This window comes from Phaeobacter sp. SYSU ZJ3003, assembly GCF_041300735.1.
Classification (GTDB): domain Bacteria; phylum Pseudomonadota; class Alphaproteobacteria; order Rhodobacterales; family Rhodobacteraceae; genus Phycobacter; species Phycobacter gallaeciensis_A.
In genome coordinates this window covers 1-57,671 of the sequence record NZ_PXNU01000001.1, presented here as the reverse complement: position 1 = coordinate 57,671, position 57,671 = coordinate 1, and the positions used below count along the sequence as shown (strand labels likewise).

The 57,671-nt window shown below is 61.6% G+C and carries 43 protein-coding genes, 1 tRNA gene and 1 pseudogene (1 of these 45 running past the window's edge); 25 read left to right on the top strand and 20 right to left on the bottom strand.

All coding sequences use genetic code 11. The annotated features are described in order from the left end of the window. The 3 genes in view from C6W91_RS00225 to lptF are tightly spaced (at most 1 nt apart) and all read right to left on the bottom strand, a layout consistent with a single transcriptional unit that may run on beyond the window. A protein-coding gene (locus C6W91_RS00225; protein ID WP_274868782.1) for an LPS-assembly protein LptD crosses the window boundary here: on the bottom strand, positions 1–349 show its 5' portion. The gene continues 1,814 nt to the left of window position 1, outside the view; only the first 349 of its 2,163 coding nucleotides appear in the window; its start codon is at positions 347–349; its stop codon lies off the left edge, out of view. 1 nt (position 350) lies between these two features. Beyond that, the gene (lptG, locus tag C6W91_RS00220) at positions 351–1,484 is read right to left on the bottom strand and encodes an LPS export ABC transporter permease LptG (protein WP_274868780.1); all 1,134 of its coding nucleotides are present in this window, start codon (positions 1,482–1,484) and stop codon (positions 351–353) included. Beyond that, on the bottom strand, positions 1,481–2,620 hold the full coding sequence (gene lptF / locus C6W91_RS00215; RefSeq protein ID WP_274868834.1) for an LPS export ABC transporter permease LptF: 1,140 nt from the start codon (positions 2,618–2,620) through the stop codon (positions 1,481–1,483). The genes lptG and lptF overlap by 4 nt, the downstream gene beginning before the upstream one ends. Positions 2,621–2,815: 195 nt before the next feature. Between lptF and C6W91_RS00210 the strand changes: the two genes are divergently transcribed. Further along, the gene (locus tag C6W91_RS00210; RefSeq protein WP_274833738.1) at positions 2,816–4,291 is read left to right on the top strand and encodes a leucyl aminopeptidase; all 1,476 of its coding nucleotides are present in this window, start codon (positions 2,816–2,818) and stop codon (positions 4,289–4,291) included. Positions 4,292–4,298: 7 nt separating this feature from the next. Then, complete coding sequence (locus C6W91_RS00205) at positions 4,299–4,757, top strand: DNA polymerase III subunit chi (protein ID WP_274868777.1); 459 nt, start codon at positions 4,299–4,301, stop codon at positions 4,755–4,757. 25 nt (positions 4,758–4,782) lie between these two features. Here the strand turns inward: C6W91_RS00205 and C6W91_RS00200 are convergent, their stop codons facing one another. Together C6W91_RS00200 and C6W91_RS00195 are read right to left on the bottom strand one after the other, a co-directional pair. After that, entirely contained in the window at positions 4,783–6,867 is a 2,085-nt protein-coding gene (locus C6W91_RS00200; RefSeq protein ID WP_370570379.1) for a putative bifunctional diguanylate cyclase/phosphodiesterase, read from the bottom strand. A 271-nt stretch (positions 6,868–7,138) separates the two neighbouring features. Next, complete coding sequence (locus C6W91_RS00195) at positions 7,139–9,412, bottom strand: NADP-dependent malic enzyme (protein ID WP_274868774.1); 2,274 nt, start codon at positions 9,410–9,412, stop codon at positions 7,139–7,141. A gap of 161 nt (positions 9,413–9,573) precedes the next feature. On the opposite strand from C6W91_RS00195, the gene C6W91_RS00190 reads away from it, so the two are divergent. From C6W91_RS00190 to C6W91_RS00165, 6 genes are all read left to right on the top strand, one after another. Then, positions 9,574–10,677 carry a cupin domain-containing protein gene (locus tag C6W91_RS00190; protein ID WP_274868773.1) on the top strand — a complete coding sequence of 368 codons (1,104 nt, stop codon included), beginning with the start codon at positions 9,574–9,576 and terminating at the stop codon, positions 10,675–10,677. Then, complete coding sequence (locus tag C6W91_RS00185; protein WP_274868771.1) at positions 10,674–11,066, top strand: cytidine deaminase; 393 nt, start codon at positions 10,674–10,676, stop codon at positions 11,064–11,066. The genes C6W91_RS00190 and C6W91_RS00185 overlap by 4 nt, the downstream gene beginning before the upstream one ends. Positions 11,067–11,072: 6 nt before the next feature. Next, entirely contained in the window at positions 11,073–12,377 is a 1,305-nt protein-coding gene (locus tag C6W91_RS00180; RefSeq protein WP_274868769.1) for a thymidine phosphorylase, read from the top strand. Then, positions 12,377–13,612 carry a phosphopentomutase gene (locus C6W91_RS00175; protein ID WP_274868768.1) on the top strand — a complete coding sequence of 412 codons (1,236 nt, stop codon included), beginning with the start codon at positions 12,377–12,379 and terminating at the stop codon, positions 13,610–13,612. The genes C6W91_RS00180 and C6W91_RS00175 overlap by 1 nt, the downstream gene beginning before the upstream one ends. 79 nt (positions 13,613–13,691) lie before the next feature. Beyond that, positions 13,692–14,324: a uracil phosphoribosyltransferase gene (upp, locus tag C6W91_RS00170; RefSeq protein WP_065273288.1), complete on the top strand. Its 633-nt coding sequence runs from the start codon at positions 13,692–13,694 to the stop codon at positions 14,322–14,324. A gap of 150 nt (positions 14,325–14,474) precedes the next feature. Then, the gene (locus C6W91_RS00165) at positions 14,475–15,848 is read left to right on the top strand and encodes an SPOR domain-containing protein (protein ID WP_274868766.1); all 1,374 of its coding nucleotides are present in this window, start codon (positions 14,475–14,477) and stop codon (positions 15,846–15,848) included. A 72-nt stretch (positions 15,849–15,920) separates the two neighbouring features. Here the strand turns inward: C6W91_RS00165 and C6W91_RS00160 are convergent, their stop codons facing one another. From C6W91_RS00160 to C6W91_RS00150, 3 genes are read right to left on the bottom strand one after another with little or no spacing between them, the layout of a single operon-like run. After that, on the bottom strand, positions 15,921–16,502 hold the full coding sequence (locus tag C6W91_RS00160; RefSeq protein ID WP_065273290.1) for a TIGR02281 family clan AA aspartic protease: 582 nt from the start codon (positions 16,500–16,502) through the stop codon (positions 15,921–15,923). Positions 16,503–16,547: 45 nt separating this feature from the next. Beyond that, positions 16,548–17,174 (bottom strand): MarC family protein, encoded by a 627-nt coding sequence (locus C6W91_RS00155; protein ID WP_065273291.1) that lies wholly within the window; start codon positions 17,172–17,174, stop codon positions 16,548–16,550. Beyond that, positions 17,171–19,024 (bottom strand): ABC-F family ATP-binding cassette domain-containing protein, encoded by a 1,854-nt coding sequence (locus C6W91_RS00150; protein ID WP_274868764.1) that lies wholly within the window; start codon positions 19,022–19,024, stop codon positions 17,171–17,173. Before C6W91_RS00150 ends, C6W91_RS00155 begins: the two co-directional genes overlap by 4 nt. 145 nt (positions 19,025–19,169) lie before the next feature. On the opposite strand from C6W91_RS00150, the gene C6W91_RS00145 reads away from it, so the two are divergent. Both C6W91_RS00145 and ndk read left to right on the top strand, forming a co-directional pair. Further along, a complete protein-coding gene (locus C6W91_RS00145) occupies positions 19,170–20,372 on the top strand; it encodes a multidrug effflux MFS transporter (protein WP_370570378.1) in 1,203 nt (400 codons plus the stop codon). A 140-nt stretch (positions 20,373–20,512) separates the two neighbouring features. Beyond that, positions 20,513–20,935, top strand: a complete 423-nt coding sequence (gene ndk / locus C6W91_RS00140) for a nucleoside-diphosphate kinase (RefSeq protein WP_065273293.1) — start codon at positions 20,513–20,515, stop codon at positions 20,933–20,935. 95 nt (positions 20,936–21,030) lie between these two features. On the opposite strand, the gene C6W91_RS00135 is transcribed toward ndk, so the two are convergent. Further along, the gene (locus C6W91_RS00135) at positions 21,031–21,378 is read right to left on the bottom strand and encodes a TfoX/Sxy family protein (protein WP_274828478.1); all 348 of its coding nucleotides are present in this window, start codon (positions 21,376–21,378) and stop codon (positions 21,031–21,033) included. Positions 21,379–21,501: 123 nt separating this feature from the next. Here C6W91_RS00135 and C6W91_RS00130 point away from each other — a divergent pair, with 123 nt between their 5' ends. Together C6W91_RS00130 and C6W91_RS00125 are read left to right on the top strand one after the other, a co-directional pair. Beyond that, a complete protein-coding gene (locus tag C6W91_RS00130; RefSeq protein WP_274868761.1) occupies positions 21,502–22,728 on the top strand; it encodes a cytochrome P450 in 1,227 nt (408 codons plus the stop codon). Positions 22,729–22,877: 149 nt separating this feature from the next. Continuing rightward, positions 22,878–23,738: a hypothetical protein gene (locus C6W91_RS00125; RefSeq protein ID WP_274868759.1), complete on the top strand. Its 861-nt coding sequence runs from the start codon at positions 22,878–22,880 to the stop codon at positions 23,736–23,738. A 91-nt stretch (positions 23,739–23,829) separates the two neighbouring features. Here C6W91_RS00125 and C6W91_RS00120 read toward each other — a convergent pair whose 3' ends face one another. After that, positions 23,830–24,444 carry a response regulator transcription factor gene (locus C6W91_RS00120; RefSeq protein WP_274868757.1) on the bottom strand — a complete coding sequence of 205 codons (615 nt, stop codon included), beginning with the start codon at positions 24,442–24,444 and terminating at the stop codon, positions 23,830–23,832. Between the two features lie 329 nt (positions 24,445–24,773). Here C6W91_RS00120 and C6W91_RS00115 point away from each other — a divergent pair, with 329 nt between their 5' ends. The 5 genes and pseudogenes from C6W91_RS00115 to C6W91_RS00095 all read left to right on the top strand — a co-directional run. Further along, the gene (locus tag C6W91_RS00115) at positions 24,774–25,283 is read left to right on the top strand and encodes a molybdopterin-dependent oxidoreductase (RefSeq protein ID WP_274836832.1); all 510 of its coding nucleotides are present in this window, start codon (positions 24,774–24,776) and stop codon (positions 25,281–25,283) included. 12 nt (positions 25,284–25,295) lie between these two features. Further along, positions 25,296–27,794 (top strand): PAS domain-containing hybrid sensor histidine kinase/response regulator, encoded by a 2,499-nt coding sequence (locus C6W91_RS00110; RefSeq protein WP_274868755.1) that lies wholly within the window; start codon positions 25,296–25,298, stop codon positions 27,792–27,794. Between the two features lie 321 nt (positions 27,795–28,115). Then, positions 28,116–28,190 (top strand) — tRNA-Asn (locus tag C6W91_RS00105). A 288-nt stretch (positions 28,191–28,478) separates the two neighbouring features. Beyond that, a complete protein-coding gene (locus tag C6W91_RS00100; RefSeq protein WP_370570377.1) occupies positions 28,479–30,218 on the top strand; it encodes a hypothetical protein in 1,740 nt (579 codons plus the stop codon). 133 nt (positions 30,219–30,351) lie between these two features. Beyond that, positions 30,352–30,795: pseudogene (locus tag C6W91_RS00095) on the top strand (IS5 family transposase); the annotation flags it as partial. Positions 30,796–30,825: 30 nt separating this feature from the next. Here C6W91_RS00095 and C6W91_RS00090 read toward each other — a convergent pair. Beyond that, entirely contained in the window at positions 30,826–31,422 is a 597-nt protein-coding gene (locus C6W91_RS00090) for a TetR/AcrR family transcriptional regulator (protein WP_370570376.1), read from the bottom strand. A 96-nt stretch (positions 31,423–31,518) separates the two neighbouring features. Here C6W91_RS00090 and C6W91_RS00085 point away from each other — a divergent pair, with 96 nt between their 5' ends. From C6W91_RS00085 to C6W91_RS00075, 3 genes are read left to right on the top strand one after another with little or no spacing between them, the layout of a single operon-like run. After that, complete coding sequence (locus C6W91_RS00085) at positions 31,519–32,016, top strand: cytochrome b (RefSeq protein WP_370570375.1); 498 nt, start codon at positions 31,519–31,521, stop codon at positions 32,014–32,016. Between the two features lie 4 nt (positions 32,017–32,020). Further along, positions 32,021–33,319 carry an efflux RND transporter periplasmic adaptor subunit gene (locus tag C6W91_RS00080; RefSeq protein ID WP_370570374.1) on the top strand — a complete coding sequence of 433 codons (1,299 nt, stop codon included), beginning with the start codon at positions 32,021–32,023 and terminating at the stop codon, positions 33,317–33,319. Next, positions 33,316–36,408, top strand: coding sequence for an efflux RND transporter permease subunit (locus tag C6W91_RS00075; protein ID WP_370570373.1), 3,093 nt, complete (start codon positions 33,316–33,318; stop codon positions 36,406–36,408). The genes C6W91_RS00080 and C6W91_RS00075 overlap by 4 nt, the downstream gene beginning before the upstream one ends. Positions 36,409–36,479: 71 nt before the next feature. Here C6W91_RS00075 and C6W91_RS00070 read toward each other — a convergent pair whose 3' ends face one another. From C6W91_RS00070 to C6W91_RS00045, 6 genes are all read right to left on the bottom strand, one after another. After that, on the bottom strand, positions 36,480–38,420 hold the full coding sequence (locus C6W91_RS00070; RefSeq protein ID WP_370570372.1) for a hypothetical protein: 1,941 nt from the start codon (positions 38,418–38,420) through the stop codon (positions 36,480–36,482). Continuing rightward, the gene (locus tag C6W91_RS00065) at positions 38,420–38,758 is read right to left on the bottom strand and encodes a hypothetical protein (protein WP_370570371.1); all 339 of its coding nucleotides are present in this window, start codon (positions 38,756–38,758) and stop codon (positions 38,420–38,422) included. The genes C6W91_RS00070 and C6W91_RS00065 overlap by 1 nt, the downstream gene beginning before the upstream one ends. Before the next feature lie 819 nt (positions 38,759–39,577). Next, positions 39,578–40,330 (bottom strand): M48 family metallopeptidase, encoded by a 753-nt coding sequence (locus C6W91_RS00060; protein WP_370570370.1) that lies wholly within the window; start codon positions 40,328–40,330, stop codon positions 39,578–39,580. Then, positions 40,320–43,391, bottom strand: coding sequence for a type I restriction endonuclease subunit R (locus tag C6W91_RS00055; protein ID WP_370570369.1), 3,072 nt, complete (start codon positions 43,389–43,391; stop codon positions 40,320–40,322). The genes C6W91_RS00060 and C6W91_RS00055 overlap by 11 nt, the downstream gene beginning before the upstream one ends. Before the next feature lie 33 nt (positions 43,392–43,424). After that, positions 43,425–44,612: a restriction endonuclease subunit S gene (locus tag C6W91_RS00050; protein ID WP_370570368.1), complete on the bottom strand. Its 1,188-nt coding sequence runs from the start codon at positions 44,610–44,612 to the stop codon at positions 43,425–43,427. Next, a complete protein-coding gene (locus C6W91_RS00045) occupies positions 44,609–47,044 on the bottom strand; it encodes an N-6 DNA methylase (protein WP_370570367.1) in 2,436 nt (811 codons plus the stop codon). Before C6W91_RS00045 ends, C6W91_RS00050 begins: the two co-directional genes overlap by 4 nt. Positions 47,045–47,489: 445 nt before the next feature. Here C6W91_RS00045 and C6W91_RS00040 point away from each other — a divergent pair, with 445 nt between their 5' ends. Together C6W91_RS00040 and mcrC are read left to right on the top strand one after the other, a co-directional pair. Then, on the top strand, positions 47,490–49,298 hold the full coding sequence (locus C6W91_RS00040) for an AAA family ATPase (protein ID WP_370570366.1): 1,809 nt from the start codon (positions 47,490–47,492) through the stop codon (positions 49,296–49,298). Beyond that, positions 49,298–50,359, top strand: a complete 1,062-nt coding sequence (gene mcrC / locus C6W91_RS00035) for a 5-methylcytosine-specific restriction endonuclease system specificity protein McrC (protein WP_370570365.1) — start codon at positions 49,298–49,300, stop codon at positions 50,357–50,359. The genes C6W91_RS00040 and mcrC overlap by 1 nt, the downstream gene beginning before the upstream one ends. 22 nt (positions 50,360–50,381) lie before the next feature. Here mcrC and C6W91_RS00030 read toward each other — a convergent pair whose 3' ends face one another. Next, the gene (locus C6W91_RS00030) at positions 50,382–50,966 is read right to left on the bottom strand and encodes a DNA-binding protein (RefSeq protein ID WP_370570364.1); all 585 of its coding nucleotides are present in this window, start codon (positions 50,964–50,966) and stop codon (positions 50,382–50,384) included. A 248-nt stretch (positions 50,967–51,214) separates the two neighbouring features. Here C6W91_RS00030 and C6W91_RS00025 point away from each other — a divergent pair, with 248 nt between their 5' ends. The 3 genes from C6W91_RS00025 (at position 51,215) to C6W91_RS00015 (ending at position 55,391) form a co-directional block, all read left to right on the top strand. Further along, the gene (locus C6W91_RS00025) at positions 51,215–52,243 is read left to right on the top strand and encodes a hypothetical protein (protein ID WP_370570363.1); all 1,029 of its coding nucleotides are present in this window, start codon (positions 51,215–51,217) and stop codon (positions 52,241–52,243) included. A 67-nt stretch (positions 52,244–52,310) separates the two neighbouring features. Continuing rightward, on the top strand, positions 52,311–52,883 hold the full coding sequence (locus C6W91_RS00020) for a hypothetical protein (protein WP_370570362.1): 573 nt from the start codon (positions 52,311–52,313) through the stop codon (positions 52,881–52,883). A gap of 90 nt (positions 52,884–52,973) precedes the next feature. Continuing rightward, positions 52,974–55,391, top strand: coding sequence for an AAA family ATPase (locus C6W91_RS00015; RefSeq protein WP_370570361.1), 2,418 nt, complete (start codon positions 52,974–52,976; stop codon positions 55,389–55,391). A gap of 1,035 nt (positions 55,392–56,426) precedes the next feature. Here the strand turns inward: C6W91_RS00015 and C6W91_RS00010 are convergent. Together C6W91_RS00010 and C6W91_RS00005 are read right to left on the bottom strand one after the other, a co-directional pair. After that, positions 56,427–57,338 (bottom strand): hypothetical protein, encoded by a 912-nt coding sequence (locus C6W91_RS00010; RefSeq protein ID WP_274868754.1) that lies wholly within the window; start codon positions 57,336–57,338, stop codon positions 56,427–56,429. A gap of 74 nt (positions 57,339–57,412) precedes the next feature. Then, positions 57,413–57,671 (bottom strand): IS3 family transposase (locus tag C6W91_RS00005; RefSeq protein ID WP_370570360.1); only part of this gene is annotated, 259 nt, incomplete at its 5' end.

The window sequence follows — 57,671 nt, the reverse complement described above, 5'->3', positions numbered from 1 at the left end:
CCATGCGCGCACTGCTCAGAAGACCATTCCGCAGGTCCCGGTCCATTTCGGCAGCATTGGCAAGAATGACGATCTCGCCGCCCTGATCAATCCGGATTGGCCCCTCGATTTCTAGAGTGCCGCTGCTTTGGTCATAGGTGATCTTTTGTGCCTTGAGGCGGACGTCACCCTGAAAGGCCTCGACATGGCCGCTGGCAACCAGCGTCCGGTCCGGGGCGATGAATACCCGGTCTGCAACCAGCATTGCAGGCTGTCGGGGCGCGTCAGCGGCATTGGCGTCCTGCGCTTGCACGGGGACGGTCAGGCCCAGCCACGGCAGCAGCACGGAAAGCAAAAGGGTGCGGCGCATATTAACCGTCCTCGGCATGCAAAAGCAGGCCCATAGTCAGCAGAATCGCGGCGACCGGTGGAGCCCAAGCGGCCAAGGCCACCGGAATCTGGCCGTTCTCGCCAAGAACCTGCGCAAAGTTTCGTATGAAGTGAAGGCCAAAGCCTAGCAAGACGGCAGTGAGTACCGCCAGACCTGTGCCGCCAAAGCGGGCATGGCGCATGGTAAAGGCCGCACCGACCAACACCATGGCCACCAGGAACAGCGGCCGGGCCAGTTCGGCCTGATACCAAACCTCGTAGCGTTTGGTGGAGAACCCGGCTTCATCCAGATCGCGGATGGTGGCGGGTAGGTCATAAACCGAGATCCCGTCAGCGGTGCCAAGCGTGTCGCGGATCCGGTCGGTGGTCAGTGTGGTCGGCACCAGTAACACTTCGTGCTGAGCCGAGCTGGTTTCGGGGTTCAATCCAGCGGCCAATGGCCAGACCTTGGCCTTGGTCAGCAGCCAGTCGCCGCCCTGCAGCCGGGCGCTTTCGGCGACGATCTGACGGATTGGTGTGCCGCCGGGGGCGTAGTCGAGAATGGTGATGTCGAACAGTTTGATACTGTCGGCATCTCCGTTTCCCAGGCTGGAGTCTTGCTGCTCGCCCGCGTAGCCCGACGCGTGAATCACCGATTGCCCCTGCGGGCTACCCTGACGTAGCCATAGCCCCTCGCCGGACAGCGACAGCGCCGAGGGGCCGCCGTTGCGATAGGTTTCCGAAAGGGTTTTGAAACGGTTGGTCGTCGCCGCGACGATGGGGTTCAGGGTGCTGAGGGCTAGAATGCCGATCAGCGCGGCTACCAGAACCGGCGCGGCCAGCGCCCGAATGCCAGAGCGACCGATGGCTCTGGTCACCACCAGCTCACTGCTGCGCGCGAGCCCAACGAACAGCACGATGGTGCTGAGGATCATGATCAGCGGCAGGAATTCGTCAAAGGCGGCGGGGGCGTTCAACAGTGTCAGACCGATCAACTTACCGGCGCCGAGGTCGAGGCTGTCAAACCGGCGGATCTGCTCGTTGAGGTCGATCAGCACCACCAACGTCATTAGGACGCCAGCGATAACGAGGAACCACTGCGCAAATCTGCGCGCATAATAGAGATCGAGTTTCACGCCAGCTGCTCTCCCGGTTCAGCCCGCCGCCGCCTGCGCAGCAGGCTAGGGTGGCTGGCCAGATGCAGAAACAGCAGCGCAATGGCAAGGCCGCTCAGCGCGGGGAGATAAATCAGCGGCCAAAGATCGGGGTTCTTCAGAACGGGTTCCGAGACGATACCGCGCAGGCCCTCGACCCCGATCAGCAGCGCAAAGGCTATCAGCGCCTGCCGCCAGACCCCAAAGCGCGAAAATGTTCCCAACATCAGCGCGGAAAACCCAATCAGGGCGACCGTGACGCAGACCAGCGCCCGGGCAAACCGCAGATGCAGTTCTTCCGTGAGGGCACCCTGCGAAAAGCCTTCGCTGTCGGTGATCGCCTCTTTCGCGGTCATAAGCTCAAGACTGGAAATGGCGCGGATATTGCGGGTCGTTTGACTAATCTTTTGAGTCAGAGAGCTGATATCATAGGAAAAGTCAGAAAAGACGGTGGTCGACATCGTCTGGGTCTTGTGATCCAGCCGCTGCGCCATGCCATCTACCATGATGAGGTGGGCCTTGTCGCCATCGCGCACCAGAAAGGCGCGGGCGCCTGTGTAGGTGACCGATTGCTCCGGATCGCGCCGGTCCGAAAGGAACACGTCGTTGAGAGTGCCGTCAGGGTCGATTTGCCGGATGTAGAAGGTGACGCCCTTGGCTGGGTGCAGGAATTTGCCTTCGGTCAGCAGGCGGGCTGTGACATTGCGTGACACCTCCCGTTCGCGCAGCGCAAGCTGGTTGATCGAGGACGGCAACAGGAAATGCGTCAGCACTGACATCATCAGCGCGGTAATGATGCCAAAAGCCAGCGCCGGGCGGGCCATTTGCCAAGGGCTGGTTCCCGTCGCGCGCAGCACCGTCAGCTCGCTTTCATTGTGCAGCCGGTTGGTTACCCAGACCGAGGCGGCAAAGGCGGCGACTGGCAGCACCATGCGGATCAGATTCGGCAGCGTCAGGGCGGTGAATTCCAGGAAGACCAGCGCCGATTGCCCGTCTCCGATCAGCCGGTCGAACAGCACCACGGCCCGGTTCACCCAGAACACAGCTACAAGGATGAGCGCAAAGAAGCCGAAGAACAGCAGGTATTGCGACAGCACATATCTGTCGTAGCGTGACACCTGATCCCCCCAGATCTTGCGGTTGTGATTGCGCCGCAGCTTAAAGGATTTGTCCGGCGGGGAAAACTGCAATCTGCACAGCCGACAGGCAATGATCAAAGCCGGGCGCGGCGTGCAATCCGCAGGGCTGGTCAAGCCGTCAAGCACAGGGTAGCTGTTGCAAAACCATGTAAAAGACCGACAGGAGCCCATGCGATGAGCACTCTGACCCCGATCCGTTTTGATGACTATGATCCCAAGACCCTGGCCGAAATGACTGGCCATGTCGCGGTTCTGGTGACGCCGGAGGGGACAATGGATCAGGCGGCGCGTACCGCCAACCGTCTGGGCAAGGGTGGCATTGCCCGGCTGATCGAATCGGAAGGGTTCAAGAAGGCAAAAACCGGCTCGGTGATCACCATGGCCTGGCCTGCTGGCCTCGCCGCTGAGGCACTTCATGTACTGGTGCTGCCCAAACGCGCCAGCCAGACCGAGGCCCGAAAGGCCGGCGCTGAACTGGCAAAACGCGCAGGCGGCAAGGCGCTTACCGTTATGGCGGGTCCGATGCCTCGGGCGGCAGATCTGGCGCTGGGGCTGGCGCTGCGGGCCTATGGGTTTGATCAGCACAAGACCGCTGCCGATGAGGCACCGAAGGGGGAAGTGGTGATCGCGCATAAATCACCGGAAGAGATGGCGACGGCTTTCGCTCCGCTCCTGGCGGTGGCTGAAGGCGTGCATATGACCCGCGATCTAATCAACGAGCCGGCGAACGTGCTGACCACCACCGAGTTCGCGCGCCGGATCGAAGAGCTTTCCGATATCGGTCTTGAGGTCGAAATCCTCGACGAGGCAGCGCTTGCAGAGCTGGGCATGCATTGCCTTCTGTCGGTGGGGCAGGGATCGGACAGCCCGTCCAAAGTCGCCGTCATGCAATGGAAGGGCGGCCCGAGCGATGCCGCGCCGCTGGCGCTGGTGGGCAAGGGCGTTGTGTTTGACACTGGTGGTATCTCGTTGAAACCGGCTGCAGGCATGGAAGACATGACCATGGATATGGGCGGCGCCGGAGTTGTGACCGGTACCATGAAGGCGCTGGCCCTGCGCAAGGCAAAGGCCAATGTGGTGGGTCTGGTTGGTCTGGTCGAGAATATGCCATCGGGCAACGCCACCCGGCCCGGCGATGTGGTGAAGACGATGAAGGGCGATACGGTTGAGGTCATCAATACCGATGCCGAAGGTCGTCTGGTTCTGTGCGACGTGCTCTGGTACGCGCAGGAGCGGTTCAAACCGGCGGGCGTGATCGATCTGGCCACCCTGACGGGTGCGATCATCATCGGTCTTGGCCACGAAAACGCTGGCGTCTTCTCCAATGATGACAGCCTGTGCAATGGTTTCCTGAAATCCGCCGCAGCCGAGGATGAAGGCGCATGGCGTCTGCCTCTGGGGCAAGCCTATGATGATCAGCTGAAATCGCGCATTGCCGATATGAAAAACGTCGGCGGCCGTCCTGCAGGTTCGATCACCGCCGCTCAGTTCCTGCAACGGTTCATTCAGGACGGCATGCCGTGGATCCATCTGGATATCGCGGGCGTCGCCTCGGTTAAGACCGAAACCGCCTATGCACCCAAAGGAGCGACCGGCTGGGGCGTCATGGCGCTGAACCGGCTGGTGCAGGATCGGTTCGAGGCCGAATGACACAGCCATGGGGGCCGCCTATTTCTATCATCTGACGCGCAGGCCACTGCAGGATACGCTGCCGGTGCTGCTGGATAAGGCGCGCGGCGCAGGCTGGCGTATTGCTGTGCGGGGCCAAAGCCCGGATCGCATGGCCTGGCTGGATGAACGCCTGTGGCTGGGGGGCGATGACGCCTTCCTGCCGCACGGGCTGGCGGGCGGTCCGCATGATGCGTTGCAGCCTATCCTGCTGACCACCGAAGCCGAGGCGGCAAACACGCCCAGCTGCGTCATGGCGGTGGATGGGGCAGCGGTTTCACCAGAAGAGGTGCAGGCGCTGGAGCGCGTTTGTATCCTGTTTGATGGTACCGACCCCGAGGCGGTGCAGCATGCCCGTGTGCAGTGGAAAACCCTGACCGATGCAGGCTGTTCGGCGCAATACTGGTCCGAAGAAGGCGGGCGCTGGGAAAAGAAGGCCGAGAAGTGATACTTTCCCGCCGGGGCGACGGGATCTAGGAAGCGCGGGACTGTTTGTCCTTGGTCCAGAGCAGGAAGTCGGAGTGCACTGTCACTTCGGCAAAATGGGGCTTGGGTTTACCAAAGAGGTAGCCCTGCAGATAGGTGACGCCGATGGCGTGCAGCAGGCGGGCCTGTTCAACGGTTTCCACCCCTTCGGCCACGGTATGCACACCGAACCGTTCAGCAATCATGACGCTGCCTTCGATGATGGCGCAGCGTTGATCGTCGATCTGCTGAACAAAGGATTTGTCGATCTTAAGCGCCGAAATCGGCATTTCGTGCAAGCGTGACAGCGAGGAATAGCCGGTGCCGAAATCGTCGATGTGTACTTCGATGCCCTTGGCGTGCAGTGCATTTAGAACCGCGATGATCTGGTTTTGATTCCGGGCGTCAAAAATCGTTTCTGTCACCTCAAGGATCAGCGACCGGGCGGACAGGCCGTATTTTTCAAGGTAACCCAGAATGAAGTCTGCGAACCCGGGCACAACCAGCTGCCGCAGCGAGATATTGAGCGCCAGTTTCACATGTGAATCGCGTCCAAGTTCTTCGGTGTAGGTCGAGAGTGCCGTATCCAACACATATTCGCCGATGCGGACGATCTCGCCGATGTCCTCGGCGATGGGAATAAACTCTTCCGGGCTGACACGGCCAAGGATCGGATTGTCCCAGCGCAGCAGAACCTCGTAGGAATGCAACGAGAAATCATCCGCATGCACCAGCGGTTGAAAGGCCAGGTGCATTTCATTGGCAGGCACCGCGTGTTTCAGGCGCTGGGCAATGATCAGGTGGCGCTCTTTTTCTTCAACCAGCTCTTTGGAGAACAGCAGCGTGTTGCCGCGTCCGGTCCGCTTGATCTCTCCGGCGGCCAGATCCGCAGATCTGATCGCCTCGCTGACGGCGACCGGACGGGGGCGCGAGACGGCGAGACCGGCGCTGAACCCCACGGTGACCTCCTGGCTAGAGAAGATGATGGGCTTTTCGATAATGGCGCGCAGTTGTTCGGTGAATTCATAGCCGATGTCGATGCAGCGCTCTTCAGGCACGGCAACCAATCCTACGAATTCGTCTCCGCCCCAACGGCAGAAGGCCGCGTGTTCCGGCGCGGCGTCAGCCAGACGTTCGCCGATTTCTGCAAGGGCGCAGTCCCCGGTGGCATGGCCCATGCCGTCGTTGATCTGCTTGAACCGGTCCAGATCGATGAAGATCACCACAAAGGCATATCCGTCAGGGATATTGGGTTGCTGATCCTCCACCCATTGAATGATGCCACGGCGATTATACAGCTGGGTCAAGCTGTCATGTTCCGCCAGCCGTTTCAGGTCTCGGGTGCGTTTCTTGACCCGGTCTTCCAGCGTTGCATTGAGTTCAGTCAGGGCTTCCTGCTGGACGCGCAGGTCCTGGACCAGTTCGTGATTGCGCAGTTGCAGGCGGATCGAATGGCGTAGGATATTGTAGTTGCGTTGGTGTGTGACCAACATGACGGCCATGAAGACGGCAACCAAAGTGGCGAGAGCGAATTCCGGCACAGGCTGCAGGCACAGTTCTGCAATGATCAGCGTCAGAAGGGTGGCGATATAGATACGGCCCGTGTTTGCCATCGGCGCAAGCACCCCGGTCGCCCCGGAGGCCATGGCAGAGACGACGATGACGGTGAAATACTTCAGGTCCTGATTGCCGCTTTGCAGGGCAGCATGCAGCAGGCCTCCCCAGATCAGACTGCCAAGAAATGTGCCGAGGAAATAACGCCGACTGGCACCGACTGCCAGAGATGAGCCAGGATCGGTTTCCTGCGACAGGTGCTTTTCGTCCCGCGCTGCCAAGATCGTCCGGCCAATGGATAGCGTCAGCAGACAGGCGGTCAGAGTATCGACCAAGGTACTGCCTTGCCCCGTGTACTGGAACTGGGCGTAGACGCCCAAGACGCAGGCAACGTTCACGAAGAGATTGGACAGATGGTTGCGATAGGCGTGCTTAAGGAGGCTCAGCCCGATCCGCTGTTCCTGCGCTTGACAGTCCCTTTCGGCTCCGGCGGCTCCACCGTCTCCTTCTGGGCTATGTTGCGGAAACTGTTCCGTCACCTCGTCCAACCTTCGCACTGCGCCTTGGCAGATCCTGCCTTGCGCCGGACAATTCCGGACCTGTTACGTCCTGAACCGCCTCCTGTGACCAGCCCGCGTCAATACCGCTTGGCACGGGCCATACCAATGTCTTGCTAAGTGTCGGGGGTTACTTTTGTGTTTATATTCAGCAATTCATATGCGGGGCAGAGCGCAGGCTCCGCATCTGACGTGACGGCACTGGCGCGCCGCTCCCCGGGGGCGGCGCGCAAGCGCGCTAAATTGGTCGCTATCAGCCGTAGTGGGCGACGGGCGTACCGGCAATTGCCGCCATGTTCAAAAGCCCCCGTGCGGTGATCGACGGGCTGACGATATGGGCGCGGTTGCCCATGCCCATCAGGATGGGGCCGACCTCCAGCCCGTCCGAGCGCATTTTCAGGATGTTGCGCACGCCACTGGCAGCATCCGCATGGGCAAAGACCAGCACATTGGCCGCGCCTTCCAGCCGGGAATTGGGGAAGATCCGCCCGCGCAACTCAGGATCCAGCGCGGTGTCGATGTTCATTTCGCCTTCGTAGATGAAATCGCGTGGCTTATCGTCCAGAATGTCTATGGCGTCGCGCAGCCGGGCACCGGTGTCGCAATCGATATTGCCGAACTGAGATTGCGAGCACAGGGCAATTTTGGGCTCCAGACCAAAGCGGCGCACGTGGCGGGCGGCGCCCATTACGGTCTGGGCGATCTGCTCGGGGGTGGGTTCGATCCGCACCTGGGTGTCGGCGATGAACAGCGGGCCGTCCTCAAGGATCATCATCGACAGCGCGCCATGCGGTGCATAGGTGCCGCCGCCCAGAACCTGGGTCACATAGTTAAGGTGCCAGCGGTATTCGCCAAAGGTGCCGCAGATCAGGCTGTCCGCCTCGCCGCGGTGCACCATGATGGCGCCGATGGCCGTGGTATTGGTGCGCATGATCGCCTTGGCCAGATCCGGGGTCACGCCCTTGCGCTGCATCAGTTTGTGATAGCTGTTCCAGTAATCGTAATAGCGCGGATCGTTCTCCGGGTTGACGATCTGGAAATCGCTGCCGGGTCGGATGCGCAGGCCCATCTTCTCGCAGCGTGCCTCGATCACATCGGGGCGGCCGATCAGGATCGGGGTTTCGGTGGTCTCTTCCAGCACCTCCTGCGCGGCGCGCAGCACCCGTTCATCCTCGCCCTCGGCAAAGACGATGCGGCGGGCGGCGGCGCGGGCGGCTTCGAACACCGGTTTCATCAACAGCGCCGATTTGAACACGGTCTGGTTCAGTTGGGCGCGATAGGCGGTCAGATCCGCGATCGGGCGGGTGGCAACGCCGCTTTTCATGGCGGCGCTGGCCACGGCAGAGGAGACAACCCCCACAAGGCGCGGATCAAAGGGTTTCGGGATCAGGTAGTCGGCGCCGAATGTCAGTTGTTCGCCCTGATAGGCCGCCGCCGCCTCGGCCGAGGTGGTCCGGCGCGCCAGTTCCGCGATGCCTTCGACGCAGGCGATCTGCATTTCGTCGTTGATCTCGGTCGCGCCGACGTCCAGCGCGCCGCGGAAGATGAACGGGAAACACAGGACGTTGTTGACCTGATTGGGGAAATCGCTGCGCCCGGTGGCGATGATGGCATCGGGCGCCACCTTGCGGGCCTCATCGGGCATGATTTCCGGCGTCGGGTTGGCAAGGGCAAAGATTATCGGTCGCTTGGCCATCTGGGCGACGTGATCCGGTTTCAGAACATTGGGACCGGAGAGGCCGAGGAACAGATCGGCGCCGTCGATCACATCCTCCAGCGTGCGCAGATCGGTTTTCTGGGCAAAGGCGGCTTTCATCGGGTTCATGTCTTCGGTGCGGCCTTCGTAGACCAGACCATGAAGGTCACAGAGCCAGATGTTTTCCCGTTTGACGCCCAGTTTCATCAGCATGTTGAGACAGGCAATGCCCGCTGCGCCGCCGCCAGTCGAGACGACCTTGATGTCCTCGAAGGATTTCTTTGCCACATGCAGCGCGTTGCGGGCGGCGGCCCCCACCACGATTGCGGTGCCGTGCTGGTCGTCGTGGAACACCGGAATGCCCATTCGCTCGCGGCAGATCTTCTCGACGATGAAGCAATCGGGCGCCTTGATGTCTTCCAGGTTGATGGCGCCGAATGTCGGTTCCAGCGCGCAGACCAGGTCGGCCAGTTTCTCCGGATCGCTTTCGTTCAGCTCCAGGTCGAAACAGTCGATGCCGGCGAAATTCTTGAACAGGACCGCCTTGCCTTCCATCACCGGTTTCGAAGCGAGCGGGCCGATATTGCCCAGCCCCAGAACTGCGGTGCCGTTGGTGACAACCGCCACCAGGTTGCCGCGTGAGGTATAGCGCGCGGCGGTGCCTGCCTCTGCTTTGATCTCAAGGCAGGCCTCGGCGACTCCGGGGGAGTAGGCCCGCGCCAGATCGCGGCCATTGGCCATCGGTTTGGTCGCACGGATCTCCAGCTTACCGGGGCGGGGGAATTCGTGATAGCGCAGCGCGGCGTCGCGCAGGTTCGGGGTATCGGACATGGGGCCCTCCAAAACTGATAGTTTAGCGTTAAACTATATTGTGCCGGAGGGGAACAGGGTTTTCGGGGCGGTCTCGGCGGCGGGCGGATCCTTGCATATTTTATCCAATCGGATCACTCTGCCGGGCAGAACCGCACCAGACCGTCTGAGGGAGAAGAGAGATGGCCGAGACCATCGCAGAGATGCGCCTGCCCACGCAGGAGCTACGCGACGATATTCCGTTTTATACAAAAACCTTGGGAATGAAGCTGGATATGATCTATCCGGCGGACGATCCGCGCATCGGTGTCTTCTCGGGGCATGGCCTGCGTCTGCGCATCGAACGGGGCGCGCCGGAGAGCCCTGGAACCCTGCGCATCCTGACCGAAGACCCCGAGGGATTCGCAGGCGGAGAGCGCAGTCTGACCGCCCCGAACGGCACCAAAATCGAAATCGAAGAGCGTCATCAACCAATTGTGATGCCGGACACGGTGCATTCCTTCGTGGTGCGCAGGCTGAAGGATCAGGCGCCCTGGATCATCGGGCGCGCGGGCATGCATTACCGTGATCTGGTGCCGGACCGCTTGGGCGGCTCGATCATCGCCAGCCACATCCGCATCCCCGATGGCGGGCCAGTGCCGGATATGGTGCACTTCCACCGGGTCGGCTTTCAGCTGATTTTCTGCATCCACGGCTGGGTCGATGTGGTCTATGAGGATCAGGGCGAGAAGATGCGCCTGACGGCGGGTGACTGTTTTATCCAGCCGCCCGAAATCCGTCACCGCGTGCTGGAGGCAAGCGACAACGTGCAGGTGATCGAGATCGGCGTTCCGGCAGAACATGTGACCGAGATCGACCACGAGATGACCCTGCCGACCCCGCATTACCGCCCTGATCGCGAATGGCAGGGCCAGCGGTTTGTCTACAATCAGGCAGCGGGCGCAGACTGGGTTCCTTTCCGTCTGCCGGGTTTTGTCTGCCGCGACACCACCATCAACGACAACACCAAGGGCGTCGCCTCGGTGCAGGTGGTACGCCGCGCCGAGGGCGCAGAGGCGGACAACAGCCCCTGGGCCAGCCACGACACCGACATCCTCTTTACCTTCGTGATGGAGGGCAGCGTTACCCTGCACGGGGAAGGGCGTGATCCTTATGAGCTGGAAGCAGGCGATGCCTTTGTCATTCCGCCCGGCATGAAAACGCGGCTCAGCGATGGCTCTGCGGATCTGGAATTGCTTGAGGTCAGCCTGCCGGGTACCTTCAACACAAAGCTGGAGGAAGCATGAGTCTGAAGGAAGCAGCCATCGCCGTGCGTGAGAACGCGCACGCGCCCTATTCCAACTTCAAGGTCGGGGCCGCCATTCGCGCGGCCTCGGGCACGGTCTACGTGGGCTGCAACGTAGAGAATGTCGCCTATCCCGAAGGCACCTGCGCCGAGGCCGGAGCGATTGCCGCCATGGTGGCAGCAGGCGAGACGCAGCTGGCAGAGGTCTATGTGATCGCCGACAGTCCCGACCCGGTGCCGCCCTGCGGCGGATGCCGTCAGAAACTGGCTGAATTCGGCGGCGGAGATGTGCCTGTGACCATGGGTACCACCGCAGGGGCCGAGCGGCGCACCACTATTGCCGATTTGTTGCCCGGTGCCTTTGGTGCCAGCCATATGGCCGGGGCCTGACCCCAAATGGATGCCCGTGCGATCAATGCTGCCCTGCGCCGGGGAGAGACCCCGGGTGACGCCGATCTGCGCTGGTTTGCCCAAGGGCTTGCCGATGGTACGGTCAGCGATGCCCAGGCGGGTGCCTTTGCCATGGCGGTCTGTCTGCAGGGGTTGAGCACGGATGGCCGCCGCGCGCTGACGCTTGCCATGCGCGACAGCGGTGATGTGCTGAGCTGGGATCTGGATGGGCCGGTGCTGGATAAGCATTCCACTGGCGGTGTCGGCGACTGCGTATCGCTGTTGCTGGCGCCCGCGCTGGCGGAATGCGGCGCCTATGTGCCGATGATCTCGGGGAGGGGGCTGGGCCATACCGGCGGGACACTGGACAAGATGGAGGCCATCCCCGGCGTTACCACCTCAGTGTCCGAGGATCGACTGGACGGTCTGATGCGCGATGTCGGCTGTGCCATCGTCGGGGCAACCGCGCAGATCGCCCCCGCAGATAAACGGCTCTATGCGATCCGCGATGTGACGGCCACGGTCGAAAGCCTAGATCTGATCACCGCCTCGATCCTGTCCAAGAAACTGGCCGCCAGCCCCGATGCGCTGGTGCTGGACGTAAAGACAGGTTCGGGCGCCTTCATGAAATCTGACGAGGATGCCCGCGCGCTGGCGCGTTCGCTGGTGGACACCGCCAATGCGGCAGGCTGCCCGACCTCGGCGCTGATCACGGATATGAACCAGCCCTTGGCGCCCGCGCTGGGCAATGCGCTAGAAGTTGCTGAGGTGATGCGCGTGCTGACCGGCGAGACCTCCGGGCCGCTGGCTGAGATCACCATCGCACTTGGGGCGGTGCTGCTGGTGCAGGCGGGGCTGGAAAAAACTCCGGAAGAGGCCGCCGCGCGCCTGTCGACGGTATTGACCGATGGCCGGGCCGCCGCCCGGTTCGAAGCCATGGTGGCCGCAATGGGCGGGCCGCAGGGATTTGCCAGCGACTGGCAAAGCGTTTTGCCTGAAGCCAGCGTCATCCGCGAAGTGACCGCGCCGCAGGCCGGCTATATCTCGGCCATCGACGGTGAGGCGCTGGGCCTTTGCGTGGTTGGCCTTGGCGGCGGGCGTATGGTCGAAAGCGATCTTGTCGATCCTGCTGTCGGCCTGTCAGATTTGTTGCCGCTGGGCGCGCGCGTTGCACGCGGAACGCCGCTGGTGCGCATTCATGCCGCCCGGGAAGAGGCCGCCGACCGCGCCGCGCAGGAGGTTCTGGCGGCGATCACCATCGCAGAGGCGGCGCGGAAGTTGCCGCCGCTCATTCACGAAAGGATCATCTGATGGCGCGCGCCTTTCTGGTGGTGATGGATTCCGTTGGAATCGGCAGTGCGCCGGATGCGGATCGCTTTTACAACGGCGACCTGCCGGATCTGGGCGCCAATACGCTCGCCCATATCGCGCAGGCCTGCACCGAGGGCCGCGCCGAGGACGGGCGCAGTGGCCCGCTGCATCTGCCCAATCTGGACCGGCTGGGACTGGGGGCGGCCATGCGGCTGGCATCTGCTGTGCCGTTTCCGGGGTTGACCGCTGAACCTGAGGGGCTGTGGGGCTGCGCCGCTGAAATCAGCCCCGGCAAGGATACGCCTTCGGGCCATTGGGAGCTGGCAGGCCTTCCGGTGCCATGGAACTGGCATTTCTTTCCAGACGAGACACCTGCCTTTCCGGCAGATCTCAGCGCCTTTGTCGCAGAGGCCGCGGGGGCGCCGGGGATCCTGGGCGATTGTCACGCCTCGGGTACCGATATCATTGCCCGTCACGGGGCCGAGCATATGGGGACCGGTGCCCCGATCTGCTATACCTCTGCCGACAGTGTCTTTCAGATCGCTGCGCATGAAGAGAGCTTTGGCCTCAATCGTCTTCTGGACCTGTGCCGCGCGGTGGCGCCGCGCCTGCATGCGATGAAGGTGGGGCGGGTGATCGCGCGCCCGTTTGTAGGAACGCCAGAGAGTGGATTTACCCGCACCACCAACCGGCGGGATTTTGCGATCACGCCCCCGGCAAAGCTGCTGACCAACTGGGTGCAGGACGCCGGGCAGAAGGTCCACGCCATCGGCAAGATCGGCGACATCTTCACCATGAGCGGCATCGACACCCTGAAGAAAGGCCCCGACGCCGACCTGATGCAGCATCTGGCCGAGGCGGTGGAGACGGCAGAGGAAGGCAGTCTGACCTTTGCCAACTTTGTGGAGTTCGACAGTCTTTACGGTCATCGGCGTGATATCTCGGGCTATGCCCGGGCGCTGGAATGGTTCGACCATGAAATCGGAAAGATCCTGCCACGGCTGCGGGACGGGGATATTCTGGTGCTGACCGCAGATCATGGCAATGATCCCAGCTGGCCGGGGACCGACCACACCCGAGAACAGGTGCCGGTTCTGGTGGCCGCGCCGGGCCAGACACCAGGTCAGGCACCGGGCGCCGGATCGCTGGGCGCGCGGGCCTTTGCCGATGTCGGTGTCTCGGTTGCGCAGCATCTGGGCGTGGCCAGCAGCGGTCCGGGGCGCAGCTTTCTGTAGCGGAATGGGCAATCCGGCTTGCCTGCACCGGGCAAGGGCGCATAAGAGAGACCAAATTTATTCGCAGGAGAGTGCCGATATGTCCGAACATCTGACCGTTGTTGATCATCCGCTGGTCCAGCACAAACTGACCCTGATGCGGGACAAGGGCACATCGACTGCCGGGTTCCGGCGTCTGCTGCGCGAGATCACCCAGCTTCTGGCCTATGAGATCACTCGCGAAATGCCGCTGACCACCACCACCATCGACACCCCGATGGAGGAAATGGAAGCGCCGATCCTGGCGGGCAAGAAATTGGCGCTGGTGTCGATCCTGCGGGCGGGCAACGGCATGCTGGATGGCGTACTGGAACTGATCCCTTCGGCCCGGGTTGGATTTGTGGGTCTCTACCGGGACGAGGAAACCCTGCAGCCGGTGCAATATTACTTCAAGGCGCCCGAAGGTTTGAAGGACCGTCTGGTGATCGCCGTCGATCCGATGCTGGCGACCGGCAACTCCTCGGCAGCGGCCATCGACCTCTTGAAAGAGGCCGGTGCCAACAACATTCGTTTCCTTTGCCTCCTGGCCGCGCCGGAAGGCGTTGCGCGCATGAAAGAGGCGCATCCGGATGTGCCGATCGTCACTGCCTCGCTGGATCGCGAGTTGAACGAAAAAGGCTATATCATGCCCGGTCTTGGCGATGCCGGCGACCGCATGTTCGGCACCAAGTAATCCGTATTTGGTGGCTCTGGTCTCGCTGCCGGTTGTGGCAGCGGAGCCGGGGCAACAATTTGCCCGAACGCCGCCAGATTGTGCCCGGCGCCGGGTTTACTAAGATTTGGTTATCAGGCATCGTATGCCCATATGTTGTGGGGCTCTGGTATGAAGATAACAAGAATTGTCGCGCTCGCCATCATTGCAGGCACGCTGAGCGTTCAAGGCGTGGGTCAGGCCGTGGAGGCGCAGACCCTGCGGGCCTCCGGTCCCCCAGCAGAGGTGCCCCCGGCCTCTTACAAGGGTAAGCAATATGTCGACAGCCGCGGTTGTATCTATATCCGCGCCGGGATCGACGGCAATGTGAACTGGGTGCCCCGCGTAACCCGCAGCCGCAAGCAACTGTGCGGCTACAAGCCTACTACCATCGCAGGGGCTGCTAAACGCCAGCCGCAGGCGAACGCGGGGCCTGAAATCATCACCCTGCCGCAGGAACAGCAGCCTGCCGCGACCGCGGTTGCAACGGCTCCCGCCAAAAAGGCGACGCCCACGTCTCGCACAACGGCTCCTGCAAGCGCCCCTGCAGTCGCCGCAACCACCAAACCGCGCCGCACCGCGCAAAGCACCAGTGCCCGCCCCACGCGGGTCACCACCGCCGCGCCCCGGCGTGTCGTGAAACCGGCTCCGGTTGTTCCGGCGCCGCAGCCTGCACCGCAGCAAGTGCGCACGGCGCCGACGGCTGGAGGCTGCCCCGGGGCTTCGGCGATCAGCCAGCAGTACATCAATAAATCCGCAGGCGTCCGCTGTGGCCCGCAGGCCGAAGCGCCGGTGACTTATGGCCGGGACAGGGCGGGCGATCAGAACTCGTCGCTTCAACTGGCGCCCAACACCCGTATCCTGCCGGCACATGTCTATCAGCAGCGCCGACTGAGCACGGGGCTGACGGTGCCGGAAGGCTACCGCCCAGTCTGGGAGGATGATCGTCTGAACCCGCGGCGCGCCGAGCGTACGCTGACAGCGGCCACGCCAAATGGACAGACTGCGGTGCCGCCGGGTTACGTCCGGGTGGAACGGGATGACGACCGCATGAATACAATGCGCGGCGTGCGCAGCGCTGCAGGAGATGCGCAGATGGCCGAGGTTTGGACCGATGGCCTGCCGCGTAAACTGGTGCGCAAACCGCTGGACCGGCAGACGGTCACATTGTCGGGGCGTCATGCCCGCAGCGCCGCCGAGGCGCGCGAGCCGCTGGCATTGCGTCTGTCGACCAGGTCGGACCCCGAGGCGGGAGCGGCTGCATCTGAAGCCACACCGCGTCGCTACGTCCGTGCGGCGACCTTTGCCGATCCGGCGGCGGCGCGCTCTGCTGCGCGGGATCTGGCCCGCAGCACGGGCTTGCCGGTCCGTCTGGGCACGCTCACCCGCAAGGGCAAGACCTACAAAGTTGTTTTGGCAGGGCCTTTCACTGCCACTGGGGCAGGTGATGAAGCCCTGAACGCCGTGCGCGGCGCGGGGTATCCCAAGGCGCGGCTCAGCAAGTAAGCCCAGCAATAAAAATGGGCGTTCAGACTATGGGGCAGCGCGCATCTCTGCCCCGTTGCGTTGCTCCGTAACTTAACGGGTCAACACAAGGGCGCGGTTCTGGATCTCGATCCGTGACCAGCGTTGCAGATAGCCCATGCCAAGCAGGGATTTATCCATCTCACCGGCGTTGACCCAAACCCGCACATCGCTGTCGGTGATCCCGCCAAGCGACATCTCATCCACCCAGAAAGAGGCGGTGCGCACTTCGCCATTGGCGGTCTGCGCGCGGCCCAGATAGGCCAGTTTGTCGGTGTCGATCCCGGCGCGCTCAGCGTCCGCGTGGCTCAGCACCACCTGACTGGCGCCGGTATCCACCAGGAAATTGACTGGCGTGCCGTTGACCGACAGGGTCAGGTAGTAGTGACCATCCGGCGCCATTGGCACCTCCACCCGGCCTTGTTCGGTGATCACGCTTTGCTGTGGCATTACCGTGCTGCGGATATCACCCCACAGACCATAGGCAGCGATCACCCCAAGGAAGATAAACGCCCAAACGGCGAGCATCTGCACCGTCTTGCCCAGCGACTGCCGGTTCTGCACGAAGACCCAGGATCCTACCGCCACCAGCAGCAGGACAAGATAAATCACCCGGGCATAGTCCATATCAGTCATCAGCGCGCCTCCTGCTTTCTGATGTAGGAAGTTCGCGCCGCGATACTAGCCTGCGGCAAAGCCAAAGGCGCGCAGACCGTCCAGAATGAACTGCACCGAAAGCGCCGCCAGTAGCATGCCCAGAAGCCGGGTCACCACGTTGATCCCGGTCTTGCCCAGAAGCCGCTCCAGCACGCCGGAGACAAGGAACATCACCAGCATCAGCGACAACACCGCCAGAACGATGCTCATCACCAGGGCAAAGCCTTCGATGCCCGGTTTCTGACCGGCGAGCAGGATCACGGTTGCAATCGAGCCGGGGCCTGCGATCAGCGGGATGGAGATGGGAAAGACGGAGGGGTCCTCGACCTCGGTGGCTTCCTCGCCCTGATGCTCGCGGCGTTTGGTGCGCCGTTCGAACAGCATGTCGAGCGCAGTGAGAAACAGCAGCGCGCCACCTGCGACGCGGAAGGCGGGCATTGAGATGCCGACAAAGGCCAGAACCGCCTCTCCGAACAAGGTAAATAGCGCGAGTATGAAGGTCGCGGTCAGCGACGCGCGAATGGCCACGCCGCGCCGCTCGGACGCGGTCATGCCTTGTGTCAGCGCCAGAAAGATCGGGGTCAGGCCAATAGGATCAATAATCACGAAAAGCGTGACGAAAGAGGTGATCATAAAGGCCGTGTCGATCATAGGGCTTCGGCTTTTTCCAGTTTCTCCAGCGCCCGCATCCACAGCATTTCGGCGCGGTCCAGCGCCTCGATGACTTCGGCGTGCTTGCCTTGCCAGACGCGGGCTTCGTCCTTCTTCTCTGCCTCGTAGAGTTCCGGGTCCGCCAGCTTGATGTCAAGCTTGTCCTTCATCTCGGTCAGCTTGCTAACGCGTTCCTCGGCCTTGCGGGCCTCGGCGCGCAGCGCCAGCATGGCATCGCGCGACGGGCGTTTCGGCTTTGGCTTGGCAGCGGCTGGTTTCGGTGCCGGTTTGTCCTTTTCCAGAAGCAGCGACCGGTAAGAGGTCAGATCGCCCTCATAGGGTTTCACCGTGCCCTGCGACACCAGCCACAGCCGGTCGGCCACAAGGCTCAACAGGTGCATGTCGTGGCTGACAAGGATCACCGCCCCGGTATAGGCGGTCAGCGCCTCCACCAGTGCTTCGCGGCTTTCGATGTCAAGGTGGTTGGTCGGCTCGTCGAGGATCAGCAGATGCGGCGCATCCAGCGTCGCCAGCAGCAGCGACAGGCGCGCCTTCTGTCCGCCCGAAAGGCGCCCGACCTCGGTATCCGCCTGCGCGGCGCCAAGACCAAAGCCCGCAAGGCGCGCCCGCAGTTTTGCCTGACCTTCCTCGGGGCGCTCGCGCTGCAGGTGCTGCAGCGGGGTTTCCTCGATATAAAGCTCGTCGACCTGATGCTGGGCAAAGAAACCGATGCGCAGCTTGCTCGATTGCGTCATCTTTCCGGACATCGGTGCAAGACGGCCAGAGAGCATTTTCGACAGGGTCGATTTGCCTTCGCCGTTCTTGCCCAGCAGGGCAATCCGGTCGTCCTGATCGATGCGCAGGTCCAACTTGCTGAGGATCACCGTGTCGCCATAGCCCACCGAAACGCCCTCGGTGGCGATGATCGGCGGCGACAGTTCTTCGGGTTCGGGGAAGGTGAAGACCGTGCGCGCCGCGTCTTCGGGCGCGCGGATGGTTTCCATCTTCTCCAGCATCTTCACACGGCTTTGCGCCTGCTTGGCCTTGCTCGCCTTGGCCTTGAACCGGTCCACGAATGCCTGCAGGTGGGCCCGCTGCGCGTCTTGTTTCTTGGCGGCTGCGGCCTGATTGGCGCGGTTGGCGGCGCGCTGGCGGGCGAACTGGTCGTAGTTGCCGCCGTAGTAGATGAGGCCGCGATCCTCCAGATGCAGGATCCCCCCGACCGAGCGATTCAGAAGTTCGCGGTCGTGGCTGATGATGATGACCGTATGCGGGTATTTCACCAGATAGGCCTCAAGCCAGAGCGCGCCCTCGAGGTCGAGATAGTTGGTCGGCTCGTCGAGCAGCAACAGATCGGGTTCGGAGAACAACACCGCCGCAAGCGCCACCCGCATCCGCCAGCCACCCGAGAAATCGGCGCAGGGGCGCTGTTGCGCCTCTTCGTCAAAGCCAAGTCCCTTGAGGATGGAGGCCGCGCGGGCCTCGGCGGACCAGGCGTCGATGTCGGCGAGGCGGGTCTGCACCTCGGCGATGCGATCAGGATCGGTTGTGATTTCGGCTTCGGCCATCAGTTCGGCCCGTTCGATGTCGGCGGCCAGAACCGTGTTGATCAGCGACACGTCCGAGGCAGGTGCCTCTTGTGCGATGCCGCCGATCCGGGCACGGGACGGCAGCGAGATGCTGCCGCCTTCCAGCGCCAGCTCGCCTTTGATCAGGCGGAAGAGGGTGGTCTTCCCGGTGCCGTTGCGCCCCACGAGACCAACCTTGTGGCCGGTGGGAATGGTGGCGCTGGCCCCGTCAATAAGCGGGCGGCCTTCGACCGAATAGGTGATGTCCTGAATACGTAACATGGCCGCGCTCATAGCAGAGGGTATCGCGCCCGACCAGCGCCTTTGCACGCTGTGTCTCAACTGGGTATCAACTGGCCCATCCCCGGAGCACGTGATAGCCAAGGCGGGAATTCGTCTTTCTCCCGTTCTACGTCCGGTGACTGCCATGCGAGCTGCGCAAACGGCCCCTCATATTGCCACGCTAATCTTCGGCACTGCCCTTTCGGTGCTATCGCTCAACATGTTCCTGCCGTCGCTGGCACGGATCGGAGAGGATTTTCAGGCCGACTATGGTCTGGTGAACCTGTCCATCGCTGGGTATCTGGCGATTTCCGCGGTATTGCAGCTGGTTATGGGGCCTTTGTCGGATCGGTTCGGGCGTCGCCCGGTGGTGCTGGTGTCGCTGCTGGTCTTTGCCCTTGCCTCAATCGGCTGCGCGCTGGCGCAATCGATCTGGGTGTTCCTTGGCTTTCGCTTGCTGCAGGGGGCCGTGGTGGCGGGGCAGGTGGTCTCCCGCGCTGCGATCCGAGACATGCACAGCGCCGAAGAGGCCGCCAGCAAGATGGGCTATGTCTCCATGGCGATGGCACTGGCGCCGATGCTGGGGCCGATGCTGGGGGGCTTTCTCGAAATGGCTTTTGGCTGGCGGGCGGGATTCATCCTTTATACCGTGATGGGCCTTGCCATGCTGGCGCTGGCCTGGGGCGACTGGGGCGAGACGAACGACAACCGCTCGGCCACCTTTGGCGCCCAGATGCGCACCTATCCTGAGCTGTTGGCCTCGCGCCGGTTCTGGGGGTACAGCCTTTGTGTGGCCTTTTCGGTCGGCGGGTTCTTCTCTTTCATCACCGGGGTGCCGCTGGTGGCAGCGGCCTGGTTCGACCTCAGCCCTGCCATGGTGGGGCTGGGCATCGGCATAATCACCAGCGGTTTCATGGTGGGCAATTTCATCACCGGACGGGTGGCGGGGCGGGTGTCGCTGCTGACGCTGATCCTGATTGGCCGTATCAGCGCGACGCTCGGCCCGATTGGCGGTTTGTTCCTGTTCGCGCTGGGGCAGGGCTCGGTTCCGGTGTTTTTCGGCGCCGCGATCTGCGTCGGATTTGGCAACGGTCTCACTATCGCCAATGCCAGCGCCGGGCTGATGTCGGTGCGCCCGCATCTGGCGGGCAGCGCCTCGGGGCTGTCGGGGGCCTTGTCGGTGGCGCTGGGGGCGGTTCTGACCTCGCTGACCGGTGCTTTGGTGGCGCCTGAAAACGCGCCCTTCATGGTGCTGGGGATCATCCTGTGCGCCAGTATCCTGGCGCTGGCCTCGGCGCTGTATGTGCGCTGGGTCGATATACGCGAACCTTTGCCCGAAGCGGGCTGATCGCAGGCCGTGTTGACAGCGTGGATTTGAGCGCCAGGGAGCAACTCAGCCCTTCCCAAGCGAGCGCAGGCATGTTACCCGGCGCGCGATATATGCGGCGCGGGGATTTGCCCCGGCCGAACACTAATGGAGAACGCCCGATGGCACTGGAACGCACCTTTTCGATCATCAAGCCCGATGCAACCCGCCGTAACCTGACCGGCGCAATCAACGCCAAATTCGAAGAAGCAGGTCTGCGCATCGTCGCGCAAAAGCGCATCCACCTGACCAAGGAACAGGCCGGCAAGTTCTACGAAGTGCACGCCGAGCGTCCCTTCTATGACGAACTGTGCGAATTCATGTCCTCCGAGCCGATCGTGTGTCAGGTTCTGGAAGGTGAAAACGCCATCGCGAAAAACCGCGAAATCATGGGCGCCACCAACCCGGCAGACGCTGCTCCCGGCACCATCCGCGCCGAGTTCGCGGAATCGGTTGGCGAAAACTCGGTTCACGGCTCCGACGCGCCGGAAACCGCAGCGGTTGAAATCGCATACTTCTTCTCCGGTCTGGAACTGGTCGGCTAAGCCTGACTTTCCGTGACCCGGATTTCAGGGCCGCCTCGGGACACCGGGGCGGCCTTTTTCGTTCGTCCGTTTCCTTCGGAAGGGGGGAGGAGCGCTTATCCCCGGCGGGGAATGACGCCGATGGCATCGAGCTCGCGTTCTAGCCGGGACAGACCGGCCGCCTCGCTCTTGGCCGTGGTGTTTTCCGCCTTGATCTGGTCGAACCGTTTGCGCAGGGCTTTTTTCTCTTCGCCCTTGCAGTCGTTCCAGGGGCGCCCCTGAAGCCCCATCACCAGCACATAGTACCCGATGAAATGAGGGCGGCTGCCCGCCTGCAGCAGCCGCGCATAGGCCGCATCCGCGCCAAGCTCGCGCAGCTCTTCGGCGGAGTGGATGCCTGCACGGGCAAAGGACTCTTCCGAGGCCGGGCCAAGGTTGCGGATGGATGAGATAGGCGTGGACATAGGGCGAACATATCCGGGGCGCAGGGGGCTGTCACGCTGGTTTCGCAGCGGAATTTTGCGCCGCAGCGATTGACAGTCTCAAAACGACAGCGGACGTTACGGCACGTTCTGGGAGGAGACGACGTGACACAACCGCAAACCGCAACCGATATTCTGAATTTTGATCTGGCAAACCCACCCGAGGGTTTTGTGGAGGATCCGTTTCCGTTCTACGATGCCCTGCTGGCAGAGGCGCCCATTCTGCAGCAACCCGATGGTTCGGTGCTGATCTGCCGCCATGCGGATCTGGACCGGATCTATCGGGACACCACGTCTTTCTCCTCGGATAAGAAGGCCGCCTTTGCTCCCAAGTTCGGCGAAGGTTCACCGCTCTTTGAACATCACACCACATCGCTGGTGTTTTCCGACCCGCCGCTGCACACACGCGTGCGCAAGATCATGACCTCGGCCCTGACGCCGCGTGCCATCGGGCGGATGGAGGCGGGGCTGGTTGAGACCGTCGATCATCTGCTGGATGCCATGGAAGGGCGCGAGGAGGTAGATCTGATCGAGGATTTCGCCTCGACCATTCCGATCCAGATCATCGGCAACCTGCTGGATGTGCCGATGGAGGAACGCGGGCCGCTGCGCGATTGGTCGCTGGCGATCCTCGGGGCGCTGGAACCTGCGCTCAGCGATGAGGAGCTGGAGCGCGGGCATAAGGCGGTGGAGGAGTTCAAAGCCTATCTGACGGATCTCATCGCGCGGCGCCGTGCCCAGCCGGGCGATCCGGAAACCGACGTGCTGACCCGGCTGATCCGGGGCGAGGGCGCGGATGAGCAGCTGAGCGAGATCGAGCTGATCCAGAACTGTATTTTCATCCTCAACGCAGGGCATGAGACAACCACCAACCTGATCGGCAATGGTCTGGCGCTGCTGAATGATCACCCGGACCAGCGCGCGCGGTTGCAGGCGGAGCCGGAACTGATCAAACCGGCGGTGGAGGAGATGTTGCGGATGCGCTCTCCGAACCAGCTGGGCAACCGGGAAACCACGCGGATGGTTGAAATCGGCGGGCTTGAGATCCCGCGGGGCACCAACCTGCATCTGGTGATCGGCGCCGCCAACCGTGATCCGGAGGTGTTCGACCACCCCGAGCGCTTCGACATCTCGCGTAAGCCGAACCGGCATCTGGCCTTTGCCGGTGGCCCGCATGTCTGCGTCGGGCTGACTCTGGCGCGGCTGGAAGGCAAGATCGCTATTGAACGCTTCCTCAGTCGCTTTCCGAATTACCATCTGCTGCCGCGGCGGGTCTCCGGCGGTCGGATGCGGTTCCGGGGCTATGCGCATCTGCCTGCCTCCTTGGGCTGACCGCCGCCAGGCCTAGCGCTGCCCGCATGGGGGGCGCCTTTGCGCGCGACCTATCCTTTTGGGCGCGCTGCGCAGCCCCATGGATAGGCGCTTTTTGTATGAAGTTTCTGTAAACCTGTCGGCATCAGTTTACTCCGGCGAGGGTTGTTATGATTTATCCAGTGGTGATGGCAGGGCAGGCAAATTCTGTGGTTCCGGCAGGGGAAGAGCGCGTTCCGGCGCATTTCTTCGCGGAAGCGATGATCGAAAGCCGGTTCCAATCGGTTATCCGCTGTCTGGATCATCCGATGTTTGCCGCTCCGACGGTGGTCACCTGCGAAGCCAATCAAGGTCTGGCAGCGCAGCAGATGTGCGCGGTGGGCGTAAAGGGCTCCCTGCTGGTCGAGCCGGGGCTGTCGAAATCCGCTGCGGCTCTCGCGGCCGTTGCGCTGCGGTTCCGCGATGCGCCGGATGCGCTGTTGCTGATCATGCCTGCCAGCCATTCCTGCGCCTCCGAAGGCCGTTTGCTTCAGACGCTGGAGGCGGCACTGCCTGCGGCCAAACAGGGCGGTATCGTGGCGGTGGCAACCCGGGATCACGGGTCTTATGGCCGTCTCAGAACCTTGTCGCGGCGCCGGGGACAGGAGCCGATGCAGGCGCTGTACAGCGCCGGAGTGGGGGGGGATGAGGCCGATCCTGATGTCCTGTGGAATTCCGGCATCTATCTGGTGCGGGCGGGCAGTCTCCTTGCAGCATTCAAACGCCATGCGCCGCGTATCCTTCATGCCACCAAGGCCGCTGTTGCCGGTATCGCGCAGACCGAGATCGTTCGGCGGCTTGTGCCCGATGCCTATGGCAAGGTGAAACAGGAAAGCTTTGAGGCTGCGGTTCTGGGACGGGTGGAGATTGTCGACAGCGTCCAACTGGACCACAACCGGTCGATCTGGGAGGACTGGATCCAGGACATGGCGAATGAAAAGGCCGAAGCCGGTGCGGCCCGCCGACGTGCGAAACGGCAGAGGGCGGCCTGATCAAGAGGCCGCACGGCCGGAGAGGAGGAATGCCGCCTCTTGCCAAAGAACAGCTGAATGCGACCAGTGCGGCGCAGTCTGCGGGCGCGGTTCAGAAAAGACCGGCTTCCTTGGCGGTCAGGGCAGCTTGGGTACGGTTCTTGGCGCCAAGCTTGCGGCAGAGGGTGCGCACATGCAGTTTAATGGTGACCTCTTGCAAGTCCAACTCGCGGGCGATTTCCTTGTTCGACAGGCCGCGGCAAAGGCCGTTCAGGACTTCCAGCTCCCGTGGGCTCAGCCGTTCGGCCAGGGGGTGCGTATTTGCGCTCTCTTCCGCGCGCATCAACTCGACCGGAGCATAGATTTCCCCCGCGCTCATGAAGCGGACCGCGTTCAAAAGCGACTGCGCGCCCATGGTCTTGGGAATGAACCCGATGGCCCCGGCATCGAGCGCCGCCCGGGCAGTATTGGCCGGAGCGCTGCCAGAGAGGATCGCAACGCCCTTGCCGCCATTGGCCGCAAGCGCCTCAGCCAGGCCATCCAGTCCTGTCATTCCGGGCATCTGGTAGTCCAGCAACACCAGGTCAAACGGGCCTTCCGCGGAAATCAGCTCCATCGCGCCCGGCAGATCGGTGGCAAGCAACACCTCTGCGCCCCCCTCGGATTTGAGGTAGGCGGAAATGGTCTCGCGAACCATGTCATGATCATCTGCCAAAAGAATACGCATAGAATTCCTAGAGTCTGTTAGCGACAGCGAAGGTCAATCAAGGTCGACACCTACACGACAAGGGTTTCATAAGTATCAATCCCCGGCTGGACGTGTCTTCTCTCTTGCAGACAATAGTGCCCCGGGCCGGTTTTCAATAAAACATTTAGAAAGATAACTGAATTAAGCTGGAGAAGGACAGCTGAAAAGGTTGGGTTTTAATAACCCATCCGGCAGGCGTCCTATCCTTTGGGATAGGCGCATATCCCGAGGCGTTGGTGCCAGAGGGGGCACAATCTGTCAGTGTCCGACGCGGTGAAATTGTGTATTTTCAAAAAAGGAGTGTTGTGATGATCCGCTGGATGAATGTTTTGGGCGCGCTGGTTCTGGCGCTGGGGGTGGGCCTGATGCTCGGGCTTGGGGCGTCGGCGCAGGCCGCCAGTGACGACACCGTGCTGCTGACGGTTCAGATCGAAGGGGATGATGCCTCGACGACGACCTTCACCCGCGATCAGCTAATGTCGCTGGGCCAGACCTCCTTTGAAACGGAAACCATCTGGACCTCTGGCACGCAGGCCTTCACCGGCGTATCGCTGAAGGATCTCATGGCCCATCTCGGGGTGACCTCCGGTGTCCTGCAAGCGCGGGCGATCAACGATTACATGGTCGAGGTGCCTCTGTCCGATGCGATCGAAGGGGGGCCGATCATCGCCTATGAACGCAACGGCAAGACCATGTCGGTCCGCTCCAAGGGGCCTTTGTGGATCGTTTACCCTTACGATAGCAATCCCTCGTATAAAACCGAAGCGATCTACTCCAGAAGCATCTGGCAGCTGGAGGGGATCAACGTCCAACGGTAAAGGTGTGGCCCGGTGACCAAAGAAACGGACTGGCGATTTCCACTAGCGTCGCGCTGGGTTCTTGTCGCGGCCCTAATCGTTCTGCCTTTGCTGGTGGTACAGTCCGTGCGCCTGGGTCAACAGGTTCTCCTCAGGCTCGAGGGCCTATCGACGGCCGCGACGGACAACATGCAATGGGTCATGTCGCAGGCCGAGGTCGAGCATCTGAAACTGGATGCAGCAGCCGGTGCAGCGCGGCAGGCAAAGGACCTGCCCCTGCTGCGCCGTCGCTTTGACATTTATTACAGCCGCATTGCGACCTTTCAGGAAAGCCCGCTGTTTCAGGAGCTGCGCGACAACGAGGCGGGCAGCAAGTTACTGTCCGATCTCAGTGCGCGGCTGGACCGTTTGGCCGATCTGATCGATGTCAGCGACGAGCAGTTGATTGAAAATATCTCTCAGGTCCGTTCGGAACTGAATCAGAACGGCGACAAGGTGCGTGAACTTGCCCTGTTCGGGGTGGTGATGCAGGTCGAGGGAACCGAGGCCAAGCGCCTGCAGCTGTTCGATATCCTCTACCAATTGGGTTGGGTCATTCTGGCGTTATTCGCGGCCATTGCGATCACCGCGCTAATGCTGGCGCAGATGTACCGGCGCGGGCGCCAGCTGGCCGAAGAGCGCAGCCGCGCCGCCGCGAAGATGGAGGCGATGATTTCCTCCTCTCTCGACGCCATTCTGGTGGTCGACACCGAAGGCCGTATTCAGGCGTTCAACGGCGCGGCAGAAACGATTTTTGGCTACAACAGCGCCGAAGTCATCGGGCAGAAGATGCAGGAGCTGATCATTCCGATGCACCTGCGCGAAGCGCATGCCCGGGGCATGGCGCGTTTCCTCAATACCGGCCAGACCAAGGTGATCGGCGCCGGCCGGGTCCAGCTCGAAGGGTTGCGCAAGTCCGGTGAAATTTTTCCGGTCGAACTCTCGGTCTCGCTCAGCCAGTCGGGGCAGGATATGGTCTTTGTCAGCTTCATGCGTGACATTTCGGACCGGATGCAGGCCGAAGAAGAGTTGCGCACCGCCCGCGATGATGCCCTTGCAGGAGAACGTGCCAAGGCCAATCTGCTCACCGTCATGAGCCACGAAATGCGCACCCCTCTGACCGGGGTGCTGGGGGCGATCGACCTTCTGGAAGACACCGATCCCTCGGGCGAACAGATGCGCTATCTCCAGGCAATGCGAGTGTCGGGGGAGCTTCTGCTGCATCATGTGAACGACGTGTTGCAGCTGTCGCGGCTCGAAGCAGGGGTGGACCCGGAAAAGATTCGTGTCTTCGACCTCAGGGAACTGGCCGAAGGTTTGATCGAAAGCCAGCAGGCCACCGCAAAGAGCCGGGGAATCGATCTGTCGCTGCATTGCAGCCTTGGCCCATCCTCGGTGGTGGCAGGGCGGCCCCGCGCCATTCAGCAAGCGCTTCTCAACCTGATCGCAAATGCCGTGAAATTCACCAATGAAGGCGCCGTTTCCGTCGATATCCAGCGCCTGCCGGAGACGGATGTGGTGGACTTCCATGTCGCCGATACCGGCCCCGGTATCCCGCAGGAGGATCTGCAGCGCATCTTTGAAGAGTTCACCATGCTCGATTCCAGCTATCGGCGCGGCAATGAGGGCACCGGGCTTGGCCTGGCGATCACCCGCCGCATCGTGCAGGCGATGGATGGCGAAATCACCTGCGAAAGCGAACTTGGCGAAGGCAGCCTGTTCTCGATGTCGCTGCCGCTGCCGGTGGCCAGCGCGCCCCTGGTCAAGGCCGAGGCGCAATCGGATCAGGAACAGGAGACCAGTGCCGTCCTGATCGTCGAGGACAATGACATCAATCGCCTGCTCTTGGAGAAGATGCTGATCCAGCAGGGCCAACGGGTGACCACGGCCGCAGGCGGGCTGGAGGCGGTCAACTGCGCCGAAGCGGGCAGTTTCGATCTGATCCTGATGGATATCAGCATGCCAGAGGTGGACGGGATCGAGGCAATTCGCCGGATCCGCGCGCGGAAACTGGCGGAAGGTACCGACATCGTAGCCCTTACAGCGCATGCCGCCGCCGAAGATCACGCCCGCATTCTGGACGCGGGATTCGCCGAGGTCATCACCAAGCCGATCAGCAAACAGGAACTTGCCGATGTGATCGCTCGCCGGGCAGGGCGAACCCCGGTGCTGCCGGAGGTTAATCAGGACGAAAACATCGTGCAGTTCTTCGATGCGCTTGGCCCGGAACGCGCCCGCGGCTTCCTTGCGACATATTGCGAGGACGTGGAGCGGCTGAAGGCAACTTTGGCCGAGGCCGAGGAACTGACGACAGAGCTGCGCCAGGAGGCACACCGCCTGGCGGGATCGGCAGCGGTCCTGGGCCTGACCCGGTTCCGCGAGCTGATGCTGGAGATCGAACACGCAGAAGGCTGCGACATCACCCAGACCGAACTGCTCGATGAGATCTGGTGCGAGGCCGAGAGCTTTCTGTCCGTCCATATGTGCGCCTGAAGTCGGCGCACCGCGGCACAGGCTCTCCGCGCTGTTGACCATCAACAGGGGAGGGGGGCTGGCTACGGCGCCGAGCCGGACAACGTGGCAAGCCGGTCGGGCTTTTGGGCCCCCTTGGTGCCGAAGACGCGTGGACAGAGGTCGGTTCCTCAGCGGGCCTGTCAAGGTGACAGGGGGTGTCGGCGCGGAGACGAAAGAGGGCTTAAGACCAATATGTTAGGCAGAAAGCGCGCTCTGACTTTAGGGGCTGAAAAAAACTGCAGCTTGGAGAGAATTTTCTCTGGACGCGGCAGAGCGGAGATTCTATACCACGCCTCACATTCCGGCGTAGCTCAGCGGTAGAGCAGTTGACTGTTAATCAATTGGTCGTAGGTTCGATCCCTACCGCCGGAGCCAACTTTCACGTAAGTGTCTGATCTCAGTAACTTTCCCCTTCGGGGGTTCGTTACTGTGACACCAGACTGTGACACCGCTGCGGCGGTGTTTTCGGGTCGGTCTCCTATCTGGAGCCCGAAAATGACCTCTCTCCCCCACCTGACCTGCCGAGACGGCGTCTATTACTGGCGACGCAAAGTCCGGCCTCAATCCACAAGAATCGCAGACCTGAGGGTCTCGTTGCGCACCACAGACCGCGTCAGGGCGACTATATTATCCCGTGTGTTGAGCGCGGAGAGTGAGCCGATCATGGCAGCCTTGGAACAGGATAGAATCACGCTGGAAGAAGCCCGGCGGTATTTGCAGCACGTGGTGAAAACCCACGTCACGGCACAGAATGATCTGCGACAAGACCTCCGATTCCGCTACGGGTCACCGCCCTGCGAGCTGGAGAGACAGATCACCTCCAATACGACTGAAACCTGGGACATTCTGGCGGAGCAGGGAATCGGCGCGACGATATCCGAGCAGGTCGAGCACGATATGATCGCCAAAGGCCGCAGTCGTGCCGAGGTGGCGATGCTAAGGCTGGTCCTCGACAGTCACGCCCGACCTCTGTTGCGTAGCCACGTCGGCGCAGCTCGCAGGGCCGATGACTTCGAGAAGGTGACCGGTCGTCGGATCAAGGGAGACCGTGAAGCTGTCCAGCTGCTCGAGCTTTTCATCGAGGGCATGCGCGCGGCCAACGCCGCGGTGGCCACCCCACCCGCTCGGGCGCTGGCATCAGACGTTATGGACCAGTTCGATCCGGTCCAAGGCACATTCTCGCAAGACGATGAGCAAAGGGAAGCACCGAGTTCGCCTGACCCCGTAACCGCGTCGACAGTGACCGATGTTCAGGCAAACAAAACCCGCGCAGTGATCCATGAAATCATGCCGGCTGAACAGGACGACTCCGAGCTCGATCCGTCGATTAATGCGGTCATTGAACGAATGATCCAGTTCAAAAAACACGCAGATGAAGGTCTGGAAGAAAAGACGGCGCGTCAGTACCGCGCTTTCGGGATCCTCCTTCAGAGGGTTACGGGCAAGACAGATATCCGATCCCTTATCCAATCAGATTTCGTGAAACTTCGGGCTGTCCTTCTTAAGTTGCCGAAATCCTTCGGCAAATCGCCGTCAGATCACACCCTCCCGATAGAATCGGTCCTCGCTAAGGCCGAAGGTCTCCCGAAGGAAAAGATCGGCTTGGCGGTCGGCACGGTCAACAGATACGTGGACCACGCAAGCGCACTGATTTCGGCGGCCAAGGCTGAGGGCTTCGAACTGCATCCCCGGCTTGATCCTGGCCTCCTGCGACGAAAAGAAAAGGGGCGCGCGCGAGATAAGAAGCGGACCTTCACCCGAGAAGAACTCGAAACCTTCTTTCGGCACCGGTATTGGAGCGATCCCGAGCCGGGGCCTTGGCTACCCCCTCTCGCCGAACGGCGCAGGAGCGGAGTGTATTGGGTCCCCCTGATCGCGGCGTATAGCGGCCTGCGGCGCGAGGAAATCGCCGGCATCGGCGTCGACTACGTTAGACAGGAGGACGGGATCACCTACTTCGATGTGATCACCACCACCGATCGCCGGATCAAAAACGCTACTTCGCGGCGAAAAGTTCCGCTTCACGATGACCTGATCCACCTGGGTCTAATGGAGCTTGTTCGCGATGCCCGGAAAGCTGGTTATGTTCGCCTTTTCCCTGACCTTAAGGAGCCGGCCTCCAACATCATGGGCCGCAAAGTCGGCCGAAAGGTCGAAAAATTTGTCAAGGAAACCTGGGGGGATGCAGGCCGAGGTCTGTCACTTCAGAGCGCCCGCCATTACGTCCAGCACGTCCTGGATCTCGACACAGAGGTCCCCGCTAAAGTCGCCCGCGACATCATGGGTCACGAAGGTCAGGACGTGCATGAATCGGTATATGGAGACCAGTCTCCCGTTCCCGCTCTCAAAGCCGCGATCGATCGCCTGCCGTCGCTGAGCGGCGTTCTGTCATTACCACGGTAGGTGGAACGGGAGAGCGAACCCAGCCGATTTATAGTCTGGTAGATGGTCGCCGTGACGCTTCAGAAGCTTGGACCATTTACGTCATCCTGCGGTTCCGCGGGTTAGGGTCAGGATGCACTGATTTCGGTCGCTCAGCATGGCCGCGAAAAAAAGGGGGCGCGGTCGCCTGATCGGACGACCTAAAGGCGGCATGAATACCAAACTTCACGCCATCTGCGACAGTCAGTGATGACCGATCGACCTGTTCGTCACCGCGGGGCAGGTGAGCTACTATATCGGCGCACGGGCCCTGCTCAGCGGCTTGCCAAGCGTCAAATCGTTGCTTGGGGATCGCGGGTTTGACGCCGACTGGTTCCGAGAAGCATTGCAGGACAAGGGCATACGCGCCTGCATCCCCGGTCGAAAGCAGCGGAAGACGCCTGTCAAATACGATAAGCGACGCTATAAGCGGCGGAACCGGAATGAGATCATGTTTGGCAGGATCTAGGATTGGAGGCGCGCCGCGACCCACTATGAGCGATGTCCAAAGGTGTTCCTCTCATCGATCGTTCTCGCGGCCGTCGTAATCTATTGGTTGTGGAACCTGACCCTAGGTATCGAGATCGCCCTACGTCTGTCGAAATACTCCCATTTGCACCTCATAAAGACGCATCCCCTCAGGAACGAGCGCAAAGCCCCGGGCGCCGAGCGTCCAGCGGATGGCGACACCCTGCACCAGAGACGTCAGCAGGATGGCGACATCCTCCGGGCTGACGTCGCGCTTCAGATTGCCCGCAGCCTGAAGATCACGGATCACGGCAACAAGGCGGCCCTGAAAAGCGCCCAGAAGCCCCCGGAACACGTCGCGCAGGGCTTGATTGTCCACCTGCAACTCGCGCGAGAACAGGATCGACGGCAGGGCAGGCGTTTCAGCAATGGCCGTCAGTTGCGCACCGACCAGCGCTTTCAGGCGCGCCTGCGGCCCGGTGGCCCCCGCCTCGGCCGCAGCCCAGCAACTCTGCAACCGGTCAGCGATATCGTCGGCCACCGCCAGCCAGAGCGCACCCTTGGTGGGGAAATGCCTGAAGATCGCAGGCTGACTGAGGCCGATTGCACGCGCGACATCTGTGGTGCTCAGCCGGTCGGGTCCGATCTCATCGGCCAGTCGCAGAACCTCGGCCACGATTTGCGCCTTTCTCTCTTCAGCACTTTGACGACCCGACATGCGTCACCCCTTGTTAGTTATAACTCACTAACATATACTGTTGACAACCGCAACCTCTATCCCGAGTCGCGCACCCTGACCGAAAGGATCCTCGCCATGCCCGCCAAAACCGCCCCCACCGGCTATTCCCGCCTTCAGATCACGCTGCATTGGCTCGTCTTCGCACTGATCGCGCAGCAATACCTTTTCAAGGACGCGATGTCGGCCGCATGGGACCGCATCACCGATGGGCTGGAGGCTGGGTTCGACCCGCTCGTGCTGGCCCATGTTGCGGGCGGCGCGCTGGTGATGATCTTCGCGCTGTGGCGGCTGACCCTGCGCGCCCGGCGTGGGGTGCCCCCGGCGATCGAGGCCAGCAAGGTGCAAGGCATTTTCGCGAAGCTTACCCATGTCGGCCTGTACACGCTGATGATCCTGATGCCACTCAGCGGGTCTGTCGCGTGGTTCGGCGGGGTCGAGGCCGCGGCGCAGGGGCACAATGTGTTGAAGATTGTCCTGCTGACGCTGATTGCGCTGCATGTGATTGGCGCGCTCTACCACCAGTTCATCCTGCGCGACGGCACGCTGGCGCGGATGCGCCGGGCGCAGGGCTGAACCCATGCGCCTCGTCCCGCTCCTGGCGCTGCCACCCATCGCGCTCGGCATCGCCGCGGCGGTCTGGATGATCGCCTCCGCCCCCGGACCCGCGCAGGTCGAGGGCGGCGCATCCGCGCTGCCTGTCCGGGTCATGACGGTTGCGGCGGAAGACATCCGTCCGTCCGCCACTGCCTGGGGAAACCTGCGCGCAGCCGAGACCTGGGTCGCCGTGGCCGAGGTGCAGGGCGAGGTGATCTGGAGCCATCCCGACCTGGAGCCAGGTCGCCTGATCCCGGCGGGAATCGAGGTGCTGCAGATCGACCCGACCGATTACGAACTGGCGCTGGCGCAGTCGCAGGCCGATCTTGCTGCACTCGCTGCCGAAAGCGCGCAACTGACCGCCGAGGCGGCCAATACGGGCCGCATCCTCGATCTGGAACGCGCGCGATTGGCGTTGGCCGAGGCCGATCTGACGCGCACGCGGACCTTGGCCGAACAGGGCACCGTCCCACAATCGCGCGCCGACGAGGCCGAGCGCGCGACCCTTCTGGCCCGCCGCACGGTGGCGGAACTGGAGAACACGCTCGCCCTGATCCCGTCTCGCCAAGCGCGGATCGCGGCGCAGGTCGCACGCAGCGAGGCCGCCATAGACCGGGCGCGCCGCTCGCTCGACCGCACGACCCTGACGACGCCGTTCGACCTGCGGGTGACCGAGGTGAATGCTGAGCTGTTTCAGACCGTCGCCCCAGGTCAGGTGGTGATCCGTGCTGACGGGATCGCGGCGGCCGAGGTCGTGGCGCATTTGCCGGTAGACAGCTTTCGACGGCTATTGGGAGATACACCGGAGGGCATCACCCTTGGCGACATGATGCGCGACATGCCCGCCACGCAGATCGAGGTGACGCTCAGCCCTATGGCGGACCCGAGGCAGATCTGGAGCGCCCGTGTTGTCGGGATCGAGGGCGTGCTGGATGCCCGTGCGCGCACCGTGCCGGTCGTGGTCAGGGTTGACGACCCCTATGAGGGCGCGGATCCGCCCCGCCGCCTGCCGCTGGTGCCCAACATGCAGGTACAGCTTCCCTTTTCGGGCGCTTCCATGACAGGCCTCATCCCTATCCCCGAGGCGGCGTTGCATGGCGACATGGTGCGTATCCTTGGCCCCGATGACTTGCTGGAATTGCGCCCCGTCACCGCCGCCTTTGCGCAGGATGGCCGCGTCGTTATCGCCGCTGGCCTGTCGCCGGGCGACCGCGTGGTGATCGACGACATCGCGCCGGCCATTCCCGGCATGGCCCTGACCCCGGTCGAGGTCCAGCCGTGATACGCTGGTTCACCGGCCACCCGACGGCGGGCAACCTGCTGCTTCTGTTGTTCCTTGCAGCGGGCATCTTTGCCGCGCCGGGCCTGTTGCGCGAAACCTTCCCCGATTTCCGCGCCGTCGAGGCCGAGGTCACCGTGCCCTACCGGGGCGCTGCTGCCGAGGATGTGGAGGCCGCGATCTGCGCGCCGCTCTGGGACGGCGTGCAGGGTGTCGAGGGGCTGGAAACCTTTTCCTGCACCGCGCAGAGCGGCCGCGCCCGCGCCGTGGCAACCATGGCGCCCGGTAACGATGCGCTGCGCTTCGTCAATTCGCTGCGCACCGAGGTGTCGGCCATCGACACCTTCCCTAACCGTGCCGATCCCGCGGTGGTACGCGAACTGCACCGCTCCGATCCGGTCACATCGGTCGCCATCTCGGGCGATCTGCCGCTGGGCGAACTTGACCTTTATGCTGACGGCCTGTCGGACCGACTGACCGCCTTGGCCGGTGTCGCCCGCGTAACGCGCGGGGGGCTCGGAACCCGAACAATCTCCATCACCTCTTCGAACGCCCTGCTCGACAGCCACGGCTTGACACCTGCCTCACTGGCAGCCGCCATCGCCGCACAGAACATCGACCTGCCCGCCGGTACGCTCGAAGGGCCGGGCGCGGACCTGACCTTGCGCTTCACCGCCGAACGCGACACGGCCACGGCGCTAGCCACGATTCCGGTTCTGGTCTTGCCGAATGGCGCGACATTGACGCTTGGGGACGTGGCGGTGATCGAGGAACGCTTCGAGCCGCCGCAGGACCGCGCCTTTGTCGACGGCGCGCCAGCCATATTGATCGACGTGGCCAAGTCGCTCAATGCCGATGCGCTGCGCGTGCTTGACGGGGTCGCCGCGCTGGTGGCCGAGGAGAGCGAACGCCTGCCGGACACGATCACCGTCGAGGTGGTTCAGGACGTGACATCCATCATCCGCGACCGGCTGGTGATGCTCGTTCAGAACGGGGTGATCGGGCTTGTGCTGGTCGTCGCGGTCATGAGCCTCTTCTTCCAACCCGGGTTCGCGATATGGGCCGCGATGGGCCTGCCCGTGGCCTTTGCGGGAGCCTTTGTTTGGATGGGGCTGACCGGGCTGAGCCTGAACATGATGACGCTCGTGGCCCTGCTGATGGCGATCGGGATCGTGATGGACGATTCCATCGTGATCGCGGATTCCATCGCAGTGCATGCCGCCAAGAGCGCAACGGTCGAAACCGTCGCGGCGGGCGTGGCAGCCGTGGCGCCCGGCGTGATCTCATCCTTCCTGACAACGCTAGCGGTGTTCCTGCCTTTAGCCTTCCTTTCGGGGGAACTAGGCGCGGTGCTCGAGGTCCTTCCGATCGTCTTGCTGGCCGCGCTCGCCGCGTCGCTGATCGAGGCCTTTTTCATCCTGCCGCATCACCTGAAAGGCGGAATGAAGGACATCGCCGCGTCCCGTTTTCGCATCCGGTTCGACGCGGGTTTCGATGCTCTTCGTGAGCGTGGCGTGGGCCGCATGGCTGATGCCGCGATCAAGGCGCGCTGGCTTGTTGTCGGGCTGGCCATCGGGGCCTTGATCCTGACCGTTGGTGCCTTGGGCGGCGGTGTCGTGAAGCGCGAGGCGATGCCCGAGATCGATGGCGACGTGCTGGAGGCCCGACTGATGCTGCCCGCAGGCACACCGCTTGTGCGCACGACCGAGGCCGTCGCTCAGGTTGAGGCGGCGCTAAACCGCGTGAACGCGCGCTTGACGCCGGAGCAGCCGCAGGCGCAACCATTGGTGATCCGCCGCATCACGCGGCTCGGGAGAAACCTTTCGGCTGGCGAAAGCGGTGCCCATGTCGCCACCGTTGCCATCGATTTGCTTGGGGCCGAGATACGCGCCAGCACGCTTGATGAAATCGTCACGCTCTGGCGCGAAGAAATCGGCATTCTGCCCGGTGTTTCTTCGCTGATCCTGACCGAGCCGGGGATCGGCCCGCAAGGCATCGCGGTAGAATTGCGCCTGACCCACCCCGACCTTTCCACGTTGGAGGCGGCGGGGCGCGCCACGCTGGCGGAACTCGAATCGTATGCCGGTGTGCGTAACGCGATCCTCGACCTGCGCACCGGCGCACCGGAGTTGCGGTTGAGCCTGTCGCAAGGCGCCGAAGCTCTCGGGCTGACCGCCACGGACGTGGCCGGCCAGATCCGCGCCGCCTTTCTCGGCACGCAGCTTGCGGAAATCCGGCGCGGCGATCTGGCCTGGGATCTGGAGATACGGCTGACGGCCAGCGACCGCGCTGTCCGCGATGACCTGAATACTTTCGAAATCGCCCTGCCGGGTGGCGGCACCGTGCCGTTATCCAGCGTTACTACGATTACCGAGGCACGCGGCTGGGGTAGCATCTCGCGCCGAAACGGATCGCGGACACTGACCGTTTCAGCCGATGTCGAGGGCCAGATCGGCAATGCCGACGCGATCACGGCCCGGCTGGCTGAGGGTTTCCTTCCTGACCTTGTCACCGCCACTCCCGGCCTCAACTTTGATATTGGCGGACAAGCAGCGAATTCGGCGGAAACCGTTGCCTCGATCCTACGCGGTTTCCTGATTGGGCTGGTGGGCATCTACCTGGTGCTCAGCTTCCAGTTCCGCAGCTATGTTGAACCGCTGATCGTAATGATCACCATCCCGCTCGCGTTTCTCGGGGTGATCTGGGGTCATGTCCTGATGGGCTACAACATCTCCATGCCGTCGCTGGTGGGCGCGGCCTCGCTTGCCGGAATCGTGGTCAACAATGCGATCCTGCTGGTTGGCGTCATAAACGCCCGCCGCGTCGATGGATTGTCGGCCGCGATGGCTGCGGGAGAGGCTGTGCGGTCGCGGTTCCGCCCGATCTTCGTCTCGGTCTCGACCACCATCATGGGCATGGCACCTCTGCTTCTGGAATCCTCGACCCAAGCACAGACCCTCAAGCCGCTTGTGATTTCGGTCGTGTTTGGGCTGTTGGCAGCGACGGTTCTCATTCTGTTGGTGTTGCCGGCATTCTATGCAGCGCTCGAGGACATTCGACCAAGGAAACAGTGCAAAACGGATGCCCGCTGAATGTCATGGTTTTTTTGCTCGAGGTGCGGCTCCTCGAACGATACGTGAATTGCAATCCAGTTGTTCCATGCTCAGAAGCCAGGTTCCTGATCGTCGGAGGGGGTGTTCTTGTTGGCTAGAATTCCTTCGTTATTCGTTTCGTCCCCTGATAAGCTTTCTGGGGCGCATTGCCCCGATTTTTGTGCGATGGTCGATGCAATCCGGGACAACTCTCTGGCTATCGTGATAGTTCCATCGGGCAGCACACAGGTCATGTCGGGGCATGTCGTGATCACATCGGTCAAGATGGACGTCAGCTTCAGGTCCTGTGCTTGCAAGCGCTCCTGCGCGCGTAAGCCGAGTACAAGAACTCGCGGCTGATTTTTTCCCAACAGCGCGAAGCCGTCCGTTATTTGAAGAACGGGTCCCTTGATGTGCACCCCTTCGATCGCCCCATGAAAAAGTTCCACCAACTCACTGACGGGATCGAGATTGAGCCCCAGACACATCAACTGAACCCGAGGCCTTTTCTTCTTCGAGTGATGTCCCTTTGATTGAGCAGTTCCACAGAGCGTCATCGCCGGTGTCAACGGTAGATTAGGATCAAGAATGTTCTCCAGCACATCATGGCGTTCAAAATCCGACGCAAAAGCTGATGTGAAAAGGCGCGCGTCTTTCGAAAGCGAATCACCTGCCTCACGCAGGGTCACGCTGCCCGGCATCACGTCAACCGCGCTCTTATCCCTGAACTTCAACCGCATACTTCGGGCAAAAATATCGAGGCTATGTCTGAACCCCGGAGTGACCCGACCCGCGATTTTCAACACGCGCGCAACCCAGCCGAGTAGCGTTAATCCACCTCGCTGTTGAGTACTGTGTCCAGGCGATCCAGTATTTCGGCCATGGTGTCGGATTTTTCCTTGATCATCAGCACCGCCTCTTTGACGTCCGCCACCTCGGCCTCGATCGCTTCCTGCCTGGTTTTCATGTCCGCGATCATCTTGATCAGACGAACCGCTGCCGTCCCGCCCGGGCCTGAGCCGTCCGGGTCCTCCAGCAGGTCTAAGAGGGGATGCAAGATCAGCACGTCCCCCCTGATCATTTTCAACCTGGCGGTTAATTTTTCCATCTCGTCCGGGATCTGGTGCACCGTTTTTTCGGTCTTCGGCGGCATCGGGCGGGTTTCCTCTCAAAGAATGTCTGTGGTCTGATTTTTCATGTTCGGCGTGGTCTAGGGCCCTAAGAATTTCAGGCGTTCTCAAGAGGATAGCCATGTCTAAGTTGAGCCGCGATCGCGTGAGCTGTGCTGCCCAGTCGATCCTTTTCTTCAGGTTTACGGGAAAGAAGGCGTCACCCAACGCGCTCGGTCGAAGCCGGCGCGTTGGACTCACGCAGACGAGGCTCGGGTGGCCATACGAGTTGATGTCTTCACTTATCTGATAAGGGCTCGCCAGGGCTGACAGCGCATCGTTCAAGGCGTCCAGGTTTTCCGGCCATTTCGAAAGGCCCGCATTGAGGTCATCCGCCAAACGGCGATATTCGGTGTCCCGGTTCAGCCGTCTCAAGGGGACACTGCCGTAAAGACGAGGTGGTGCGGCCGGTGAGAAATAGTCAGGTATCGGCAAGCCCAGACGCTCGGCCAGCAGCTGGTGAGTTTCCGCTGTATGCGCTTTTGACCGGATCGGCCTGATTTCCCGAAACTCGAAGGTCTCGCGTGCCGCAAAACAGTGGACGTGGTCACCGGGGGTGTCGGTATGGCGCGCCATGACCCAAGGGGTCAGTTCAACGGGAAACTGGTGGCGTTTCATCACGAAGCGCATCGAGGCCAGCCACGTCTCTCGATCAAGCCAAACCCCCTCCGGCGCTGACAGCGTGATATGAACAAAACCGCAAGCACCGAACTGTTCGAAATGATCGCGCAACTTTGATGCGGACCGCGCGATCACGGTCCCGCCGAGTACCTCACTGCCTTTCCGCAGATCATATCGCGCCAGTTCGACGGCCGAGTGATGCGATGTGAAATGCGGACGCATTACCTTTTTTTCCTCAATTCCGCGATCAGCCTGTCGCACAGACCTTCCCAGGTCCGAACCATGACCTTCACTTGATCAGGGGAGATCGGTGAGTTTTCTGCGTGCGCTGCCGCGCGGATGTCATGCAGGACTTCCGCAGCTTCGCCCATTTGAGCGGCCACCATACTGATGCCATGCGTTCCATATTGACGAAGCGCGTGAGCCGCGAGGGCGTTCACACTGCGAAATCCATGTTGATGCGCTTTGCGCTCCATCCCGGGGAATTCTTCGTCATGGACTCGAAATTTTATTTCGCGTTTTCCGCCGCGCCCGCTGAGTGGTGTCAGTTCGATCGTCACCCTTACCGGTCCCTTCCATTAAGTGCTGAGACGCCGGGTCAAAACCATCAACCACGGGCTGCTCTCGTCATTGTCTAGTATATGCCGAAGGTGCTCCGATCCGAAGTCGAAGGGACGGTAAATAGGGGGTTTGTCCCCATAAAAAAATCCGGATGCGTTTCTGCATGGACGGTCGTTCATAGAGAGTTTGGGCCCAAACCCTATAGGTTCTCGTATGCGCGCACGCGCGTACGAGCAAAAGGGACCGCCCCACCAGGAAGCACGGTCTCCCGACTTGACCCTTCGGTTTTTCATGGGTTCCGGCGATCTTCGTAGAAGAAACGGAGAACGCGATGACCACTGGCAGTACCAAAACATCTCTTCCGGGCTCCCTGACACAGGAGGGTCGACAGGAGGATTGTAACCTGTTCGCCGACATCAAGGTTGCCGACTGGCTCGGCGAGCGGGTGGGGAGGCATACGAACGACGTGGATCTCAAGCAAGAGTCGAGTGGATCGGGCTTGCTCGATGATATCCGGGCCATGGATGTCGTAAACATGGTGCTGGCAGCGGCAGACGAGCCCCTTGATCGGATGGCTGATCCGATATCCCTGAAGTGGGTGAAGAGCGTCGGATGGGTCCGGTCCGGAATACCCGTGGTCGTACCAGGGAAAACCATAAGGTTCGCGCCTCCCACCGAACAGCCGGGGACCCTATCAGATCGGGCATGCCTGAGCGTGGGGCCGTTCGCTGTATTCACCACATTTTATGCGCGATGGATGCGTCCACAAGGTCGGGGGCCTCCAGTCTGTAAGGCGCACCGGTCGCATCGGGTCACCCTTAAATTTCTGAACCACGATCACGCGTCAGTTGCGAACCAACCGGCGCGCTCAGGGGAAGCTTGTTCAAGTCAGCGCGGATTTGCCGCCAGCCCGGCATATGTCGGTCGAGCACGGCCACGAAAACGTCGTCATGCCTTCGCGACACGAAATGCGCCATTTCATGGAGGATCACGTAATCGAGGCAGACCAGCGGCTTTTTGACCAGATCAAGGTTGATCCAGAGGCGCCGAGTATCCGAATTGCACGATCCCCATTTCGTGTGCATCGCGCGGATGCCCCACGCGGGTTCCGCCACGCTAAGACGGTCGGCCCATTTTGAAACCCTGGGAGCGGCTTTGTCCCGGAGTTCTCTACGATACCATGCGGACATCCACCGAGCTTTATCTGACCGGCTGGCGTCATGGGGGACCACCATGGTGATCCGGTCGGCGCTGTCGACACTGATCTGCCCGGCACGGACCTGAGCCTGCCTGACACCCAGTCGCAACGGACGCCCGAAATAGTAATGTGTCTCGCCCGATACGTAGAGCCGCTCCGGTTCCCGAGCCTGGTCTGCGAACTGACGCTGCTTGTTCTTTATCCAGCCCAGCCGAGTGACAATCGCCACCCGGATCGCGTCTTCGCTGATCGCCGGAGGGGCCGCGACCCGGACCCGTCCGGCGGGAGGATAGACGCCGATATGCAGGTTCTTGATCGGCTTCCGGACCAGTTCAACCGACAGACCCGCGACCTCGATCTGCTCAGTATTCATGATGGGACCGGATAATCTCGATAATCTGTTCGACGGCTTCTTCGTCTTCAAGAACCTCCGACAGCTTGCGCCGGAGCATCCGCTCTTTCATCTTGTTTCCACGCCACCCGGTCTGGGCTGTTTCACGGATCGCCTGGTCGACCGATTGTGTCCGCGCTTCGTCCTGTCCGAGGTTGTCGTACAAGGCTTTGCGCCCCGCCGTGTCCATGCACGGCGGATAATCACTGCCGTGACCAGCTTTGACCGACCGGACCAGGTCCGCGATCCTTTCCAGATATTCCGCGTAGGCGAGCGCGTCGTCCTTCCGTTTTTTGACGAGGTCCGTCAACAGTTCTGACATGCGTTCATAGAATTTCGGGTTCACCGGCGTTTCATCGATGATGAGCTTGCGGACGTTGTTCTCGATCGCCTCGGCGACGTTCTCCCGCTTCGCCTTCAAGGAGGGGGGTAGCTCTTCCTCTACGGACGCCCCCTTGCTGGCGACCAGGTCGATCAGGCTGATATCGTCGAGATGCGAGATCACGTCGGACCCGTCCGCCTTTATATAGGTGTCGATCAGATGCCGCATGGCGGGCTCGAATTGTTTCATGTCGACCCCGTCTTCACTGTGAAGGCGCACAGCGTCCCGGAGCGCAAGCGCGCGATCAACTTCCCCCCGGTACTGGGCGATCTGAAGGTCGTTCACCCCGGATGCCGCCGGGTCTTCCGCAACCGAAGCAAAGGCCCGGGCATAGGCTCCAGCCAGCTTATAGAGCGCCTGGCGGCGGCGGGCTTTCTCATCCGCCTCAGGATCAACCTCCCAGCCGCCCGGGCTTGAAAAATATGCGAGGACCTCGGCATCCCCTTTCGGCTGTTCAACCGGGTCCAGCAGGCCGAACCATGCGTCGCGCGCTGTGGTCAGATCGACGCCAGCCTTCTCGGCCCGCGAAGAAATCAACCCGTCCACATCGCCGGCATCGAACGCGTCGAACGCGCCTGAGGTGTAATCATCGACCGCTGTCTCGATGTTCTTGAACAGGTCCTTGTAGTCGATCACATACCCGAAATCTTTGTCGTCCCCATCCAGCCGGTTCACCCGGCAGATCGCCTGGAACAGCCCATGATCGCGCATCTGTTTGTCGATATAGATGTATGTCGCCGTGGGGGCATCAAAGCCGGTAAGAAGGCGGCTGACCACGATCAGCAGCTTCATCCGGGCCGGTTCCTTACGGAACTTCCGCAGGGCCTCGGTCTCGTAGGCCTCCTCGTCTGTCGCAAGGTCCGTCATCAGCCGGTCATAGACACGATATACGTATTGTTTTTCCGTCTCGCCCATCCCGGCCTCTTCGCCGGTCAGTTCCGAAGCGTTCCGGGTATAGGAAGTGACGATCGCGCATTTCCCAGCGAGGTCCGAGCCGGAGTTCCGGAATATCTCGAACAACCGACAGGCCTCCGGGATCGAGCCCGCGACCAGCATGGCGTTGCCGCGGCCAGACTTCAGGCGCGGCTTAAGCTCCATGTCCATGATGATGTCGCTGGCGATCTGTTCCAGCCGGTCCTTCGAGGACAGGACCCGCTGCAGCGTACCCCAGCGCTGTTTCAGGGTCGCCTTGGCGACAGGGGTCAGCCCCTTTGTCTTAGCCTCGAACCACTCGTCAATCTTCGCGGGCGACGCTACGCGCTGGTCGATATCGCGCGCCTCATAACGCAGGTCCAGAACCACCCCGTCCTCGACCGCCTCGTTGAAACGATAAGGCGTACCGATATAGGGGCCGAATACCTCAAGAGACGTCTGCTTGTCCGACTTGAGCAGGGGCGTTCCAGTAAAACCGTAGAACACCGCATCCGGAAGGATCATCCGCATGGCCCGGGCCAGCTTGCCCGACTGGGTCCGGTGCGCCTCGTCGATAAACACGAAGAACGAGCCGACCGGCGCGCCGATCTGACCGCGCTGTATGTTGGCGATCATCTCCCCCAGTTCATCCTCTTCGCGCCGCCCGAACTTATGTACGAGGGAGGAGACCACCCGCTCTTTCGGGTCGGCCAGTGCCGCTAGCAGGTCGGCACCGGATTTCGCGCGGCGGACCTTGTCGCCGGTGTTGCCGAAGACGGTTTCGATCTGCTCGTCCAACTCCTTCCGGTCCGTCACCACCAGAATACGGGCATCGGGCAGAGTCTCGCGGATCCAGCGGGCCAGCATCACCATGATCAGGCTTTTCCCGGACCCCTGGGTCTGCCAGATGATCCCCGACTTGCGGGCCCGAACGGCCTCCTGTGCGGCCTTCACGGCGAAATACTGGTTCGGGCGCGTGACCTTCTTGATCCCGGCGTCAAACAGGATGAAATCGTTGATCAGCTCCAGGAACCGGTCCGGGGTCAGCATCTGCGACACGTCCCGTTCCAGCGGCATGATGATCTCGCTGTCTTCCTTCCACGCCAGCCAGTAGGGCTGCGGGGTCTGGATCGCGGCGTAGCGCAGGCCCTGCATGTCGTTGCCTGCAAAGGTGATCTGGACGGTTGTGAAGAAATGCCGGATGAATTCGGCCCGTTGGTTGTCCAGCGTCTGGCGGATACCCTCGCCGACCTCGACAGTGGATTTCTTCAACTCCACCACGCCCAGGGCGATGCCGTTTACATACAGGACAAGATCGGGACGTTTGTTGTAGGCCTTCGGGTTCTTCGCGGTGATCGCCACCTCTACGGCCACGCCCAGATCGTTGGAAGCCGGATTATCCCAGTCGATAAAGCGCACGGTGACCGGGGCCTCGCCGGGGCCAGGGGTGACCTGAACGCCGTAGCGCAGCATGTCGAATGTGACCCGGTTCGCTTCGAAGAGCTTCAGACCGTCCATCCGGGCCGCGCGCTGCAACTCGGCGATCGCCTTCGTGATGACCTCCGGGTCATACCCGCGCGCGGTTAGCCAGGGGCGGAGCAGGTCCGGTTCGATATTTGCGTTGCCGGGACGCTGGTGCCAGTCGCCCAGATACCGCCAACCGAGGCCGCCCGGGGCACCCGAGGTGTCGCCGCACATCTGGGCGATCATGCGGTTTTGCGTCGCGCGCTCCGGCTGGCCGATGGTCATGTGTGAATATCCCTTAAAGTAATGTCATACTAATCAGACGAGCCGGACCCGCCCTGTCAAAAGGTTTTGCATCATCCCCTCTTTGACTGCCCGCGCCTTTGTCAGGCGAGACTCGAGGCTCTGGATTTCGGTTTCCATGTCAGCCAGAACATCGCCGATGGCTTCCTGTTCCTTTAAGTCAACCGGAACCTGAATCTGATAGGTTGCGATTTTACCCCAGTCCGCGCGTGGCATGTGGGTGCCGTATGCCTCACAAGCGGCAGCTATGAAGCCATCAGATTGAACAACCTGATAGAGGAAACCGCTATCAATCCCCTGGCTCATCAACGGCCAGATTTCCGTTGAACATACGCCTTCTTTGTTTGCGCGATGGAACTTGCGCAAATAGGGCCGCAGACGCCCGAAGAGAACATCGCCCATCTCGAATGCGTATTTGACTGTCGTCCGGGTGGTCGCGTCCGCCCAAAATAGGATGCGCCCGGTCTCATGTTCTACCTGCTCCAATTCGATGCAGTTCTGGGCGACGGGATTGCCGAAAGTCTGAACTTTGGCGTTCCTGATCTTTGCAATCTGGCCGAAGAACTTAACCTCCCACTCGCCCGTGAACCCCGGGAGGCGGCGGCGGGCGGTGAGGAGGTCTTGCATCGCCCCCTGTTTGATCAGGCGCTTCTTCGCGATCACCCGCTCCAACCCCGCGACAACCCCATCCGCATCCGACAACGCGGCGGCAATGGCCTGTTGTTCGTGGAAGGGCGGAAGAGGAAGGGATAACCTGCTGAGAGCGTCAGGGTAAATATGTACGACTGCATCGCCTTGTGCCCGCTGAGCCTTTTGTTTTGCAATAGAGGCAGAGTTGAGCATGTAGGCGAGAAAACGTGGGTCCGGTCCATTAGGGCGGAAAACGATAATATCGCCTCCGGCAAATGCCTCATAGTCCCCCAAGAAACCGGTGCATTTACCTATTTCCTCTTTCGTTTCCCCTGACCCGGCAAAAAGGATATCTCCACATTTAATCTGGCGAGCGGATTTACTAATTTCTAGAGAAATGAAAGATCGGTGCGCCCGCAAAATTTCGGGGTGGTCAGTATATAATTCGCCGTATCGAACCGCTGGAATTTCACCACTCAGGGCTTCATCTTTGCGAATGCCCGCGCCTTTGGCGAAACTCCCGAGAGTTCCGAGATTAACGAGTTCCCAGTCATCGGGTATTACGTCATTCATACGGCCACCCCCATCGCTGCGACATGCCCGGCCACCCGCGCCTCCAACTCGGCCAGATCCTCCATGATCTGCGGCAAGGTCTGGCCGTAGCGTTCGGTCAGCACCCGCACGCGGGCGGTCAGGGTTTCCGTCCGGGCCTCGACCTCGGCCCCGATGGCCGCCGTGATATCGGCCAGCCACTTATCGTGGACCACAAGGTCGCGGATGTCGTCCCCGGTTAGTTCCGGGTATGTCTTGAGTACCGCCTCGGTCAATTCCGCCTCGGCCTCTTTCGCGGCTTTCTTCGCCGCGGCCTCGGCCGCGAGCAGCTTGGCCGCCTGTTTCAACAGGGGCCGTTCCTCGGCATCCGCCTCACCGGATTTCCCGCGCGCCTTCACTGATGCAGCGGTCAGCTTGCCGGTATCCGTCAGCGCGTCGGCCAGCAGCCCGCCCTCGGCCCCATGTTCCTCGGCCAGTTCCTCGATCTCCCGGCCCAGTTCCTCGGCCTTGGCGGTGGCGGTGTCCAGCGCCTCCTTGAGGTCTGGAAAGAAGCGGTCGACGATAAGCGCAGGGGGGATCACATCGGCTACGAGCCGGATCTTGTTCAAGGTCAGGTCGCCATCTTCCACCCACTTTGTCTTACCGTCCTTGACCTCCTTGCGGGCCTCGCGAAGATCCCGCGCGGCCAGCCAGCCGCCGCCCGAGATGATGAACACATCGTCCTGCATGGTATCCGACCAGTAGGACATGAGGCGCTGATAGGCCTCGTATTTATCCACCAGCGGGGCCGGTTCGAACCGGGTCAACATATCCTCGGCGATCGTGTGGATCAGGTCGCGGGGGTGATCACCCGGCTGGATACCCGACAGCGCTGGCGTATTCGCGGCGATCCAGCCATTCAGGATTTTCGTGATCTGCGCGCGAAAGGCGGCGAAATCCGGGTGGTTCCGGATGGTGCTGCGCACCTGATCGGGGGCAACCAGCGGATCGGCATACCCGGGCCGCGGGTTCGGCCCGAAGAGCGTGGCGCGTAGAGTCGGCATGACGGCCCAGAAATCATCCAGCGCATCAATGTCCCGCTCTGGCACGCCGCCATGCAGGTGGGCGGTGATGTCCTGCAGATCCTCAGGGTCGGAGCCGTCAATGTAGCGGGGGATGTTCAAGTTGAAATCGTTGCGGGTGATCTCGGTATAAGGGACCAGCCGGGAATAGCCGGGGATTTCCTGTGCGCGGGTGAAGGCGTCGATGATCTTGTGGATGTCACGCGCGCGCAGGCGGTTCTTGTTCCCGTCCTTGATGAACCCCTTGGAGGCATCGATCATGAATACGGGCCGGTCCGCCTGTGCTTCGGATTTGTCGAGAACGATGATCGAGGCAGGAATACCAGTGCCGTAGAACAGGTTAGCCGGCAGGCCGATGATCCCCTTGATAAGCCCACGTTTCAGGATATTTTCGCGCAAGCGGGACTCGGCATTCCCCCGGAACAGGACGCCGTGCGGCAGGATCACCGCGCCGGACCCGGTGGCCTTCATCGAGGCGAGGATGTGCAGAAGGAACGCGAAATCCCCGTTTTTCGCGGGTGGGTCGCCATCCACGAAGCGGTCATATTTTGTTTCCTCGGTTAGGCCCGAGGCCCAGGCCTTGGCCGAGAAGGGCGGGTTGGCGACCACAAAATCGAAGGTCTGGAGGGTGTGTGCATCGGTCAGGAAATGCGGCTCGGCGATCACGTCGCCCTGGGCGATTTCGGCGGTCTCGCGGTTGTGCATGATCATGTTCATGCGGGCGAGACCCCGGGTGGCGATGTCCATCTCTTGCCCGAAGATGGTGATGGGCACGCGGGCGGTTTCGGCGGCCTTGAGGAGCAGCGAGCCCGAGCCGCAGGTCGGGTCATAGACTGTCTGACGTGGACTGGTGGCCCGGTCCACGCCTGCCACGGCCGCCACGACACGCGAGACCTCGGCCGGGGTATAGAACTGGCCCTTCGACTTACCCGCCTCGGTCGCGAAGTTCCGCATCAGGTATTCGTAAGCATCGCCAAGGATGTCGTCGCCGTCGGCGCGGTTCTTTGAGAAATTCAGCTCCTCACGGCTGAAGATGTTGATCAGCGCGGTCAGCGTGTTGACCATCTTCTGACCGCGCCCGAATTTCTCGGGGTCGTTGAAAAAGGCCCGGTCGATCACGCCCGACAGGTCGTTTTCCTCGGCGATCCTCGCGATGATGGTGTCCATCTCCTCGCCGATGTTCTTTGACCCGCGCAGGGCTTTCATGTCGTTGAAGGAGGAACCCGATGGCACCTCGATCAGCGCATCCGGCTGACCGGCCCGGTCCGAGACGTATTTCACGAACAGCAGCGTGAGGATGTAATCCTTGTAGAGCGAGGCATCCATGCCGCCCCGAAGCTGGTCGCAGCTCTCCCACAAGGAGCGGTAAATGTCGCTTTTCTTGATGGCCATGCTGCCCCCCGTTGATCCGTTTTTTATGCTTTCACATAGGAATAGCCGGAACTGCTCCCGAATGACAGCGTGGAAAGCACGCCCAGCCCGCGCGTCGGAACAACATCAGGCCAGCAGAGCTGTCCCCAGTCATCCCCGGAGTTGTTGTCCCGGGGGCACATCTGATCCGAGGTACGGAAAGAGGTTTGAAATGATGTTGAAAAATGGTGGTATAAGGACCTGTTCGTCTGAGTGTTCAGAAGCAGAAATCCCCATTCCGACGAGCCGTGCGAACGCAAGCTTGTAGGAGGAAAGCGTGATCTGCGCCAGTACGTGAGTTGCAGTGACCGGGGTCACGATTATCATTATGCTGCCTTGCCTGTAGCAGCCTCATCGACGGCCAAGCCCTTGGCAGTCTGGGGTAATGCTGACATTTTAGCCGGTGTCAAAAATATGGGTGGGCGGAATGGGTTTACATGATCAGAAAATTGAAGGCGTCCCGCAGTTTGTCAGCTATTTTGCGCCCGTGATCGAGATCATGCGGGATTTGGGCGGCCAAGCCCGCCCGCGTCAGGTCTTTGATGAGTTGATCAAGCGGAATGACATCCCAGAAGATTTTCTTGCGCTGAGCAACAAGAATGGCGGCTCGAAGTTCGAGAACAGGGTACATTTTGCTCGGTCTTATCTATACTCAGCCGGCATCATAACCGCGCCCAGCCGCGGTGTCTGGGGGTTGTCAGATCAGGGATGGAAGGCGGAACTTTCCCCTGAATGGGCAGCCGAGATTTTCAGGACGGCCCGGGTCAATTTCTCTGGGGATGAGGATGAACAAGAAGCGCCCAAGGATGATCTTGCACCCGAGGGGGTGAGCCACTGGTATGTCGGGGCATCATGGGGAGGCGAGGACCAGACCGACCGGTTCTTGAACGAAGGCGTCTGGCAGAACGGCTATGACGACAAATTCTCCAAGCTTGTCCGGCAGATGAAGCCCGGGGACCGGATTGCCATCAAAGCCTCGTTCACTCGCAAGAACGATGTTCCTTTTGAGAACCACGGCCGTGCCGCGAGTGTCATGCGGATCAAGGCCATCGGGACCATCACTGCGAACCGTGGCGATGGCAAGACAGTCGAGGTGGACTGGCAAGAGCTTAACCCGCTTAAGGACTGGTATTTTTACACTTATCGTACAACCGTTGCCCGTGCCCGTGTGGAGGATGATGACATGGCAAGGCGGCTTGTGGCATTCACCTTTGACGGAGAAGATCAGGACTACGGCTATTTCCTCAGCCATTCCTACTGGGCAGAACGTTTCGCCCCAGAGATCGATCCCCTGAGCGCAAGCGAGGCAGAGGACGCTGCGGAAGATGACAACGCCCCCGGGCCAGAAATCGTGCCCTACACGGTGGATGACATTATCAATGAGGGCGGCTTTATGGAGCGCGATACCTTGTCGGGGCTTGTGGATCGCCTGTCATCCAAGAAAAACCTGATCCTGCAGGGGCCACCCGGGACGGGGAAAACCTGGCTCGCCAAGCGACTAGCCAAGGCTTTAATCGGCCGCAGGTCTCCTTTGCCCGATCAGCTGCGCTCTGTCCAGTTTCACCCCTCGCTATCGTATGAGGATTTTGTGCGGGGGTATCGCCCCTCCAGCAATGGGTTGACCCTAACCGACGGGATTTTCCTGCAAGTGGTCGAAGCCGCACGTGCCCACCCCGATGTCCCTCATGTACTGATCATCGAGGAAATCAACCGTGGCAACCCCGCTCAAGTATTCGGCGAGATGCTGACGCTTTTGGAAAACACCAAACGCAGCCGAGCGGATGCGATGGAGCTGGCCTATCGTAAAGTCCCGGGTGAAAAGGTACATATCCCCGACAACCTGCATATTATCGGCACGATGAATATCGCGGACCGCTCCCTTGCTCTGGTCGATCTGGCCTTGCGTCGCAGGTTCGCCTTTGTGACGCTGGACCCCATGTTGAACATGGCTTGGGAAGACTGGTGTCGTGATAGGGATTTCCCGGATGACGTGATCTCCCTGATGCGTGAGCGCATGACCGCGCTGAATGACACAATAGCACAGGATCGGGCCCTAGGGCCGCAGTTTCGGGTGGGCCATTCCTATGTCACCCCCGGCGATGATGACATTCCAGACCCGCGGGCATGGTTCGTCGAGGTCATCGATACCGAGATCGAGCCACTGTTGCAGGAGTACTGGTTTGATGCCCCGGATCGAGCCCGTGATACGGTGCACACCTTGCGTGCCGGGCTGTAATGGCCACAGCGATCCCCTTGCGCAATATCTGGCTGCTTTTTCTGTACGCAGCCGATCTGGTGCAATTCAAAGGCCGGTTTGATAATCAGGTCGAAACCGCCCGGGATCTTCCTGATCTGGTGGCACGGCTTTTGACCCATGTGGTCGAGGAACGACTGCGCAGGAACCTCTCGCGTGGATACCGCCCCCGGGTGGCTACCCTGTCGCGGGTGCGCGGTCGCATCGATATGCTGGAAACCACGACACGCCGTTTGATGGACCGTGGTCGCATCGCCTGCCGCTTCGAAGAACACACGATGGACACGCCCCGCAATCGGCTGGTCAGGGCAGCCCTCGCACAGCTCGCAACACGCGTTGCGGATGATCTGGTGGCGCATCGCTGCCGCCAACTGGCCGGGGATTTTACCCGCATGGGCGTTGTCGGCCCCCGCCCGTCCTGGGCAGAACTTGCCAGTGACCAGATTGGTCGAAATGAGGCCACCGACCGTTTCATGGTGGCACTGGCCCGGATGGTGTTTGACACCATTATCCCGATGGAGGAGCCCGGAGAGGTATCAGGCGCCCTGCCTGACAGCACCGACCACCTGATCCGCCGCCTTTTCGAGCGGGCCGTGGGGAACGCCCTGCGCCTTGAACTGCAGCCTCAGGGCTGGAGCGTGACTCAAGGTAAACGACTGTCATGGCCGGTTACGGCCGCATCCCCTGGAATCGCCGAAATCCTGCCCGGGATGCAGACCGATATTGAGTTGAACCATGCCACAACGGGACACCGTATTGTGATTGATACGAAATTCACGGCCATCTTTACAGCGTCCAGCTATCGAGACCGGATTCTGAAAAGTGGCTACCTGTATCAGCTCTACACCTATCTGCGCAGCCAGGAACGGCTAGACGATAGCGCCAGCTTAACCGCTGTCGGGATGCTACTGCATCCGCAGACAGGGGGGGCAGTCGATGAAGAGGCGACAATCCAGGGACACCGAATGCGCTTCAAGACGGTTGATTTGGCCTGCGATCCTGGAGAGTTCGAGATGAGCTTACGGGGGCTAGTCTCGGAATGAGGGCGTATTAGCCGTAGATCGCTCAGTTTCCCTTGGCCACGGAAGCCAACCTTTCTTCAGCACGCTCTGCGCGCGCTTCGGCCTTCTCGAGGACACCCCGGAGGTCAGAAACTCTTTGCTCTAATCCGGATATTTTTTCCGTGGCGCGCGCATGTTCTAAGGTTAGAGCTTCATAGGCGGCCCGGAGCATATCGAGCTCATTCTGCACATCATTCAGTGCGGTTTCTGCGTCCTCATGCTGCTGCCTTGCGAGTTCGAGATTCGCTTTAAGTTCAGCTTCTTTTTCGGAATAACTCTCTCGTAGCTTCTTTAGCTCTCTGCGCAGAGCTTCCGTTGCTACGCCAGCCTCTTCTTGCGCATCGCGCCATATCCGCCCAGCCAGTTCTTGAGCGAGCTGCTCGATGGGTTCGGGCACATAGCGCTCTGCGAGAGCCTGACGTTCCTTCTGATCTTCTTTCCAGGCCCGCACCAAGGGAGTAATTGTGGTCATAGAACCGCCACCCAAAAGGCTGTGGACGGCTTGATTCGTCACTGGGCGGCCTCGCGAGATGAGTTTTTCGGCAGCCTCGGCGACTGCTTCGGGCGTTATGGACGACTGACGTGGCATGGCGCTGCTCCCTCGTTGTAATATCGTACATTATGATACGCAGGACGCCCACAGGAGAAGCGCGGGCGCCAGATTCTTGGTATGTGACTTCGTGATTGGTGTAATTAATTGTAATTGAAGGCTTGAACAAGGGGGATTGTATCACTAAATTACATTCAGGTCACCGGGCGCCCGATAAGCGGGCGAGAACAGAGATCCTACCCTCTGCCCCCGCCCTGACCGCCGAAGAGTCCTAAGGAGACCCTACGATGGCTAAGAACTATGTAACCCGCTGCGCGAGCGGTTTCAATTCCGCGCTTCCCGCCCACTCGTCCATCACCCCGCTCGTCATCACTCGCGCGATGACCCGTGCGCTGGTCGATCTGACCGCCGCCGAGCGCGACCTTGGCGACGATGGCGGCTTCGACCCGGCCCTCGCTGCCTATCAGGCCGCCGTCGATGAGGCCCGGGCTCGTGTCCTCGGGCACTGCGAGGCGCTTATCGCCCATCCCCTCGTCACGCTGCAGACCGCCGGTCTCCAGCGGGTCGCGATGCTGATCGCGACGGTCATCCAGTCCGCTGATCCGGCCGAGGTAGGGCGCATCCGGTCTGCGCTGACCGTGGCGCGCTGGGTCTGGCAGCTGCCGGCCACGGTGGCGGGCCACGCCTTCTATAATTCGGCCCTCGATGCCGCGCTGGACGCACTCGGCGGCTATATCGACGGGCCCGACGAACCGGAGCACACCCCGCCGACGGCGGGGTCCCAGAAGGTGATGGAGGCCCGTGCGGCGGTGGAGAGGGGCGATCATCCTATCCCGGTCGCCCATACCGAGGTGAGCGTCGCCTTCACCGCCCTTCTGCGCGATCTCGACGCCTGTGTGGCTGCCGAGCGGCGCATCCAGCGCGGGGCCGTGTCCGACGTGTTCGCCCCGGAGGTCGCTTCGGACCTGGCTGCGGCAGAGGCAGCCCACGAAGATCTCCTCATTCGGCTCGCAGAGGTCACCGCGCTGCCGGAGCGGCGCGATCTCGACCGCCCGCTGCGCCTGTTGGCGAAGGGGCTTCATGCGCTCCTCTCGGTGGAGGATGACGACGATCGCCAGCATATGCATGCGGTAATGGCCGGAAGCGCCGACCTGCTGCTCGTTCGGGGGGATGCCCCTGCGGTGCGCCGGGTGCGCGCGTTGCAGCGTCATTATTTCCGCGGCGTCGCGCGGCTCATGTCGATGGCGGACTTCGGAGGGAGGGGAACCGGGCCGGAGGATGACGGCACGGACGACGCGCCCGGGCTCGCGGCCTGAGCCGTCCCAGACCTCGCAAGGGGGGCCCGCGGCCCCCATTCCCTCTTCTCGAACGAAGGAGGCATGCATGACACAGCTTCTTCTTCCCGGCATCACCCTGCCGACCCGCCCCGCCGAGCCCCGCGACGCCCGTGACGCGCTGGCGGCCTATCCAGACATGTCCACCCAGGACCTTTGCCGCTATGCGAAGATTCTCGGCCATTCGGCAGAGCTTGTCGTTGCCTCGATCCTGATGCGCCTCGGGGAAAGGGACTATCCCGCGCTCGAGTACGAGCGTCACGACAGGGTCCTGTTTCTTCCCGGTGACACGCCCCTGCGCATCCAGGTCAAGACGCGTCACACCCGGACGCCTGCCGGCGACTACGTCTTTAATTTACGGCAGAGATCGGAGAGGGGCGCGACTGGGCGTGGTCCCTATTCAGCGGAGGATTTCGACATTCTGGCGATGGTCGCGCTGCCGGAAATGGCCGTCCGCTTCACCGCCGACTGGCAGACGCGCCATACGATCTACGCGAGCGAGATCCCTGAGCTTCGCCGCCATCCGCGCGAGTCTCTGGACGAGGCCCTGATGCGCCTTGGCTACGCCAACGCGATCCCCGGTCGCGTCGACCAGTCGGGCTGGCTCGACCTCGCCGCCTGACCACCGGGTCACTCTTTTCCCCTCAGATACATCCTCGGCCCGCTCCTCGGCAGCGGGCCGACGGTCCCCCTTTTTCTCTGGAGTTCTCCCATGACGCAGCCCTCGACCGCCCCTTCGATCCATCCCGCTGCCACCCCGGTCACCGATACCCCGGACTGGACCCGCCTTGCCGCCCAGATCCGGGACAGCCTGCTCTCCGGCACCGCCAGTTGGGCCGTCACCGCCTACACCGCTTCCGGCCCCACCGAGGATGACGACGCTGAAGCCTCCGTTGTGACGGCCGCCGACGCCGGCAATGGCGATAAGGCGACAGTCGACACTGGCACCCGTCGTGATACGACGCTGGCCGACACCGCCCGTTCGAGTTCCCACAGCGACACCTGGGATCTCGACGGCATTCTCGACCAGATCGAGGCCGAGGCCGATGGGGCCATGACCAGTTTCGCCGACGCGCTGCCTCCGGTCCCGGAGGACGCCACGGCGCAGCACCGGCGCTACCGCCTTCGCCCGGAGGCTGCGCTGGCCGTCGTCCGCGTCGCCAAGACCTTCGGCTCTGCCGAGGCCATGGTCCGGGCCCTCGGTGCGTCGGGTGCCGTGACCCTGTTCACCACCGCTGACCCAGCGCTCGACGAACACGTCATCCGGCTGATCGAGCATCTGGCCCAGCCCCACACGCTCTGGCCGCGCGGCGCGGCGATCCCCGTTGTCCTGAGCGCAGAGAAGGCCGCATCCGCCAAGTCCGGCGCGTCCGAACCGGCTGTCGCTGCACTTTCGGGTTCCCTGCGGCTGGCGCTCGACACGCGCCGCCCGGCCGCCCTCATCGCCCCGGCGGCCGGAACCGCGCCGAAGGCGCTCAAGCCCCTCAATCCGGAGATCATCGCGCTCGCGCCCCTCGACCGCGCGATGTTGGCGCAGATCCTCGGCGATGCCTATCCGGAGGCAGAGGCCCACGGCACCGCGCTCAGCGCACTGCCCGCCGACGCACCGGTCGCGCGGCTCACCCCCGGCGACCTGCTCCTCGCCCTGCGCTGGCCCGACCCCGGCCGCGCCGTCGCCACGCTGGCCGCCGCGCTGACCCCCGAAGAGACCGAGACCGGGCCGGGACTGGCCGAATTTCCGCTGCCGGACGAGGTCCGTGGTCCGTTGGAGCAACTCGTCGAGGATCTTCGCGCCTGGCAGGCGGGCGAGATCCCCTGGCGCGACGTCAGCCGCGGCCTCTTGCTCGCCGGCCCTCCGGGCACCGGCAAGACCGAAACGGCCAGGCAGGTCGCGCGCGAGGCGGGCATCGGCATGATCGCGGCCTCGCTCGCCACGTGGCAAGCGCGTGGCGAGCGGTCCTCCGATCTGCTTCGGGCGATGAAGGCGGATTTTGCCAAGGCCGCCAGCGAAGGGCCCTGCATCATTTTCGTCGATGAGATCGACGTCTTCGGGGACAGGAACCGTCGGGACCACAATGCCTCCTGGACGGAATATGTCGTCGGAAGTTTGCTGGAATGCCTCGACGGCTTTACGGCTCAGGAGGGGGTCGTGGCCATGGCCGCGACCAATCACGTCGACAGGGTGGACCCCGCCTTGCGTAGGCCTGGGCGTTTTGACCGCATCCTCCATCTGCGCCACCCAACGGTCGAGCTGATGCCGCGAGCGCTGCGCTGGCAGGCCTGGCCCGACCTGCGCGACGCCGACTTGACCGCCATCGCCGTGCAGGCCGTCGGCATGAGCGGCGCCGACGTGGCGGGCCTGGTTCGCGCTGCCCGGGCAAAGGCCCGGCGGGCGGGTCGCCCACTTAGCGTGGAGGATCTCTCCGCGACCCTCGCGGAAATCCGGCCCGCCATGCCGGACGCCGTCCGCTGGCAGGTCGCGGTGCACGAGGCGGGGCATGCCCTGGTCGGTGCTGCCACCGGGGTCGCCACGCTCCGCGTGCTCGCCCTCCAGGGCGACGGCGGCGTCACCCATGCGGATCGGCATGTGATCCACCAGCGCCGCTCCGAGCTCGAGGCCGCGCTGGCCCTCGACATGGCCGGACGCGCGGCGGAGCGCATCGTCTTCGGTGTGGCATCGGCCGGCGCCGGGGGTGCCTCGGATTCCGACCTCGCCCGCGCAACCACCGTAGCTGTCGCTATGGAGACCGCCTGGGGGCTCGGGGACCGGCTTACGTGGTCCGGTGACCCCGAGGCCATCGTCGCGCGCTTGCGCCTCGACCCGCCGCTCGCGGCGCGCGTCGAGGACCACCTCCGCCGTGCGGAAGACCGTGCGCTCCGCATCTTGCGGGAGCAAAGGTCGGCCCTCGAAGCCATCGCCACCGCGCTCCACAACAGGGGCATGCTCACCGGTTCCGCGCTGGATGAGCTGATCTCCCAGGTGAAGCCGGAGGCTGCGCTCCAGAGGCACGAAGAGGCCGCGATGGCGATCCCGGGTGAGATGGACCGGTCCGGGCTCGGCGACGAACGAGCGGACAATCCGCATGCGGACTGGTCAGCGGCCTACCGGCCCCTCGATCACGCCGCCTGATCCGCCCAGTACCCGGCCGCCTGTTCGACCCTGCGCAGGCGGTCGGCGAAGCCAGCGCAGACGCTAACCGTGGTCAGGACGCCCGTCTCGAGGGTGGTGCGTTCGATTAGGGACTTCCTAAGAATGGGAAGGCTTGATCACGTGATCCCAGTCTCGATCGCAGAGCGGCGCCGCGCTCGATCTATTCTCCACCGATACCTTCATGCCTGGTTCTTGTTCAGAGAAACGCGCCTATGGCGCGCGGCGCCCGTCCCGTATTCTCGGGGCGTTGTGTTGAGATCGACATAACCTGCTCGCGGTTTGCCTGCACCAGCTTGAATTCCAAGGTCGGGTGGCACACTGTGACACCTGACTGTGACACCACGGACCGACCTAAAATTTTTTCTGGTTTAATATCAGTCACTTATTTGTTGTTAAAATATGGCTCCGTTCCCTACCGCCGGAGCCATAAAAAGCCCTCAGGTCGCGCAGACCTGAGGGCTTTTTTGGTGTCGGAAAGTTTGACGCCATAGCTCCATCCTTTTGATGAAAGCCTGCGCCTTGGGGGAGGCACTGCACCTACCTTAAGGGTGGCCAACCAACCTGAGTTGCCAACTGATTACCTCTGGCGGCCGGACTTCCAAATGCACAGATAATTCTTTCCTCTTTATTGGAAATCAAAACGTCTGTCTTTGGGTTTGAGCTCAAAAAGCATGGCGCAAGGGCAGTGCCCCACTGCACTCTCTTTCACATCTCGGAGGACGGCAAGGAACACAAAAAGCTGTCGCATTAAATGGACTAATTGATGGCCTCAAAGGCCACATCCACGGACACAGGGTTCGGACCGCAGAACGCGGACGTGGTACGTCGCCATTCTGGACTCTAGCACTCAATTGGAGACCAGAATGTAACTTAGAAGGTAAGCGATGCATCTGGCCCCCAACTGTAGCTCTTTCGGAGATACCGCCCTCCTCGTATATTGGCGCTATGCGCCAATACAGCGGTTTCGATACGACGCGTTTGCAGCCCAATATGGTGGTAGCAAACTAGAGACTCTTACATTTCAAAGCGCCCTTCGTGGAAGTCGACCACTGAACGAATGAATTGCGCAGCAACAAAAACGTAATTTCTCCCGGTGGCATCAGATATGTTCCAAGAGGTACCAATATCTGCATCTACACCATGATCCGCCGCATTTCGGATGTGCCCCAGATACTTGCTTGCATTTACGAGTTTGGGAGGTAGATGTCCTGCGCCACGTAGGGATTCAACTTTAGCGTTTAGGCCGTGTGACCCTCCAACTGAATGACCGCGTTCATTCCCATACCAGTTCAAAAAAGACTCGATTGCGTTGCCCGCGTTGACAACGGCTTCCCGACCTGTACCACCGCCAGAAGCATGGCGAGCACCAGCGGCCAAAGGAGCAATGACTTCGTCATGGTCACAGACTGCGGCAGCGTTAGCTCCAATTTCCTCTCGGACTCGATAAACTGCAGCCGCTTCCTCACCGCTACCAGCGGCCAGTTCCGCTAGTAGATTACTCATGCTCTTGTTGTCCCGCTCATAGTTGTTTCCGTGGCTAACGGTCAGCGCTCCGCTGAACGTGGCGAGGCTTACTAATGTGTCCTTAATTTCCTCGCGATGACAATCGAGGTCTAGGCGAGCTTTGGTTCTGTTCGCCGCTGTTGAAGCATCAGCAGTAGCCTCAAGCTCCTCGCGAAAGATAAGGAAGGGTTCAAAAGACTCTATCGTGACGCGCAGGACCGCTGCACGCTCCTTCTCTTGTGGCGTTCTCAGCAGTTTGCAGAGTGGGCTGACAGGCGAGAACACACCAGCACCTTCACCCAAAAGTCCCAGATCAACAGCCAGCGCAAGCGCCTTGTCGGTCAACCCTGTAGGAAGGTCAGTGTAAAGGCCTATTCTCGCACTATCAGCAGCACCCTTTAGTGCAACTGCGGCTTCAGACACTCTTATTACTTGCTCTGCAGTAGCCTGAGAGAACGGGCGGGGCATTGGACTTGCCCTGATTTAGTGGAGAGCGTTTAGCTCACTTTCCGGGCCTTTCTCTCGAATGCGATGGGGCTTAGAAAGCCGAGCGATGAATGTCTCCTGACGGGATTATAGAACCCGTCGATGTATCTGGCGATTGCGTTTTCGGCTTGCTGGCGGGTTTGCCATGCGATCGGCCAGATCAGCTCCGACTTGATGGTTTTGAAGAAGGTCTCGACCATCGAGTTGAAGCTCCTATATCGGTCAAGCCGTGATTTCCGCTGTTTTTGGCACACAAAGCTGACTGTAGAT

Excerpts from the sequence above, each read along its gene's own strand:
- C6W91_RS00210 (WP_274833738.1), top strand. The coding sequence starts at position 2,816 with ATGAGCACTCTGACCCCGATCCGTTTTGATGACTATGATCCCAAGACC.
- C6W91_RS00205 (WP_274868777.1), top strand. The coding sequence starts at position 4,299 with ATGGGGGCCGCCTATTTCTATCATCTGACGCGCAGGCCACTGCAGGAT.
- C6W91_RS00195 (WP_274868774.1), bottom strand. The coding sequence starts at position 9,412 with ATGTCCGATACCCCGAACCTGCGCGACGCCGCGCTGCGCTATCACGAA.
- C6W91_RS00190 (WP_274868773.1), top strand. The coding sequence starts at position 9,574 with ATGGCCGAGACCATCGCAGAGATGCGCCTGCCCACGCAGGAGCTACGC.
- C6W91_RS00185 (WP_274868771.1), top strand. The coding sequence starts at position 10,674 with ATGAGTCTGAAGGAAGCAGCCATCGCCGTGCGTGAGAACGCGCACGCG.
- C6W91_RS00180 (WP_274868769.1), top strand. The coding sequence starts at position 11,073 with ATGGATGCCCGTGCGATCAATGCTGCCCTGCGCCGGGGAGAGACCCCG.
- C6W91_RS00175 (WP_274868768.1), top strand. The coding sequence starts at position 12,377 with ATGGCGCGCGCCTTTCTGGTGGTGATGGATTCCGTTGGAATCGGCAGT.
- upp (WP_065273288.1), top strand. The coding sequence starts at position 13,692 with ATGTCCGAACATCTGACCGTTGTTGATCATCCGCTGGTCCAGCACAAA.
- C6W91_RS00165 (WP_274868766.1), top strand. The coding sequence starts at position 14,475 with ATGAAGATAACAAGAATTGTCGCGCTCGCCATCATTGCAGGCACGCTG.
- C6W91_RS00160 (WP_065273290.1), bottom strand. The coding sequence starts at position 16,502 with ATGACTGATATGGACTATGCCCGGGTGATTTATCTTGTCCTGCTGCTG.
- C6W91_RS00155 (WP_065273291.1), bottom strand. The coding sequence starts at position 17,174 with ATGATCGACACGGCCTTTATGATCACCTCTTTCGTCACGCTTTTCGTG.
- C6W91_RS00150 (WP_274868764.1), bottom strand. The coding sequence starts at position 19,024 with ATGTTACGTATTCAGGACATCACCTATTCGGTCGAAGGCCGCCCGCTT.
- C6W91_RS00145 (WP_370570378.1), top strand. The coding sequence starts at position 19,170 with ATGCGAGCTGCGCAAACGGCCCCTCATATTGCCACGCTAATCTTCGGC.
- ndk (WP_065273293.1), top strand. The coding sequence starts at position 20,513 with ATGGCACTGGAACGCACCTTTTCGATCATCAAGCCCGATGCAACCCGC.
- C6W91_RS00135 (WP_274828478.1), bottom strand. The coding sequence starts at position 21,378 with ATGTCCACGCCTATCTCATCCATCCGCAACCTTGGCCCGGCCTCGGAA.
- C6W91_RS00125 (WP_274868759.1), top strand. The coding sequence starts at position 22,878 with ATGATTTATCCAGTGGTGATGGCAGGGCAGGCAAATTCTGTGGTTCCG.
- C6W91_RS00120 (WP_274868757.1), bottom strand. The coding sequence starts at position 24,444 with ATGCGTATTCTTTTGGCAGATGATCATGACATGGTTCGCGAGACCATT.
- C6W91_RS00115 (WP_274836832.1), top strand. The coding sequence starts at position 24,774 with ATGATCCGCTGGATGAATGTTTTGGGCGCGCTGGTTCTGGCGCTGGGG.
- C6W91_RS00100 (WP_370570377.1), top strand. The coding sequence starts at position 28,479 with ATGGCAGCCTTGGAACAGGATAGAATCACGCTGGAAGAAGCCCGGCGG.
- C6W91_RS00090 (WP_370570376.1), bottom strand. The coding sequence starts at position 31,422 with ATGTCGGGTCGTCAAAGTGCTGAAGAGAGAAAGGCGCAAATCGTGGCC.
- C6W91_RS00085 (WP_370570375.1), top strand. The coding sequence starts at position 31,519 with ATGCCCGCCAAAACCGCCCCCACCGGCTATTCCCGCCTTCAGATCACG.
- C6W91_RS00080 (WP_370570374.1), top strand. The coding sequence starts at position 32,021 with ATGCGCCTCGTCCCGCTCCTGGCGCTGCCACCCATCGCGCTCGGCATC.
- C6W91_RS00070 (WP_370570372.1), bottom strand. The coding sequence starts at position 38,420 with ATGCGTCCGCATTTCACATCGCATCACTCGGCCGTCGAACTGGCGCGA.
- C6W91_RS00060 (WP_370570370.1), bottom strand. The coding sequence starts at position 40,330 with ATGAATACTGAGCAGATCGAGGTCGCGGGTCTGTCGGTTGAACTGGTC.
- C6W91_RS00055 (WP_370570369.1), bottom strand. The coding sequence starts at position 43,391 with ATGACCATCGGCCAGCCGGAGCGCGCGACGCAAAACCGCATGATCGCC.
- C6W91_RS00050 (WP_370570368.1), bottom strand. The coding sequence starts at position 44,612 with ATGAATGACGTAATACCCGATGACTGGGAACTCGTTAATCTCGGAACT.
- C6W91_RS00045 (WP_370570367.1), bottom strand. The coding sequence starts at position 47,044 with ATGGCCATCAAGAAAAGCGACATTTACCGCTCCTTGTGGGAGAGCTGC.
- C6W91_RS00040 (WP_370570366.1), top strand. The coding sequence starts at position 47,490 with ATGGGTTTACATGATCAGAAAATTGAAGGCGTCCCGCAGTTTGTCAGC.
- mcrC (WP_370570365.1), top strand. The coding sequence starts at position 49,298 with ATGGCCACAGCGATCCCCTTGCGCAATATCTGGCTGCTTTTTCTGTAC.
- C6W91_RS00030 (WP_370570364.1), bottom strand. The coding sequence starts at position 50,966 with ATGCCACGTCAGTCGTCCATAACGCCCGAAGCAGTCGCCGAGGCTGCC.
- C6W91_RS00025 (WP_370570363.1), top strand. The coding sequence starts at position 51,215 with ATGGCTAAGAACTATGTAACCCGCTGCGCGAGCGGTTTCAATTCCGCG.
- C6W91_RS00020 (WP_370570362.1), top strand. The coding sequence starts at position 52,311 with ATGACACAGCTTCTTCTTCCCGGCATCACCCTGCCGACCCGCCCCGCC.
- C6W91_RS00015 (WP_370570361.1), top strand. The coding sequence starts at position 52,974 with ATGACGCAGCCCTCGACCGCCCCTTCGATCCATCCCGCTGCCACCCCG.